This is a genomic window from Massilia putida (assembly GCF_001941825.1).
Classification (GTDB): Bacteria; Pseudomonadota; Gammaproteobacteria; order Burkholderiales; family Burkholderiaceae_D; genus Telluria; species Telluria putida.
Window position 1 is genome coordinate 4,915,898 of sequence record NZ_CP019038.1, and the last position, 56,822, is coordinate 4,972,719.

The following is a 56,822-nucleotide window of genomic DNA, read 5'->3' on the forward strand; positions in this document are numbered from 1 at the left end:
CGACGTGGCCGGGACCCGTCGTCTACATGCCGTCGCCGCCGCTCGCTGCGCTGAAGGCCGAACTGCCGAAGGCCAACGTCGCGTATGCGAGCGGCACGGACATCAGCGCTGCTGTCGCGCTGGCGAAGCAGTCCGAGGTCGCCGTCGTGTTCGTGACGCAGTGGATGGGCGAGGGCTTCGACGGCAAGCTGGAACTGGACGGCAACCAGGATGCCCTGGTGGCCGCCGTCGCGCGCGCGAACCCGAAGACCGTCGTCGTCGTGGAGTCGGGCGGCGCGATCCTGATGCCGTGGCTGAACCAGGTGCCGGCCGTGCTGGAAGCGTTCTATCCCGGCATCCGCGGGGCGCAAGCCATCGCGCGCATCCTGACCGGCAAGGTGAATCCCTCCGGCCACCTGCCGATCAGCTTCCCCGCGTCGAACGCGCAGCTGGCGCATGCGGAGATTCCTGGCTTCGGCAAGCCGGACGGCATCCCAGTCCACATCACGTATGACGAAGGCGCGGCGATCGGCTACAAGTGGTACGACGCGAAAGGGTATAAACCGTTATTCGCGTTCGGCCATGGCCTGAGCTACACGAACTTTACGGTCGCCGAACCGAAGGCGAACGTGGCGAACGGCGCGCTGACGGTGGGCGCCGCGCTGCGCAACACGGGCAAGCTGGCCGGCAAGGGCGTCGTGCAGGTGTATGTCGCGCCGGCGGACGTGAAGGCGTCGGGCTGGGAAGCGCCGAAGCGCCTCGTCGCGTTCCAGAAGCTCGACCTGCAGGCGGGCGCCGCGAACGCGTTCACGCAGGCCGTCGATCCGCGCCTGCTGGCCACGTACGAAGTCGCGGACAACAGCTGGCGCATCCGCGCGGGCACCTACCGCGTGCTGTTCGGGCAGGCGGCGGACGATCTGCCGGTGTCGGTGGACGTGACGCTGCCGGATATGGTCTGGAGCGCCGTCCACAAGGAATGACGGCGCCGGCCGTCGACGGCGGGTGTCAGGGCGCGAGGGCGATCACGTCGTCGCCCGGCAGCGGATCGCAGCCTGCACCCAGCGGCTCCCAGCCGCGGTGCACGACGATGTGGCGCTCGTCGTGGCACAGCTCCACGCGGCGCGTCTGCGGCGCTTCCTGGTGTACGAATTCCTCGATCGTCGTCGGCACGCTGATGTGCAGCGCGAGCGCGTGGATGTCGTCGAGCGGGTGGTCGCCCACGTGCACGAGGGGCACGAACTGGCCGGCGAACATCAGCCAGTGCGACGGGATGTTGACGGGGGTGGCCGCATAGCCTTGCGCGCGCAGCCACGCCTGCGCGCGGGCGCGTGCGGGATCGTGCGGGTCGAGGCGGCCCCACGCGAACGCGATCAGCTCCGCCACCCACTGGTTGCAGTTCTGGTAGCGTGTGCCGAAGGCATAGGCGTTCGCGCTGTACCGGTCGCCCAGCAGGGCGAGGGCCAGTGGCTTGTCCAGCGCGGCCCGTTCGAGCAGGGCGCTGTCCTCGGCGGGCGGGAACAGCAGCGCGACGTGGCCGTGCGTCGGGGCGTCGGCGCCCAGCACGAAGCCGGACATGCCCTGGTCGAACAGGCGCGGACGCGATTCGTCGCAGGCGTAGTACAGCTGGCGCACGGCCCACGGGCCGCCGGGATTGTGTTTCAGCGCGATGCCCGCGTGCGAATACAAGAGGCCGAAACGGCTCAGGTCCAGGCCCGCGCGCGCCACGAGGGCGAGGCTGCTGCCGGAGCGCGCCAGTTCGTCCTTGACGGCGGCGGCGAAGCGCAGCACGCGGTCCTGGTCGGCGGCCGTGACCTTGTCGGCGCGGTCGCAGAACGTCGGGATGCCGGCCCATGCGCCCGCGCTCGCGAACGACAGGAGCGCGGCCGCGACGAGCCGTCGGCACATCATCAGATGGTGACTTTGCGCGAGGCGAGGTCGCGATACCAGTCGTCCTGCAGCGCGAGGAAGAACGGCTGCTTCGTGTCGCCGTACGCGAATTCATAGCCGTACACGCGCTCGTTCACCTGCACGACTTCACCCTTGCCGACGCGGCGCTCGGCCAGCTCGCGGTCAGGGACGTCGACCCAGAACTCGGTGGTGGCATCGCCGGCGAAGGCGCGCAGGGTGACGCGCGTGATGCCGGCCTTGGCCGGCGCCTGGGCGACGTCGATCACGCGGTACGGGCCCGTCGCCACGCGGTTGCGGTCGCCGCTCGAGCTGTTGCTGGAGCCGCCGATCGAATCGGAGATGCTGCCCGACGAGGCCGAGCCCGCGCTGGAGGCCGAGGAGGTGAAGCTGTCGGCGTGGGCGGGGACGTACATGGCGGCGGCGGCCAGCGCCAGTGCGAGCGCGCGGGTGAAATTCGTGAAGGTCATGAGGGTCTTTCTTAAGCGTATTGGGTAGTCACAATGGTACAAGTACCGCGTGCCGCTGGGAAGGCGGCTGTGGTTTTGCTGAAAAGGCCCTGTGGGGCGGGCACCCTGTACCCACGCGGACGACAGCAGGACGCGAACGTCACCCGTGGGCACGGTGTGCCCACCCTACGAAGGCGGGCGTGGTTTTGTCGCAAACGGTGTCAGGCCGGATACAGGGCGCCGAGGACGCGCGGACCGGAGGCGCCCGTGACGGCCGGCAGATTGCCCGGCTGGCGGCGCAGGAAGCGGTAGCCCAGCCAGGCGAAGGCGAGGGCTTCCACACGGTTCGGGGCCACGCCCAGCGTCTCCGTCGACGTGACCGGGATGTTACCGCCGAGTGCGGCAGCGATGTCGCGCAGCAGCACGCCGTTGTACGCGCCGCCGCCGCACGCATAGACGGCCTGCGCCGGCCGGTCCGCCGTCTCGGCCCGGATGGCGCGCGCGATCGAGACGGCCGTCAGCCGGGTCAAGGTGGCCTGCACGTCGGCCGGATCGAGTCCGGGGCGCTGCGCCAGCTTCGCATCGAGCCAATGCGCGTGGAACAGGTCGCGGCCCGTGCTCTTGGGCGGCGGCTGGCGAAAGTAGGGCTCGTCGAGCAGGAGGTCGAGCAGGGGCGCGTCGACCGTGCCCGTGGTGGCCCAGGCGCCGTCCTCGTCGTAGGCCCGGCCCTGGTGGCGCGCGATCCACAAGTCCATCAACACGTTGCCGGGGCCGGTGTCGTAGCCGTGCACGCGGCCGTCGCCGTGCAGCACGCTGATGTTGCCGATGCCGCCGATGTTGACGACGACGCGCACCTGGCCGCGCTTGCCGAAGCGGGCTTCGTGGAACGCCGGCACGAGGGGCGCGCCCTGGCCGCCGGCGGCCACGTCGCGGCTGCGGAAGTCGGCGATGACGTCGATGCCGCATAGCTCGGCCAGCAGCGCGGAATTATTGGTCTGGCGCGTAAAACCCAGCTCGGGGCGGTGGCGGATGGTCTGGCCGTGCACGGCGACGGCCCGCACGGGGACCGGCGCGGCGGCGGCCAGGGTCTGCACGCACGCCGCGTAGCAGCGGGCCAGCGCATTGGCGGCCAGCGCTTCGCGTTCCAGTTCGTTGGCGCTGGCGGCCTGCAAGGCCATCAGTTCGGCGCGCAGGTCGGCCGGGAACGGCGTGAAGGCGGCGTCCAGGGTGCGGATGCCGCGTCCCGAAAAGTCGGCCAGCACGCCGTCGACGCCGTCCAGGCTCGTGCCGGACATCAGGCCGATGTAAAGAGAAGATGCCATCGTCGTGGTGGAGCCTCGAAAAACCTGCGCGTTGCCTGGGCGGCCTGCGATGCTCGCTGTACGCCTCGTACAGCTGCGCTTCCCGGCTCCCCAGGCTGCCGCCCGCTACGGTTCTTCGAGGCTCTTTGAGGTAGCGTTAAAACAAAACGCCTTGCACTGCATGGTGTCATGCGGTGCAAGGCGTTATCTTGCTTCGATTACGTCCGGGATCAGCGCGCGGCCATCGCGTTACCGGCCGGGGACAGCAGCGAGAAGCGGTGCGACATCTCGGCGGCGGCCATCTTGAAGCGGTTCATTTCGCCCGGCGTCAGCGGCTGCTGCTGCAGGTCTTTCAGCGCCATCGGGTCGGTGGCATGGCCGCCGATGCGGAATTCGTAGTGCAGGTGCGGGCCGGTCGCCCAGCCCGTGGCGCCCACGTAGCCGATCACGTCGCCCTGTGCCACTTTCTGGCCGCGGTGCAGGCCGCCGGCAAAGCGGCTCATGTGGCCGTACGCGGTGCTGTAGTTCGACCAGTGCTTGAGCACGACGACGTTGCCGTAGCCGTTCTGGGTGCCGACGAAGTCGACGACGCCGTCGCCCGACGCCTTGATCGGGGTGCCCATCGGGGCGGCGAAGTCGACGCCCTCGTGCTTCTTCCAGACGCCGAGCACCGGGTGCATGCGCATCGAAAAGCCCGACGAGATACGGTTGAACGCCACGGGCGACTTGAGGAAGGCCTTTTTCAGCGCCTTGCCGTCCAGGCTGTAGTAACCGCCCTGGTGGCTGACGGGGTCTTCGTACCAGACCGACTGGTAGGCAACGCCGCGGTTGACGAATTCGCCGGCCAGGATGCGACCCGTGCGCACCATCTCGCCATCCAGCCAGAAGGTTTCGTAGACGACATTAAAACGGTCGCCGCGCTTCAGGTCGGAGCGGAAGTCGATGCTCGTCGAGAACATCTCGATGATCTGGTTGACGACGGAATCGGGGATCTGGCTGCCGTCGCTGGTGTCGTCGGTGGCGGCGTACAGCGAGCTGGTGATGTTGCGCGAATGCATCTCGACACGGCGCTCGAGCTTGGCCGGCGCCGTGCTGGCGACGAATTTGTCGCCCTTGCGCGTCACGGTGACGGTTTTGAAATCGTCTTTGTCGGTGATCGTCGCATGCAGGCTCAGCAGCAGGCCGTTCTCGTCCGTCTCGGCCTGGATGCGCTTGCCGGTCTTGAGCGAGAGGATGGAGCGGGCGACCTTGTCGGCGCGGACGAAGGCTTGCGCTTGCTGGTCTTCGATGCCGAGGCGGTTGAACACGGCGCCCAGCGAGTCGCCGGGGCGGATACGTTCTTCGTGGATGAATTGCTGTTGGCCTTGCTGGAGGGCCGCGATCTGGTCTGCCAGGTTCGGCAGCTGCAGGTCTTGCGCGACCGATTTGACCGGCATGTCGGCGGCATCCGGTGCGATCGGCGCGACGGCGGTGGCGCCGAAGGCGCACAGTGCGAGGGCTGCGGCACCCCCGGCGACGATGCGGGTTTTGCGGCTCGTTTCAGCCAGACCAAACCAGCGCTTGCCGGTGATTTTCTGTATTGGGTTCATGCAATCAGTTAAAATTTACCGCTTGAACAGCCCAAGACCACGTGATTTTTTGTCTTTATTATTTCTTGTTGTCGTTGAAACTTTTCGTGCGGCAAGATTGACGGGATCGCGAATTATATCAAAATACCGGGTCTTACAACCGCTTTAGTCCTTTTCCTACAAATTTTTTATGACTTCTCCAGAAATTTCTGGTAATGCAAAAAATGCAACGCCAGCAGCCGGTCCGGCATCTCTGCCCCTGAGCGATGCCGTCCAGGAAGCCCTCGCCATCACGAAACGCGGCGTGGACGAACTGCTGATCGAGAGCGAATTTGCCCAGAAACTGGCACGTTCGGAACAGAGCGGCACGCCGCTGCGCATCAAGCTGGGCCTGGATCCGACCGCGCCCGACCTGCACCTCGGCCACACCGTCGTGCTGAACAAACTGCGCCAACTGCAGGACCTGGGCCACCAGGTGATTTTCCTGATCGGCGATTTCACGTCGATGATCGGCGACCCGTCGGGCCGCAACGCCACCCGTCCGCCGCTGACCCGCGAGCAGATCGAGGCCAACGCCGCCACCTACTTCAAGCAGGCGTCGCTCGTGCTCGACCCGGCGCGCACGGAAATCCGCTACAACTCCGAATGGTGCGATGCGCTGGGCGCGCGCGGCATGATTCAATTGTCCTCGCGCTACACCGTGGCCCGCATGATGGAGCGCGACGACTTCACCAAGCGCTACAAGAGTGGGACACCGATCTCGGTGCATGAGTTCCTCTATCCGTTGATGCAGGGGTACGATTCGGTCGCTTTAAAAGCAGACCTTGAGCTAGGTGGAACGGACCAGAAATTTAATCTGCTGGTAGGCCGTGAGTTGCAGAAAGATTACGGTCAGGAACCGCAGTGCATCCTGACCATGCCGCTGCTGGAAGGTCTGGACGGCGTCGAAAAGATGTCCAAGTCCAAGAACAACTACATCGGCATCACGGAACCGGCCAACACGATGTTCGGCAAGCTGATGAGCATCTCGGACGTCATGATGTGGAAGTACTACGAGCTGCTGTCGTTCCGCTCGATCCAGGACCTGGCCACTTTGAAAGCCGAGGTGGCGGGCGGCCGGAACCCGCGCGATGCGAAAGTCGCGCTGGCCCAGGAAATCGTCGCCCGCTTCCACTCGCAGCAGGCGGCCGAGGATGCGCTGGCCGATTTCGTCAACCGGTCCAAGGGCGGCATCCCGGACGACGTGCCGGAAGTGGCCGTCAGCGGCGCGCCGCTGGGCCTGCCGCAACTGCTGCGCCAAGCCGGCCTGTGCGCGTCCAGTTCGGAAGCCATGCGCATGATCGACCAGGGCGGCGTGCGCATCGACGGCACGGTCGTGGCCGACAAGGCGTTGCAGGTCCAGGCGGGCACGTTCGTGCTGCAGGTCGGCAAACGCAAGTTCGCCCGCGTGACCTTGAGCGCATGATCGGCCTGCTGCAACGGGTCAGCGAGGCCAGCGTCACGGTCGACGGCGACGTCACGGGTGCCATCGGCCGCGGGCTGATGGTGCTCGTGTGCGCGGAAAAGGGCGACACCGAACGCGAAGCCGACGCGCTGCTCGCGAAACTGCTGACCTACCGCGTGTTTTCGGACGACGCGGGCAAGATGAACCGCAGCGTGACGGACGTGGCGGGCGGCCTGCTGCTCGTGCCGCAGTTCACGCTGGCCGCCGACACCCGCTCCGGTACCCGTCCGTCGTTTTCGCCGGCCGCCGCGCCCGAAGATGGCCGCCGGCTGTTCGAGCATGTCGTGCGCCAGGCGCGCGAGCGTCACGGTATCGTCGAAACCGGCCGTTTCGGCGCCGACATGAAGGTGGCGCTGATCAACGACGGACCGGTGACGTTCTGGCTGCGAATTGATCCACCGCGTGTCGCGGCGTGAAAGAGGAAACCGCCTGCGGAGGCGGCAGTCTTACCGTGAGCGGATGGCAGGGAGATTGAACATGAAAATCTGGAGCGATTCCTTTATTGAGGGCGACATGATCCCGCCCCGGTGCGCGTTCGCCGAGATGGACCCCGGCACGCACATCAAGCTGTCGAGCAACCGCAGCCCGCACATCGCGTGGGACGACGTGCCGGCCGGCACGCAGTCGCTGGCGCTGCTCGTGCACGATCTCGACGTGCCGACCGACGGCAGCGACGTGAATCGGGAGGGCCGGACGGTCCCCGATACGCTGCCGCGTACGGATTTCTATCACTGGTCGCTCGTCGACATTCCCGTGTGCCTGAAGTCCTTCGGCGAAGGGATGTTCTCGGACATGGTCACGCCGGGCGGGAAGAGCGGGCCGCTGGTGCCGTTCACGATCAAGAACGGCACGGAGCACCAGCTGCGCCACGGCGTCAACGATTACACGGGCTGGTTCGCGAACGATCCCGACATGGCGGGCGAATACTATGGCTATGACGGCCCGTGCCCGCCGTGGAACGACGAGCGCGTCCACACCTACGTCTTTACGCTGTACGCCCTCGACATCCCGCGCCTGCCGCTGGAAGGCCGCTTCACCGGCAGGGAGGCGCGCCTGGCCATCATGGGCCACATCTTGGACGAGGCGAAGATCTTCGGCGTGTATTCGCTCAATCCCGACGTGGCGGGCAACCTGATCGGTCAGCCTTCCTGACCGGTCTTCACTATCCCTAACGGCTGCCCGGGCAACCGGGCCGCCATCAACGATCGCTCCGCGGTGCGGGGCGGCGCATCCGCATGACGACAACGAACGCACACGCAGCACCCACCGACATCCTCCTGATCCGCCACGGCGAAACGGCCTGGAACGCCGAACGCCGCCTGCAGGGCCACCTGGACATCCCGCTCAACGACGAGGGCGAGCGCCAGGCCGCGCTGCTGGCGTCCGCGCTAGCGACGGAGCCGATCGACGTCCTTGTCGCGAGCGATCTGCGGCGCGCACGCCAGACGGCCCAGGCCGTGGCCGACCTGCGCGGCCTGGCGCTGGACATCGAACCGGCACTGCGCGAGCGCGGCTACGGCGGCTTCGAAGGTTTGTTGTACAGCGAGATCGAGCAGCGCTTCCCGCGCGAATTCGCCGCCTGGCAGGCGCGCGACATCGAGGCGCAACTGCCGCCGGGCCGCAATGTGGGAGAGAGCTTCCGCACCTTCTTCGACCGCGCCACCGGCGCCATCCTGGCGCTGGCGGCGGCCAATCCGGGCAAGACCATGGCGCTCGTCGCGCATGGCGGCGTGCTGGAATGCGCGTACCGGCTGGCGCAGGGGCTGCCGCTAGAAACGCCGCGCGACTTCAAGGTCTACAACGCCAGCATCAACCGCTTCCGCTTCGATCCGGCCGGCGGTGGCCTGACATTGCACAGCTGGGGCGAGGTGGATCACCTGCGTCCGGCCGTGCTGGACGAACTGCCTTGACGGCATGCTGGTGGAATTGGCAAGTGTTTTCTGGTACGTGCGCAACAATTCAGCAAAAAAATGTGCTGATAAATTAAGCAGCACTTCAGGTAAAATAGCGAGTTCCCATCGCTTCCCATGATTTTCTGCCGTGCAAATTGGTCCATATACGCTGCGCAATAATGTCTTCGTCGCCCCGATGGCCGGGGTGACCGACCGTCCGTTCCGCCAGCTGTGCAAAAAGCTGGGCGCGGGCTACGCGGTGTCCGAGATGGCGGCGTCGAATCCCCGCCTGTGGGCCAGCGAGAAGAGCGCGCGCCGTACCGACCACGCGGGCGAGATGGAGCCGAAGGCCGTGCAGATCGCCGGCGCCGACCCGCACGACCTGGCCGAATGCGCCAAGTTCAACGTCGAGCGCGGCGCCCAGATCATCGACATCAATATGGGGTGTCCGGTCAAGAAGGTCTGCAACAACTGGTGCGGCTCGGCGCTGCTGCAGCATGAAGACCTCGTGCAGCGCATCCTGGACGCCGTCGTGAACGCCGTCGACGTGCCCGTCACCCTGAAATTCCGCACCGGCTGGGATCGCGAAAACAAGAACGCGCTGACCATCGCCCGGATGGCCGAGGAGGCCGGCATCGCCATGCTGACCCTGCACGGCCGCACCCGCGCCGACGGCTATAAAGGGGATGCCGAGTACGACACCATCGCCGCCGTCAAGGCCGCCGTCGGCATTCCGGTCGTGGCCAATGGCGACATCACGACGCCGGACAAGGCGAAATTCGTGCTCGACTACACGGGCGCCGACGCCGTCATGATCGGCCGGGCCGCCCAGGGCCGCCCGTGGATTTGTCGCGAAATCGATTACTTTCTGCGCACGGGCGCCTACCTGCCGGCGCCGCGGGTGGACGAGGTGCGCGAACTCATGAATGAACACCTGCCGGCCCACTACGCCTTCTACGGCGAATACCTGGGCGTACGTACGGCACGCAAGCACATCGGCTGGTATGTCGAAGATTTGCCCGGTGGCGAAGAATTCCGCCAGCGTATGAACCGTCTGGAATCGACGGCCGAACAGCTGGCCGCCGTCGATGAATTTTTTAAATCGCAACACCGGTATGGCGAGCGGTTACAATACCGGCCCGCGCATCCTGCCGATAATGCGATCGCGGCATAACCGATTAGCAGTAGAAACAAGAAAAACAACGAGGATTCGGAGACGAAGCTGTCACAAGCAGCGTAACGGTGGCCTCGGGAACCGTAGCGAGCGGGAGGAGTTTCGTCCGAGAAGCGCAGCCGTACTCACGGTACGGCCGGTCCGCCGTAGCGGCGCATCGCAGGACGAAAATTCGACGCGCAGTCGGTTCATGAGGACCACCCCTAACAGGATGAAGCAGCAACATGAGTAAAGAAAGTATCCAGGAAGTCGTTCAGAAAAGCCTCGAAGACTATTTCAACGACCTGGGCGAGCAAAAACCGACGAACATCTACGACATGATGCTCCTGACCGTCGAAAAACCGATCTTGCAGGTGGTGATGACGCGGGCGGAAGGCAATCAGTCGCATGCGGCCCAGATGCTGGGCATTAATCGCAATACCTTGCGCAAGAAGTTGCAGGAGCACGGGCTGCTGTAAGCCGCCGGCGGAGGGGCCGGGGCGTGCAGGCGTGCGTCGGCCCTTTGTCCGGCGTGCGCGACCCCGTCCAGATTTTTTTTCAACAGGCCACTCCCATGATCAAACAAGCACTCATCTCCGTTTCCGACAAGACCGGCGTCCTCGATTTCGCGCGCGCGCTGTCCGCCCTCGGCGTGAACATCCTGTCCACCGGCGGCACCGCCAAACTGCTGCAGGACAATGGTGTGCCGGTGACCGAAGTCGCCGACTACACCGGCTTCCCGGAAATGCTCGATGGCCGCGTGAAGACGCTGCATCCCAAGGTCCACGGCGGCATCCTGGCCCGCCGCGACTTCCCGGAGCACGTTGCCAAGCTGGAAGAGCACGGCATTCCGGAGATCGACATGGTGGTGGTCAACCTGTATCCGTTCCAGGCGACTGTCGCCAAAGAGCAATGCTCGCTGGAAGACGCGATCGAGAACATCGACATCGGCGGCCCGACCATGCTGCGCTCGGCCGCGAAGAACCACCGCGACGTCGTCGTGATCGTCGACCCGGCCGACTACGGCCCGGTGCTGGCGGAAATGAAGGGCACCGGTGAAACGGCCGGCAGCGTGGGCTATGAAACGAAATTCCGCCTGGCCAAGAAAGTGTTCGCGCACACGGCGCAATACGACGCCGCCATCACGAACTACCTGACGAGCCTCGGCCCGGACAAGAACCACACGAACCGGGCCGCCTACCCGCAGACGCTGAACCTGCACTTCGAAAAAGTCCAGGACATGCGCTACGGCGAAAACCCGCACCAGACGGCCGCGTTCTACCGCGACCTCGTGCCGGCCGCCGGCAGCCTGGCCAACTACCGCCAGCTACAGGGCAAGGAACTGTCGTACAACAATATCGCCGACGCGGACGCGGCCTGGGAATGCGTCAAGTCGCTGGGCGGATTCAACCTGCCGGCCGGCTGCGTGATCATCAAGCATGCGAACCCGTGCGGCGTGGCCATCGGCGCCGACGCCCTGGACGCGTACCAGCGCGCCCTCAAGACGGACCCGACCTCGGCCTTCGGCGGCATCATCGCCTTCAACGTGCCGGTCGACGGCCCGGCGGCGGAAGCGATCGCCAAGCTGTTCGTGGAAGTCGTGATCGCCCCGGCCTTCACGGCCGAAGCGCTCGCCATCATGGCCACCAAGCAGAACGTGCGCCTGCTGGAAATCGCCCTCGGCGACGGTATGAACGTCTACGACGTCAAGCGTGTGGGCGGCGGCCTGCTCGTGCAGTCGCCGGATGCGAAGGACGTCCTGCCGGGCGACCTGCGCGTCGTGACGAAGAAACAGCCGACCCAGCAGCAGCTGCAAGACCTGATGTTCGCGTGGCGCGTGGCCAAGTACGTGAAATCGAACGCGATCGTGTTCTGCGCCGACGGCATGACGCTCGGCGTCGGCGCCGGCCAGATGAGCCGCATCGATTCCGCGCGCATCGCCTCGATCAAGGCGCAGAACGCCGGCCTGTCGCTGGTGGGCTCGGCCGTGGCGTCGGACGCGTTCTTCCCGTTCCGCGACGGTCTCGACGTCGTCGTCGATGCGGGCGCGACCTGCGTCATCCACCCGGGCGGCTCGATGCGCGACCAGGAAGTGATCGACGCGGCGGATGAACGCGGTGTGGTCATGCTCTATACTGGGACGCGTCACTTCCGCCATTAATTTGGGAAATGGTCGTGGTGACAAAGTCACCACGACCTGTGTTTTTGCACAGTATTTTTCCCACGAAACACCCTCGCCGGTATAACATTCGATAATGATTATTCTCGGCATCGACCCGGGCCTGCGTACGACAGGGTTCGGCGTCATTGAAAAGCAAGGCAACCGGTTGCGCTACATCGCGTCCGGCACCATCAAGACCGGCAGCGAAGGCGCGTTGCCGCCGCGTCTGAAAGTCATCCTGACCGGCGTCAGCGAAATCGTCGCCACCTACCAGCCGGCCTGCGCGGCCATCGAAAAAGTCTTCGTCAACGTCAATCCCCAGTCGACCCTGCTGCTCGGCCAGGCGCGCGGCGCCGCGATCACGGCCCTCGTCGGTGCCGACCTCGAGGTGGCGGAGTACACGCCCACGCAAGTGAAACAGGCCGTCGTCGGCACGGGCAAGGCCGTCAAGGCGCAGGTGCAGGACATGGTGGCGCGCCTGCTCAAGCTGCCGGGCCTGCCGGGCTCGGATGCGGCCGATGCGCTCGGCATTGCGATCTGCCATGCCAACAGCCATGATGCGCTGGCGCTGGTGGGGGCGCTCGCGCCGGCCAATCCGAAAAAGCCGGCGCTGCACATGAAGCGCGGCCGCCTCGTCTAATTATTGAAAGGTCACCATGATCGGTCGTCTCTCCGGAGTCCTGCTGGAAAAGAATCCGCCGCAAGTGCTCGTCGATTGCCAGGGTGTCGGCTATGAAGTCGACGTGCCGATGAGCACGTTCTACAACCTGCCGCACACGGGCGAGAAGGTCACGCTGTTCACGCACTACGTCGTGCGCGAGGATGCGCACCTGCTGTTCGGCTTCGGCTCGTCGAACGAGCGCGCCGTGTTCCGCCAGCTGATCAAGATCACCGGCGTCGGCGCGCGCACGGCGCTGTCCATCCTGTCCGGCATGACTGTGAACGACCTCGCCCAGGCCGTGACGTTGCAGGAAGCGGGACGCCTGATCAAGGTGCCGGGCATCGGCAAGAAGACGGCCGAGCGCCTGCTGCTGGAACTGAAGGGCAAGCTGGGGGCCGATATCGGCGTCGCGGCCGGCACGCCGCACGACGACGCGCAGGCAGACGTGCTCAATGCGCTGCTGGCTTTGGGGTATTCTGACAAGGAAGCCCTGATCGCGATCAAGAACATGCCGGCCGGGACCAGTGTGTCCGACGGTATCAAGCTGGCGTTGAAGGCGCTGTCCAAAGCGTAATTTAAGTGTAATTTGGTAGGGCGGGCATTTGAGGCCGGGGCCTCAACTGAAACGCGCCCACGCGTTCAACGTCCGCCGGCACGCAGGCGGCATATTCAACGTCGCGTATCACCGCGTGGGCACGGCGTGCCCACCCTACACGAACCCAGGTATCCGAACAAAGAGTCATGAGCATCCAGACCGACAATTTCACCGAGCAGCGCATCATCGACGCCGCGCCGGCCTCGCCCAACGAGGAGGCGATCGAGCGCGCGCTGCGTCCCAAGCATCTGGACGAATACGTCGGCCAGGAAAAGATCCGCGACCAGCTGGAGATCTTCATTCACGCGGCGAGAAAACGCCGGGAAGCGCTCGATCACACGCTGTTGTTCGGCCCGCCGGGCCTGGGCAAGACGACGCTCGCCCACATCATTGCGCGCGAGATGGGGGTGAACCTGCGCCAGACGTCCGGCCCCGTGCTGGAGCGCCCCGGCGACCTGGCCGCGCTGCTGACCAACCTGGAAGCGAACGACGTGCTGTTCATCGACGAGATCCACCGCCTGTCGCCCGTGGTCGAGGAGATCCTGTACCCGGCGCTGGAAGACTATCAGATCGACATCATGATCGGCGAAGGCCCGGCCGCGCGGTCCGTGAAGCTCGACCTGCAGCCGTTCACGCTCGTCGGCGCCACCACGCGCGCCGGCATGTTGACGAATCCGCTGCGCGACCGCTTCGGCATCGTCGCCCGGCTGGAGTTCTACAACGTCGACGAGCTGACCAAGATCGTCGCGCGCAGCGCCGCGCTGCTGGAAGCGCCGATCAAGGAAGAGGGCGCGCGCGAAGTCGCCCAGCGCGCGCGGGGCACCCCGCGTATCGCCAACCGCCTGCTGCGGCGCGTGCGCGATTATGCGGAAGTGAAGGGCAACGGCGAGATCACCAAGGACATGGCCGACCGCGCGCTGCGCATGCTGGACGTGGACACGGTCGGGTTCGACGTGATGGACAGGAAGCTGCTGGAGGCGGTGCTGTTCAAGTTCGCCGGCGGTCCTGTCGGCATCGGCAACCTGGCCGCCGCCATCGGCGAAGCGGCGGACACCATCGAGGATGTGCTGGAACCGTTCCTGATCCAGCAGGGCTATCTGCAGCGCACGCCGCGCGGCCGCATCGCCACGCCGCTCGCCTACCGGCATTTCGGCATCGCCGCGCCGCGCATCAGCCCGACCGGCGACCTGTGGGACAACCTGTCCCCGGTTTGATTTTTATCTGTAGCGAAAAATACGACGGCGCGAGTCAGGACAGCGCCGGCTCCTGACGGTCGGGCTTGCGCATGGGGCGCTGGCGGCGGTCGGGGATGCCGGGGAAGACGAAGCTGATGAACATCAGCACGGAGGCCGCGAGCAGCAGGCCGCCGCACCACAGCATGTCTTCCTCTTGGCGCGTCCACAGCAGGGCGAGGCTGGCCGTCGCCGGCAGCATCAGCAGCATGGCGCCCAGCGCGCGCAGTGCGATCGACCTGCGCATGCGGGATGCCAGCAGGGCGATGTACAGAAAGCTTCCCGAGATCAGGCTCACGCCGAACAATCCGCCGAGTACGGACCAGCCGGGCATGCCGCGGGTGCTGACGTCGGACAGCACCAGCGGCGGTACCATCGGGATGGTCATGCCGATTAGAAAAGACAGTAATCGCAGGAAAATCATGCGACTGTCTCCATGCGGTTCCGGATTGCGAATCGATGCGTCATGCGGCGCGCCATGTAGAGTGAACTATCCGCCAGATTAGCATAGCGTCACCGGACGTGGCGCGCGCGCACGCAAACGTTGTATTTACGACCGTCCCTATTCTTGACGCAGCCACACCTGCGAGCGTCCGAACATCGGCACGCCGACATACCCCCGCACTTCTACCTTCTTGCCGCCTTCATGAACGCTCAGTTTGCTCTTGTAGACCTTGCCGTTCTTGGGGTCGAGGATCTCGCCGCCGGCGTACTCGTCGCCATCCTTTTTAGGCCGGAAAGGATCGTCATGCCGATGATCGGCTGGTCCTTGCGCGCGCCCTGGCACAGCGAGCACTTGGGATTCTGGTCTTCGTCCGGCGTGCGGAACAGTTTTTCGATCCTGCCCTGCAGTTCGCCCTGGTTCTCCGTGATGCGGATGAGGGCGGTCGGCTTGCCGGAAGTGTCGTCGATGGTCTTCCACAGTCCGACCGGCGAAGGGTCCTGGGCCCAGGCCAGTGGCGCGGCGAGGACGGTGGCGAAGGCCGCGAGGGCGGCGGCATGGATCAGGGGGCGCATGGTGTCTCCTTATTGGTTTGTCGGTTTCGTGCTCTGTCAGTGTAGCAAACTGCACGGTCGTTCGGTAAACGACGGCGCCCCCTCACCGCATCAATCCACCTCCGGCAGCAACAGCAGCAAGTCCGTCGGGCCGACGTCGACGCCCAGTTGCGAGAACAGCGTCGTCGCCTGGCCCCGGTGGTGCGTCTGGTGGTTGAACACATGCAGCAGGACGTCGCCAAGACGCTTGGTGCTGGCGATGCCCTTCATGGACGTCCAGCTGAACGCCCCGTCCAGCTGGGCCGGCTGGATCTCGTCGCAGAACGCGCCGATGGCCGCGTCCAGTGTCATGCGCAGCGCGTCCAGCTCGGGCAGCGTGGTGCACAGGCGCTGGTCCAGCGACGTCGGCCTCGGCAAATCGTCCAGGCATTGCAGCGACGCGAGGCCGGGCAGGGCGTCCGCGATGCGCTTGAACCAGATGAGATCCGCGATCACGAGGTGACCCAGCGTCCCGAACAAGGAACCGAAGAACGCGCCGCGGTCTTCGTGCAGCCGGTCCGCCGGCAGCGTGGCGGCCGCGTCGTACAGCTTCCGGTTCATCCATTGGTTGTAGGCGGCCAGCTGGGGAAAGTGCGAAGTATTGGTCATGGTCGAAGGAGGGCGCAGGTGAAAAAAAACGCGCCGGGGTGAACCGGCGCGTCGTTCAGCAGAGAGCGTGCCGCATCAGGCCGACGGCAGCTTGGCGAACTGCTCGTTCAGCTTGGACAGCGTCGCGCTGAAGTTGTCCAGGCGGTCGCGTTCCTGGGCGACGACGGCCGCCGGTGCGCGGGCGACGAAGCTTTCGCTGGACAGCTTGGCCGTAGCCTTGGCGATCTCGCCTTCGATGCGCGCGATTTCCTTTTTCAGGCGCTCGCGTTCCGCAGCGACGTCGATCTCGACCTTCAGCATCAGCTTCGTCGTGCCGACGATGGCGACGGCGGCCGGCGAATCCGGCAGCGCGTCGACGATCTGCACTTCGGACAGCTTGGCCAGCAGCGCGACGTACGGCGCGAAGCCCTGGGCAGCCGCGCGGTCGGCGTCGTTCGCCGGCTCGACGATCAGCGGCACGCGCACGGACGGCGACAGCTTCATTTCGCCACGCAGGTTGCGGGTGGCGTCCGTGACCTTCTTGAACTGCTCCATCCAGGCTTCCGCGTCCGCATCGATCAGCGACTCGTCGGCGATCGGGTACGGTTGCAGCATGATCGTGTCGCCGGTTTTGCCGGCGAGCGGCGCGACGGCCTGCCACAGCGCTTCGGTGACGAACGGGATGATCGGGTGGGCGAGGCGCAGCACGACTTCCAGCACGCGCAGCAAGGTGTGGCGGGTGGCGCGCTGCTGGGCTTCCGTGCCTTGCTGGACCTGCACCTTGGCCAGTTCCAGGTACCAGTCGCAGTACTCGTCCCAGACGAAGCTGTAGATGCTGTTCGCGATGTTGTCGAAGCGGTAGTCTTCGAAGCCTTTCGCCACGTCCAGCTCGACGCGGTTCAGGCGCGAGATGATCCAGCGGTCGGCCTGGGAATAGTCGGCGGCGTCCGGCTTGCCGCAGTCTTTGCCCTCCGTGTTCATCAGCACGAAGCGGGTCGCGTTCCACAGCTTGTTGCAGAAGTTGCGGTAGCCTTCGCAGCGGCCCAGGTCGAAGTTGATGTTGCGGCCCAGCGAGGCGTAGCTGGCCATCGTGAAGCGCACGGCGTCCGTGCCGAAGGCCGGGATCCCTTCCGGGAATTCCTTGCGCGTCGCTTTTTCGATTTTCGGCGCGCTCCTCGGGTCCATCAGGCCCGTGGTGCGCTTGGCGACGAGCGCGTCGATGCTGATGCCGTCGATCAGGTCGATCGGGTCGAGCGTGTTGCCCTTCGATTTCGACATCTTCTGGCCCGACGAATCGCGCACGAGGCCGTGCACGTACACGGTCTTGAACGGGACCTTGCCGGTGAAGTGCGCCGTCATCATGACCATGCGCGCGACCCAGAAGAAGATGATGTCGAAGCCGGTGACCAGCACGGAGGAAGGCAGGAACAGATCCATGTCCTTGGTCTGTTCCGGCCAGCCGACCGTCGAGAACGGGACGAGCGCGGACGAGAACCACGTGTCCAGCACGTCGTCGTCGCGTTTGAGTTCACCCTGGACGCCGGCGGCGGCCGCCTTCTGCCGCGCTTCTTCCTCGCTGCGGGCGACGATGACTTCGCCGTTCGAACCGTACCAGGCCGGGATGCGGTGGCCCCACCACAGCTGGCGCGAGATGCACCAGTCCTGGATGTTGTTCAGCCACTGGTTGTACGTGGTCGTCCAGTTCTCCGGCACGAACTTGATCTCGCCGCTCGCGACCTTCTCCAGCGCCACGTCGGTGATCGACTTGCCCGGGTTGTGCGTGCCTTCCGGCGCCGGCTTGCTCATCGCGACGAACCACTGGTCGGTCAGCATCGGCTCGATGATGACGCCGGTGCGGTCGCCACGCGGCACCATCAGCTTGTGCGGTTTCACCTGTTCCAGCAGGCCCTGCGCTTCGAGGTCGGCGACGATCTTCTTGCGCGCGACGAAGCGGTCCAGGCCGCGGTAGGCTTCCGGCGCGTCGTCGGTGATTTTCGCGTCGAGCGTCATGATCGACAGCAGCGGCAGGTTGTGGCGCTGGCCGACGGCATAGTCGTTGAAATCATGCGCCGGCGTGATCTTCACGCAGCCGGTGCCGAACGCTTTGTCGACGTAGGTATCGGCGATGACGGGGATCTCGCGGCCGACGAGCGGCAGCTTGAGCATCTTGCCGTGCAGGTGCAGGTAGCGCTCGTCGGTCGGGTCGACGGCGACGGCGACGTCGCCCAGCATCGTTTCCGGACGCGTCGTCGCGACCGTCAGGTGGCCGCTGCCGTCCGCCAGCGGATACTGGATGTACCACATCGAGCCGTCTTCTTCCTGTGAATCGACTTCCAGGTCGGAGACGGCGGTACCCAGCACCGGGTCCCAGTTGACGAGGCGCTTGCCGCGGTAGATCAGGCCCTGCTCGAACAGGCGCACGAAGACTTCGGTGACGGTCTTGCTGCGCGGCTCGTCCATCGTGAAGTATTCGCGGGCCCAGTCGGCGGACGCGCCCAGGCGGCGCATCTGGCCCGTGATCGTGCTGCCCGATTTTTCCTTCCACTCCCACACCTTTTCGACGAACGCTTCGCGGCCGAGGTCATGGCGCGAGACCTTCTGCGCGTCGAGCTGGCGCTCCACGACGATCTGGGTGGCGATGCCGGCGTGGTCGGTGCCCGGGATCCAGGCCGTGTTGAAGCCACGCATGCGGTAGTAGCGGGTCAGGCCATCCATGACCGTCTGGTTGAAGGCGTGCCCCATGTGCAGGGTGCCCGTCACGTTCGGCGGCGGCAGCTGGATGCTGAAGGACGGCTTGGCGTCGTCCATGGAGGCGGCGAAATAACCGCGCTGTTCCCATTCCGTGCGCCAGAATTGTTCGATGTCGGCTGGCTCGAAAGACTTGGCTAATTCCATGATGTGGCTTTGGTGGCGTTATTGGCTGATAGGCGAAAACGACCATTATAGATGACGGCGTAAAGCCTGCGCCGACAAGGGGGGAATTTTGGATAGAGGGAGCGTAGGGTGGGCATTTGAGGCCGGGGGCCTCAAATGAAACGTGCCCACCAAATGTTGGCGATACGCGGACGTCGATGGTGGGCACGGGGTGCCCACCCTACGTAAAAAATGGCGCCGAGGCGCCATTTTTTACTTGCCGCAACCCAGCGACTTGATGCGATCGTATGCCGCCTTGGCCTGCACCAGACCGTAGCCGTACTTGGTGTCGCGGCCGGCCGTGCCCAGGTCGAGCGCGCTGTTGTCCAGCGACGTGCGGATCTGGGAACCCGTGCAGGTCGGGAAGTAGCTCCACACCAGCGCGGCGACGGCCGACACGTGCGGCGTGGCCATCGACGTGCCGTCGAAGTAGGCGTAGTTCGATGCCGTCACGGCCACCGTCGCGGTCTGGCCCAGCTGGCCCTTCATCGCGGCGCCGTCCGTGTCCGACGCCGTCACCGACGGGATCGTCGTCACGGTCGTGCCCAGCGTGCCGCCGAAGCTGCCGGCCACGTTGTTGTACACGACGGCGCCGACGCCGCCGCTGTTCTGGCAGTTGGTGACCTTGGTCGCGAAGTCCACGGTGCCGCGCTGGATCAGGCAGACCTTGCCCGAAACGGCCGTGTTCACGGTGTCGCCAATGCCGAAGTCGGCCAGCGGCGCGGTGGCGGTCTTGACGGGCGAGCCTTCCATCGCCGACGACGCGTAGTTGGTCGAGCCGACCGTCAGCGCCGTGTCGGTGCCCGTGCCCATCGGGACGGTCGACAGCACGGACACGCCCGGACCGGCGATCTCGACGTCGCTGTTGTATTGCGAGAACGAGGCGACGACCTTGTTTTCGTCCACGGCCGCCACCGACATCACGCTGCCGTAGCCGGCCGGGTAAGAGGTGGTGGAATTGCCGTCGTTACCGGCCGCCGCGATGGAGAGCACGCCCTTGGTCTGCAGGCTGTCGAACGCGCGCTGCTCGGTGAGGCTCTTGGCGCCCCCGCCCAGCGACATCGTGATGATGTTGGCGCCCGCGGCGCCGCACTTGTTGGCGGCGTTGGCCAGCGTGGACGAGTAGGTCCACGCGCCGTTCGCGCCGAACACCTTCACGATGTGCAGCTTGAGCTGCTTGTTCGGATTCACGCCGACGACGCCCAGGCCGTTGTTGACGCCCGCGATGGTGCCGAACACGTGGGTGCCGTGGTGGGTCTCGTCCGTGTACCACCAGCCGGTGCCGGAATCGTATTCGCCGGTGACGTTGGCGCCGTTGTCCTTCAGGTCTTCATGGGTGAAGTCGACGCCGGAGTCGATGATGCAGATCTTGCGGTTGCTCGTGTTCGCGTCCGACAGCTGGTCGGCCTGCACGAGCTTGATCCCGTACGGGACCAGCTGGCCGCTCGTGTAAGGCACGCCGGTGGAGGGCGTGGTCAGCGAGAACGGCTTGCGGATGACGTCTTCCTCGACGTACTCGACGTTCGGATTGCGCTGCAAGCCCTGCAGCGCGACCGTCGGTACTTCGATGGCCATCGCGTTCATGTTGAAGATTTCCTGCTTGACCGTCCCCCTGACGGCCGCGACAGCGGATTTGATATTGCCAGCCGTTCCCGGCTTGAACGCGACGATGACGCGAGTGGTGTCGGGCGCGGCCGACGCGCTGCCTGCGAACGCGACGGCAAGAGCCGCCACGCACAGCCCGAGGGCCGGGACCATCATCGTTGCGCGAGTGTGTTTCTGATTCATCGGTGCTTTCTCCGTTTATTGGGTATCGTTATCGCAGCTGGCCTTGTGAGCCGCATGCTTGTGGTAGTACTCCTCTAACAACCGATACATCTCGCTACCCGTATCGGGCAGCGCGGATCAGTTTATTTTGAGAACTTATACGTATGCAATTGCTTTTCAATCGTGCGCGCCCCCTGTTGCGCCCGGGTCGCACTGATGTTGCGCCAGCGCAGAACGGTTGAATTTGTTTGACTTGGCCGCTTGTCAACGTGACATATTTTTGGCGCGCCACAGCGCCATGCGGTCTTTTGCGCCGCAGCAGGCGCATTTATCTTCATCGCAGCGAGAACCACAACAATGAGCGCGCCTGTTCCTGCCCGACGCCTGATCCTGCTCGTCGACGACGATTCCCTCCTGCTCGACTACCTGGTGGCCGTGCTGGGCCATGCCGGCTACGACACGCTGACGGCGAGCTCGGCTGCCGAGGCGCTGCAGCACGTGGCCGAACGCGAAGCCGACATCGCGCTGGCGCTGCTGGACGTCAGCATGCCCGGCATGTCCGGCCTCGACCTGGCGCGCCGTCTCAAGGACCACACGTCGGTCGCCTTCATGTTCCTGTCGTCGGTCGACGATGCCGAGACGGCCCGCCAAGCCGCCAGCCATGGCGCCGTCGGCTTCGTCGTCAAGCCGGTCGATGCCGCGCGGCTGCTGCCGGCCTTCGAATCCGCGCTCGCGCGCGCCGACGAGATCCGCCAGCTGCGCCGCACCGAAGCGAACCTGAACGCGGCACTCACGGCCGGCCGCGAGACGAGCCTCGCCGTGGGCCTGTTGATGACGCGCTTCCAGACCGACCGCAACACCGCGTTCGAGGTGCTGCGCGACCATGCCCGGTCGAGCCGGCGCAAGGTCAACGAAGTCGCCGAACAGCTCGTCGCTGCCGAGGAATTGCTCAACGGCCTGCATGGGGCGTTCGCGGCACGATTGAAGGTGAAATAGCGTTCCGCACCTGCCTTGGTATCATGGCAAACTTTCGTTCATCATTTTCCAGGGACAGAAACCATGAAAACCAAGGCAGCGATTGCATGGCAGGCGGGGAAGCCGCTGACGATCGAGGACGTCGAGCTCGAGGGTCCCAAGGCCGGCGAGGTGCTGGTCGAAGTCAAGGCGACGGGCATCTGCCATACCGATTACTACACGCTGTCCGGTGCCGACCCGGAAGGCATCTTCCCGGCCATCCTGGGCCATGAGGGCGCGGGCGTCGTCGTCGACGTCGGCCCGGGCGTGACGAGCCTGCGCAAGGACGACCACGTCATCCCGCTGTACACGCCGGAATGCCGCCAGTGCAAGTTCTGCCTGTCGCAGAAGACCAATCTGTGCCAGGCCATCCGTTCCACGCAGGGCCGCGGCCTGATGCCGGATGCGACGAGCCGCTTCTCGCTGGACGGCAAGCCGATCTACCACTACATGGGCACCTCGACCTTCTCGAACTACATCGTCGTGCCGGAGATCGCGCTGGCTAAGGTCCGGTCCGATGCGCCGTTCGACAAGATCTGCTACATCGGCTGCGGCGTGACGACGGGCATCGGCGCCGTGATTTTTACCGCGAAGGTCGAGGCGGGCGCCAACGTCGTCGTGTTCGGCCTGGGCGGCATCGGCCTGAACGTGATCCAGGCGGCGAAGATGGTCGGCGCCGACAAGATCATCGGCGTGGACATCAACCCGGGCCGCGAAGCCATGGCGCGCAAGTTCGGCATGACCCATTTCGTCAATCCGAAAGAGGTCGACAACGTCGTCGACACCATCGTCCAGCTGACGGACGGCGGCGCCGACTATTCGTTCGAGTGCATCGGCAACGTGACGACCATGCGCCAGGCGCTGGAATGCTGCCACAAGGGCTGGGGCCAATCGATCATCATCGGCGTGGCGGAAGCGGGCAAGGAGATCGCGACGCGTCCGTTCCAGCTGGTCACGGGCCGCGTGTGGAAGGGGTCCGCGTTCGGCGGCGCGCGCGGGCGCACGGACGTGCCGAAGATCGTCGACTGGTACATGGAAAACAAGATCAACATCGACGATCTGATCACCCACCACCTGCCGCTCGACCGGATCAACGACGGCTTCGACCTGATGAAGAAGGGCGAATCGATCCGCTCCGTCGTCGTGTACTGATCCTCCGTTTTTGCGCGGCGCCGCCGGGCGCCACATCCTCGCATTTTCCCCGCTTTTTTCCCGCCTGTTCCGCACTTCGTGCAGTCTGTCGCACGCGCGTCGCCGCGTGCCGTCCATCCCGCTATCGTGGCCTGCATCGCATCGCGCGAACTTCTAGAACAAAATTTCTAGACAAAATTTTCTAGTACGTTCATACTGCGTCACGAAAGGAGATCCCGATGGCACGCGCACTCACTTCCAGCCTGGCCTGGGCGCTGCTGGACTTCGTCTGGCAGGGCGCGCTCGTCGGCTGCGCGGTCGCCGTCGTGCTGGGCCTCATGGGCCGGGCGCGGCCGCAGTGGCGCTACGGCGTCGCCTGCGCGGCGCTGCTGCTGTGCGCGGCGTTGCCGGTGGCGGGGACGATCACGCGGATGCAGGCCGGTGGGGCTGCCGCGGACGTCGCCACGCAGGTCGCGCCGGGACACACCGGGCCGCGTCGGGCCACGTCCGCGACGCTCGTCCGCCTGCTGCCGGACCGCCTGGCACCGACAGCCTGGCGCGCGCGCTGGCACGACAGCTTGCAGCCGCGCCTGCCGCTCGTGATGTCGTGCTGGGCCTGCGGCGCGGCGGTGCTGGCGTTGCGTCTGTTGCTGGGCCTGGCCTGGGTGCGGCGGCGCAGCCGGCCCGGCGCCTACCGGATCGATGCGGCCTGGCAAGCCACGCTCGCGCGCATGGCGAGCGAATTCGGCATCGCGCGCGGCATCGTGCTGGGCGTCGTCGACGATCTGTCCGGCCCCGTGACGGCCGGCTGGTGGCGGCCCGTCGTGCTGGTGCCGGCCGCGCTGCTGACGGGCATGCCGGCCCCGCTGCTGGAAGCGCTGCTGGCGCACGAGCTGGCCCACGTGCGGCGTCACGATTACCTGGTGAATCTGTTGCAAAGCGCGATCGAGATCCTGCTGTTCTATCACCCGGCCGTGTGGTGGCTGTCGCACCGCATCCGGGTGGAGCGCGAACTCGTCGCCGACGATCTGGCCGCGAACCAGCTGGGCGAACCGCGGCGCCTGGCACTCGCGCTGTCCGAGCTGGACCTCGTCCGGCGCTCCACTGTAAACCTTGCCCCTGCGGCACACGGAGGAAATCTCATGTCCCGAATCAAACGCCTCGTTCGTCCCGAAGCCGAACCGTTCCAGTGGAAACTGGCGCTGCCCATCCTGGCGCTGGCCCTGTCGGCCGGCGCCTATGCCCAGGCCGGCCCCGCGGCGGATGGGCCCGCCGCGCATCCGCGCACCGTCAGCCACCCGGCCGTACCCACCGAGCGGGGCGAGCCGTATGCCATCGTACGCGAAGGCGACCACGGCACGAGCATGACGGGCGACAGCGCCGACTGGTCCGCCGTCAAGCGGCTGCGCAAGCAGATCGATGGCGACTTCCTGTGGTTCCGCGATGGCGGCAAGACGTATATCGTGCAGGACGCCGGCGTGCTGGCGCGGGCGCGCGCGGCCTGGGAGCCTGTCGAGCGGCTCGGCAAGGAGATGGAGGGCTATGGCCGCGAGATGGACAAGCACGGCAAGGCGATGGATGCGCTCGGCAAGGAGATGACGCGCGCCGCCGCCGGCATGAAGCCGGACGAGACGAAGATCCATGCGATCGAGCGGCGCATGAATGAGGTGGGCAGCCGGATGGGCGACGTCGGCAGCCGCATGGCGTCGGCCGACGATGCCGGCCGGGCGCGCCTCGACCGCGAGATGGCCGACCTGAACCGGCAGATGGCCGAGCTGAACCGGCAAATGGCCGCGGCGACGCAGTCCGACGGTCAGCGCGCGGCACAGCGTTCGATGGACGAGATCGGCCATCGCATGAACGACGCGGGCAAGCCGATGGATGCGCTGGGCAAGCAGATGGATGCCCTCGGCAAACGGATGGACGCCGAAAGCCGTACGGCCGACAAGACCGTCCGTGCGCTGATCCGCGAAGCGCTGGAGAAGGGGCTGGCGCAGCCCGCGCCGCAGGCGTAAGCGTGTCGATTGCATGCGGTGAACGCATGCCGTCCCGGTTCCGGTCGTGACATGCATATATTGCTGTGCCGATTCGTGTGTGGCACGATGCCGTTTCGACCTTTAACGTTTTATCAATCCGGATATCGCATGCGCCCAGTCCGCCTCGCACTTCTTCTGGCTTTTGCCGGCACCTTGACTCTCGCCAACGCCCAGGAGCGTCCGGCCACGTCTTTCCCGTACACGCCGGGCCTGGACGTGAACTCGATGGACCGCAACGCCGACCCCTGCGTCGACTTTTACCAGTACGCCTGCGGCGGCTGGATCAAGAACAATCCGATCCCGGCCGACCAGGCGCGCTGGTCGGTGTACGGCAAGCTGGCGCTGGACAACCGCCGTTACCTGTGGGGCATCCTCGAGGACTTGTCCAAGCGCCCGGACGGCCGCAACGCGAACCAGCAAAAAATCGGCGACTACTTCGGCGCCTGCATGGACGAGAAGGCCATCGAGGCGCGCGGCGCCGCGCCGCTGACGCCCTATTTCGACGAGATCGCGAAGCTGCACTCGAACCGCGACCTGCCGCGTGTGCTGGCGCGCCTGCATCTGGCGCTGGCCGATCCGGGCCTGTTCTTCGGCTTTTCGTCGAGCCAGGATTTTGCGGACTCGTCGCGCGTGATCGCGTTCGCCTCCGCCGGCGGCCTCGGCTTGCCGGACCGCGATTCGTACCTGAAGACGGATGCCAAGTCGAAAGAGATCCGCGCCAAGTACGTCACCCACATCGCGAACACGTTCAAGCTGCTGGGCGATGCGCCCGCTGATGCGCAGCGCAACGCCGCGCGCGTGATGCGCATGGAGACGACGCTGGCAAAAGCGTCGCTGCCCGCCGTCGACAAGCGCGATCCGTATAAATTGTTCCACAAGGTCGACGCGAAAGGCTTGCAGGCCTTGAGCCCGGGCTTCGACTGGCACGCCTACCTGGACGAGCTGGGCGAGGGGAACCTGACGACGTTCAACGTCACGGAACCCGCGTTCTTCAAGGCGCTCGGCAAGATGTGGAAGGCGGAAGGCGCGGACGCGACGCGCACCTATCTGCGCTGGCACGTGGCGCGCAATATGTCGCCGGTGCTGGCGTCGAACTTCGACAACGAACACTTCGATTTCTTCAGCAAGACGCTGCGCGGCGTGCAGCAGCAGCAACCGCGCTGGAAGCGTTGCGTCGCGCTCGTCGACCACCAGCTGGGCGAGGCGCTGGGCCAGGAATTCGTCAGCCGCGCGTTCTCGCCCGAGCTGAAAGAGAAGGCGCTGCACATGACGCGCCAGATCGAGGACGCGATGAAGCAGGACATCGATGAACTCGACTGGATGAGCGCAGAGACCAAGCAGCAGGCGCAAAAGAAACTGGCCGCCATCGTCAACAAGATCGGCTATCCGGACAAATGGCGCGACTACGGCGCCTACATGGTCAAGCCGGGCGATTTCGCCGGCAACGTCGAGCGGGGCAACCGGTTCGAGGCGCGCCGCCAGCTGGCCAAGATCGGCAAGCCGCTCGACCGCACGGAATGGGGCATGACGCCGCCGACGGTGAACGCGTACTTCGATCCGCAGATGAACGACATCAATTTCCCGGCCGGCGTGCTGCAGCCGCCGCTGTTCGATCCGAAGATGGATGATGCGCCCAACTACGGCAACACGGGCGGCACCATCGGCCACGAGCTGACCCACGCCTTCGACGACGAGGGCCGCCAGTTCGACGCCAACGGCAATCTGAAGGACTGGTGGACGAAGAAGGATGCCAAGGCGTTCGAGGAGCGGGCCCAGTGCATCGTCGACCAGTACGCGCAGTACACGGTCGTGGACGACATCAAGATCAACAGCAAGCTGACCTTGGGCGAGGACGTCGCCGATCTCGGCGGCCTGATCCTTGGCTGGATGGCCTGGCAGGCGGAGATGGCTTCGATGCCGCAGAAAGCCCAGCCGCAGCCGCTGCGCGACGGCTTGACGCCGGAACAGCGCTTCTTTGTCGGCTACGCGCAATGGGCCTGCGAAAACGATCGTCCGGAAAACCTGCGCGTGAGCGCGATGACGGACCCGCACTCGCCGGGGCGCTACCGCGTCAACGGGTTGGTGGTGAACATGCCGCAGTTCCAGCAGGCGTTCCAGTGCAAGGCGGGGCAGCCGATGGTGAAGGAAAAACGGTGCAGGGTGTGGTAAGAACCCGTCAGTCCCGGCACTGCCGGCAATGACTGCCTCGGAAGCGGGAATAGTGCCTCCGGCACTATTCCCGCCATACTGAGCAACAAAATTTGGTATGTTGGGAGCACTACAGTGTGCTTGGTCGACCGACTTCGAAAGTTCAGTATGGGTTCCCGCCTACGCGGGAACGACGGTAGGTGGCGTCACACTCAGCGTCGCACACCCCGGTCGCTGAGCTGCGCCTGCATGTGCACCAGGTTCGCTTCGAAAGCCTGCATCTCCAGCCCGATCGACGTCAGGTCGAGGGCCGCCTGCCTGAGTTCCGGGAACAGCTGCGTTTCTTCCTGGCGGATGTGGCTCAGGACAACATCGATCAGTTCGCGCACCAACGGCTCCGCGCGCGCTTCGTCCATCGACATGCCTTGCAGCGTGGCCAGCAGGTCGTCGACGGCGAGGTGGTCTTCCTCGTAGCGGGCGACCAGGTTCGGGTCGACGCGGCGCACGCCCGGATAAAACACGCCTTCCTCGAGGCGCGAGTGCATGTGGATGGCCTGGATCAGCTGGGTCGCCGCCTGTTTCTTGACGTCGGCGCTTTCGGTGTTCTGGTATTTCTCGGCGAGCTTGCGCACCAGATCGTGGTCGCGCAGCAGGGCCTTGACCGGATTGTCGACCGGGAACGCGTCATGCGATCTCGGTCTTCCGGAGTCATCTGTCGTTGCCATGGGAACTCTCCTCAACGTATGCCCGGCATATTCCGATATGCCGTCAGGGTTTCATCCTACTCCCCGTCACCCACGCGGCATGTTCGGCAACGCACCCAAGGACACTGTGGCAACGCCCGCTTCAAAAAAACGCCGCCTCGCGGGCGGCGCTGTCATGCGGGACGACGGTCAGTGCTGCGAGATGCTGCCGCGCCAGGCACCGGTTTCCTTGCCGCGTTTCTCGAGCATGTCCTTGAACTTCTGCAGATTGCCGCGGGCTTCCAGGCGCACGGCGCCGAGCGCGTCGCCGATTTTCTCGGCCGCGCCCTCGGGCTGGTAATCCATCTGCAGCGTGATGCGGGTGACGTCGTCGGACAGTTTGTGGAAGGTCACCACGCCGCCGTTCGGCACGCCGCTCGTGCTGCGCCAGGCGATGCGCTTGTCCGGGATCTGTTCCGTGATCTCGGCATCCCACTCTTTTTCCTCGCCGGCCACATTGGCCTTCCAGTGCAGGTGCTTGTCGTCCAGCTGGCGGACTTCATGGACGCTGCCCATGAACTGCGGAAAATCCTCGAACTGGGTCCACTGGTTGTAGGCGGTACGCACGGGGACGTTGACCTCGATGGTTTCGACGATCGACGAGCCCATGCCCGATTTGTTTCCTTTGAGTTTTTTAGACAGCATCATGCCGCCGACGGCCAGCGCGGCGACCGTCACTACACGGTTCAGCATTTTTACCTCCTTATGCCAATAGCGTTCACTTGCGATACACAAAAGTGGCCCACGCCTGTCAAAGGCTGGACCGATGAAAAACCCCATCTGTCGTCAAACTACGTGAAAAGAGAGCATCATGGCGCCCGCGAGCCTTGCGGAAACATTCAGAGTTCGATGACCCGCCTGGCGCGGACCCGTCCCGCAGCTGTTGTGATACTGTATATATATTCAGTAAAAATGCCGCCGCGGCGATGCCGAGGGCGGGTCACGACGTTATAATGCCCGCATGAATCTCCTCGACAATCTGAACCCCGAACAACTGGCGGCCGTCACGCTGCCGTCCCAGAGCGCCCTCATTCTTGCCGGCGCCGGGTCGGGCAAGACGCGGGTGCTGACCACCCGCATCGCCTGGCTGATCCAGACCGGGCAGGTGTCCCCGGCCGGCATCATGGCCGTGACCTTCACCAACAAGGCCGCCAAGGAGATGCTGACCCGCCTCTCGGCGATGTTGCCGGTGAACACGCGCGGCATGTGGATCGGCACGTTCCACGGCCTGTGCAACCGCCTGCTGCGCACGCACCACCGCGACGCGGCGCTGCCGCAGACGTTCCAGATTCTCGATTCGCAGGACCAGCTGTCGATGATCAAGCGCATGCTCAAGGCGCTGAACGTGGACGACGAGAAATACCCGGCGAAGGACCTGATGTACTTCATCAACAACGCCAAGGACCGGGGCCAGCGCGCGCACGAAGTCGAAGCGTACGACCACGTGCAGAAACGCATGGCCGAGCTGTACGACCTGTACGACCAGCAATGCCAGCGCGAAGGCGTTGTCGACTTCGCCGAGCTGCTGCTGCGCGCCTACGAGCTGCTGCAGCGCAACCACCCGCTGCGCCAGCATTACCAGATGCGCTTCCGCCACATCCTCGTCGACGAGTTCCAGGACACCAACGACCTGCAATACAACCTGCTGAAACTGCTGGCGGGCCACGGCGAGCAGCGTGGCGGCGCCCTGTTCGCCGTCGGCGACGACGACCAGAGCATCTATGCGTTCCGCGGCGCCAATGTCGGCAACATGCAGGCGTTCGAGCGCGACTTCGAAGTCAAGAACCTGATCAAGCTGGAGCAGAACTACCGCTCGCACGGCAACATCCTCGACAGCGCCAACCACCTCATCTCGAACAATGCGAAACGCCTCGGCAAGAACCTGCGCACGGACGCGGGACTGGGCGAGCCGGTGCGCATCTACGAAGCGTCGTCCGACCTGGAAGAGGCGCAGTGGATCATCGACGAGGCCAAGAGCCTGATGGCGGAGGGCGTGTCCAAAAGCGAGATCGCCGTGCTGTACCGCTCCAACGCGCAGAGCCGCGTGATCGAGCACGCGCTGTTCGCGGCCGGCCTGCCGTACACCGTGTACGGCGGCCTGCGCTACTTCCAGCGCGCCGAGGTCAAGCACGCCATCGCCTATCTGCAACTGATGGATAACCCGCACAACGATTCCGCCTTCTTGCGCGTCGTGAACTTCCCCACGCGCGGCATCGGCGCCCGCTCGATCGAGCAGCTGCAAATGGCGGCGGAGACCTATCGCGTGTCGCTGTACGCGGCCGTGCCCTACATGACGGGCAAGGCCGGCACGGCGCTCGGCAATTTCGTCAAGCTGATCGAAAGCGCGCGCTTCGAGACCCAGCAGCTGCCGCTGCCGGAGATGGTGCGCGTCGTGCTCGAACGCAGCACTTTGCTGGCGCATTACGCCAACGAAAAAGAGGGCCAGGAACGCATCGAGAACTTGCAGCAGATGGTCGGCGCCGCCACGCAGTTCGTGCAGGAAGAGGGCTTCGGCACGCAGACGCCGGCGCACCTCGGCCCGCAGGCGCTGGCCGCGAGCGGCACGGCGATCGTCGACGGCGACGGCGTCGAAGTGCTCGACGCGGACGCGCCGCTGTCGACCGTGATGTCGCCGCTGTCCGCCTTCCTCGCGCACGCGTCGCTGGAGGCGGGCGACGCCCAGGCGCAGGCCGGCCAGGAAGCGATCCAGCTCATGACCGTGCACTCCGCGAAGGGGCTGGAGTTCGACGCCGTGTTCATCACGGGCCTGGAAGAGGGGCTGTTCCCTCACGAGAGCAGCGCGCGCGAGATGGACGGCGTCGACGAGGAACGCCGCCTGATGTACGTGGCGATCACGCGCGCGCGCCGCCGTCTGTACATGAGTTTTACGCAGCAGCGCATGCTGCATGGCCAGACGCGTTTCAACATGAAGTCGCGCTTCTTCGACGAGCTGCCGGAACACGCGCTGAAATGGCTGACGCCGCGCGTGCAGACGAACTGGTTCGCCGGCCGCAAGTCGACGACGGCGTGGGACGACGCGGATTTCCGTGAAGGCGGCAGCGACAACCAGATCGCCAAGCAGATCGCGCAGAAGTCGGCCAACGGCAACGGCACCGGCTGGCGCATCGGCGAATCGGTGAGTCACGCGCGCTTCGGCGAGGGCGTGATCGTCAACATCGAGGGCGGCGCCGGCAGTGCCCGCGCACAGATCAATTTTGGCGCGGCGGGGATGAAAGTGCTCGACCTGTCGGTGGCCAAGCTCGAACGGGTCGGACGGTAGTTCAAACGACGGTTGAACGCGTGGACGGCAAGCGGTCCACGCTACGGTAGCGTGGACGGGGCTCCCGTCCACGCGTCCATGCGGCGTATGCCGGCCACGAACGAATCACGCCGGCTGCGGTGCCTTGTCGTAGGGCTTGCCGAAAATGGTGCGGTACCCCGCGTACATCGCGCATTGCAGCAGCAGCACGAACAGGAAGATCAGCCACATGAGCACGACGCGTCCCAGCGCGGCGTCGCCGAACAGCAGCGCGGCGATGATGCACACGCCGAAGAAGATGGCGAACCAGGCCGCCAGCAGCACGAGGAACGGGCGCGCCGTGCGGATGACGGCGAAGAAGCTGTAGAACGTGGCCTTGCCCGGCCCCATGTGCTTCCAGTAGGTGAGCGGGGCGGCGAAGCACAGCGTCACCAGCACGGCCACGTCCAGCAGGAACACGCCGAACAGCGCCAGCATGTGCGACGTCTGGATGTCGGGCGGGGTCTTGGCGTCGGGGCGGGGCATCATCTGCATGAGCACCTCGGGCGGGATCGCCAGGCGCGTGACCACCATCATCAAGAGCGACACGCCCAGGTAGACGAGGCCCAGCTTGCACAGCGCGGCCAGCGCCGGCTGGCGGAAGCCCGTCAGCAGGACGGACGGGGTGACCCGGTCGCCGTTCTCGATCATCAGGCAAGCCTGCATGAAGGCCATCGAGAACGACGGAATCAGCACGACCGCAAGTACCGAACCCAGGAACGGCACGGCCGACAGGGCGATGCTGAACAGGATATTGGCGAAGAGGAGCGTCGTCAGGGCTGCGGGCTGTTTGCGGAACAGGCCGATGCCTTGTTTCAGCCACTCCCATCCGGTACGTGCGGGCAAATCGTTCATGCTGTGAGGTCGGGGGCGCCGGTGGCGATGCGTTCGCGTAGAACGCGTTCGAAGTGGGTCGGATCGTGCGGGGTCAGCATCTCGGCCTCGCGCGGACGGTGGAAATCATACAGGCGCGACAGCCAGAAGCGCAGCGCGGCCGCGCGCAACATCGTCTGCCATGCGGCCCGGTCGGCGGCCGTGAACGGACGGACCGCGTGGTAGGCGCGCGTCAGGGCCAGCACGCGGGCGTCATCGAGGCGGCCGGTGTCCAGGTCGATGCACCAGTCGTTGACGGTGACGGCCAGGTCGAACATCCAGGCATCCCAGCCGGCGAAATAAAAGTCGAAGCAGCCGGACAGGCGTTCGCCGACGAACATCACGTTGTTGCGGAACAGGTCGGCGTGGACCGGGCCGCGCTCCAGTTGCGCATACGTCGTGCCGGCCGCAAAGTCGCGCTGGAATGCCAGCTCCGACTGCAGCAGCGCGGCCGTGTCCGCGTCGAGATACGCCAGCACCTTGGGCACCGTCTCGATCCACCAGTCCAGGCCGCGCAGGTTCGGCTGGTGCAGCGGGAAGTCGCGGCCGGCCAGGTGCATCTTCGCCAGCATCGTGCCCACTTCGGCGCAATGGACCGGCTGCGGGTCCATTTGCGAGCTGCCGTCGAGCTTGCTGACGATGGCGGCCGGCTTGCCGTGCAACGCCACCACCAGTTCGCCCGCGTCGTTCGGCACGGGCGCGGGCACGGGGATGCCGCGCTCGGCCAGGTGGCGCATCAGCTGCACGTAGAAGGGCAATTGCTCGAAGTCGAGGTTTTCGAAGATGGTGAGGACGTACTCGCCGCGTTCCGTCGTCAGGAAGAAATTGCTGTTTTCGATACCGCTCGCGATACCCTTGAGCGTGAGGGCTTTACCAAGAGGAAATTGCTTGATCCACTGCGAGAGGTCATCCAGCGTGACCGGGGTGAAGACTGCCATTGTGTAAGAAAGAAAAGTCGCGGTAGCGGCCACGCTCGGTGGCCGGTCTTGTTGACGGCTTGTTACTTCTTCTCGGGCTCGGCGGTAGCCGGCATGGGAGGAGGAGGCGGCGCCTCGGCCGTCGTCGGGGCATTCGTGCCGGATTCGCTCGTGGCTTTCCGCTTGCCCGACAGGTCGAACTCACCCACCTTCCACTGCGGCGCGCGGATCGAATTCGTCTGCGCGTTGCCGGGCTGGGCGTTCGGTTTCATGTAGTAATGGCTGCCACCGGGTGTGGTGACTTCGACTTCGGTGACCTGGCCGCCGTCGCGCGTTTCCTTGATCTGGGTGCCGCGTTTCGGCGGGATGTTGGTCGCCGGAACGTCGCTACCCGGTTCGATGCGATCGAGCCTGGGCGGTGCCGGGCTGGGCGTCGGTTGCGCGGTCGACTGTTGAGCCGCGGCCAGTCCTGCCTGGCAAGCCAGGAACAGCGCAAGAATGGCGAGGCGGGAGGAGGTACGCGGCATGATGATCACCTTTGTCGTTTAGTCCATTGTAACAAACAGCGCCAGTTCTCTGTGAAAAGTGTGGCTTCGTCCCCATATGGATGACACGCCGCCAGCCCGGCTAATTCCGGTCGGTCAGCGTGTGTTCCGTCGTTTCCGGCATTGCCGGAAACGGCTTCCCGCCATGCTGAGCGTCTTGATCCGCTCAATATGGGGCCCCGCTTCCGCGGGGACGACGGGGTCACGTGACCGGCATTAGCCAACCCGGCCGGCTTGCGTTTTCTCCACCCCCGATTCTGCGATAATGGCGCACGTTTCGCCGTGCCGCCGCGGCCCACTCTTTATTCTGCCTTATGGACAACACCCTGCTTCTCGTCGACGGTTCCAGCTATCTCTATCGCGCATTCCACGCGCTGCCCGACCTGCGCAGCCCGGACGGCTACCCGACCGGCGCGATGCACGGCATGGTCAACATGCTGCGCCGCCTGCGCGCGGATTTCCCGGCCGCGTACATCGCCTGCGTGTTCGATGCCAAAGGCAAGACGTTCCGCGACGACCTGTACCCGGAATACAAGGCGACGCGCGCGTCGATGCCGGAAGACCTGGCCAAGCAGATCGAGCCGATCCACGAAGTCGTGCGCCACATGGGCTGGCCGATCCTGATGGTGGAAGGCGTCGAAGCGGACGACGTCATCGGCACGCTCGCGGCGCAGGCGACGGCGCGTGGACTGAAGACCGTCGTCTCGACGGGCGACAAGGACCTCGCCCAGCTCGTCAACGACAAGGTCATGCTGATCAACACGATGAGCAACGAGAGGCTCGACGAAGCCGGCGTGCTGGCGAAATTCGGCGTGCCGCCGAACCGCATCATCGACTACCTGACCCTGATCGGCGACACCGTCGACAACGTCCCCGGCGTCACCAAGTGCGGTCCCAAGACGGCCGTCAAATGGCTGGCGTTGCACGGTTCGCTGGACGGCGTCATCGAAAACGCCCACACCATCACGGGCGCCGTCGGCGAGAACCTGCGCGCCGCGCTGGAATGGCTGCCGAAAGGCCGCGAACTGATCACCGTGAAGACGGACTGCGACCTCGTCGGCCACGTCGTGTCGATCGAAGAGACCCTCATCGGCCGTCCGGAAGACAAGGACGCGCTGCGCGACTTTTTCCAGCGCTACGGCTTCAAGACCATGCTGCGCGAGATCGGCGCCGGCAACGCGGCCAAGTACGGCACGCCGGGCGCGCCGGCACCTGCGCTCAATTCGCCGGAAGGCGCCGCGGACACGCAGCCCGGCATGCCGATCATCAAGGGCGAGTACGAGACCGTCACGACGATGGAGGCGTTCGAGCGCTGGCTGGACCTGATCGACAAGGCGGCGCTGACGTCGGTCGACACGGAGACGACGTCGCTCGACCCGATGACGGCCGAGATGGTCGGCATCTCGCTGTCCGTCGAAGCGGGCAAGGGCGCGTACATCCCGCTCGCGCACCGCTACGCCGGCGTGCCGGAACAACTGAACCGCGAAGAAGTCCTGGAACGCATGAAGCCGTGGCTGGAAAACCCGGACAAGCCGAAAGTGGGCCAGAACCTCAAGTACGACAGCCACATCTTCGAGAACCACGGCGTGAAACTGCGCGGCATCGTGCACGACACCCTGCTGCAATCGTACGTGTTCGAATCGCACAAGCCGCACGACATGGACACGATGGCGCTGCGCCACCTGGGCTATACGACCATTCCCTTCGTCGACGTGTGCGGCAAGGGCGCGAGCCAGATCTGCTTCGACCAGGTGGAACTGCAGCGCGCGACCGAGTACGCGGCCGAGGATTCGGACATCACCCTGCGCCTGCACCAGGCGATGATCGGCCACGTGGAAAGCGACAAAGGGCTCGACTTCATCTACCGCAAGATCGAGCTGCCCACGTCCGTCGTGCTGCAGAAGATCGAGCGCAACGGCGTGCTGATCGACGCGGATAAGCTGGCGGCGCAGTCGAACGAACTGGCGGCGCGCATCATGGAACTGGAGCAGCAGGCCTATGAATTGGCCGGCGGTCCGTTCAACCTCGGATCGCCCAAGCAGATCGGCGAGATCTTCTTCGGCAAGCTGCAGCTGCCGGTGATCAAAAAGACCGCGACCGGCGCGCCGTCCACCGACGAAGAGGTGCTGCAAAAACTGGCCGAGGATTACCCGCTGCCGAAGATCCTGCTGGAGCACCGCGGACTGTCGAAGCTGAAATCGACGTACACCGACAAGCTGCCGAAGATGGTCAACCCGAACACGGGCCGCGTGCACACGAACTACGCACAGGCCGTCGCCATCACGGGCCGCCTGGCGTCGAACGATCCGAACCTGCAGAACATCCCGGTACGCACGGCCGAGGGCCGGCGCATCCGCGAAGCGTTCGTGGCGCCGCCGGGAAGCGTGATCGTGTCGGCCGACTATTCGCAGATCGAGCTGCGCATCATGGCCCACATCTCGGAAGACGAGGCGATGCTGCGCGCGTTCGCGGCCGGCGAGGACATCCACCGCGCCACCGCCGCCGAGATCTTCGGCGTGGCTCCCAGCGAGGTGCAGAGCGAGCAGCGGCGCTACGCGAAGGTCATCAACTTCGGCCTGATCTACGGGATGAGCGCGTTCGGCCTCGCGCAGAACCTCGGCATCGAGCGGGGCGCGGCCAGCAACTACATCGAGCGCTACTTCCAGCGCTTCGCGGGCGTCAAGCGCTACATGGACGAGACCCGACTGCTCGCGAAGGAGCGCGGCTATGTCGAGACGGTGTTCGGCCGCCGCCTGTGGCTCCCCGAGATCAATTCGCCGAACGGCCCGCGCCGCGCCGGCGCCGAACGCGCCGCGATCAATGCGCCGATGCAGGGCACGGCCGCGGACCTGATCAAGCTGGCGATGATCGCCGTGCAGGACTGGATCGAACAGGACGCCCTGCGCACCCGCATGGTGATGCAGGTGCACGACGAACTGGTGCTGGAAGTGCCGCAGGACGAACTCGATCTCGTCAAGCGGAAGCTGCCGGAACTGATGGGCGGCGTGGCCACGCTCAAGGTGCCGCTGGTGGCCGAAACCGGTGTCGGGAGCAACTGGGAAGAAGCGCATTAATCGTAGGGTGGGCACCCGTGCCCACCAAATGCATGCGTCGCGGTAACTCATGGCGGGCACGTGATTGATGCCCCCGGCTCAATCACCCCGCCCTACGCCTTCAGGAATTCCTCCACCAGCCGCGCGACGGCCGTCGTCCCCAGGATGTCGTAATGCGTCGTCCCGGGCACGACGGCCAGGCATGCCGCGGCGCGCAGCGAGCCGTCCATCCCCGCGTCGCGCTGGCCGCCGCCGAGGGCGCGATAACACTCGGCGATGTGGTCCGGCGTGATCGCATCCGCATCCGCGAACACCAGCATCGTCCGCGCCCGGATGGCGCCGGCCTGCGTTCGCCGGCAGCGCGGCGATGTTCGGCCGAATGCCTCGGTGGCCATGATCCCGCCGTGCAGCAGCACGAGCGGCTTGCCGGCGCCTTGTTCTTCCACGTGGATCTGCATGCCCTTGACGGTAACGCGGTTCGGGGTGGCGGTATTCATGACGGATCCTTGCATGGTCGGAGGGCTGCCATGGAGGATACGCAGGCATATTATGTTGTGAAACATATCTCGTTCATGATTTATGCTTATCGAACGGTCGTATTTACGCGACAACAAAATGCTACATCTGTAAGCAGACGTTTCAATGTGCGTTGCTTAACATAAAAATTTCCATTGGGCATGTAAATTGGGCTGACCGTCCGTGATGAGACGGGCATCCATAAAGGCAACCACATGAACAACACATTCCACCAAGCTGGGCTGCTCGCAGGCAGCGTTCTGATCGCAACGTCCCTCGTCGCATGCGGCGGCGGCGGCGGATCGGGCACGCCGGCGCCGACGACGACGGCGTCCACCGGCACCTTGAGCGTCGCGCTGACCGATGCGCCGGCCTGCGGCTTCGATGCCGTCAACGTCACCGTCAACAAGATCCGCGTCAACGCCAGCGCCAGCGCGAGCGACACGGACGGGGGCTGGACCGACATCACCCTGAATCCGGCCCGCAAGATCAACCTGCTGAACCTGACCAACGGCGTGCTCGACACCCTGGGCCAGACGCCGCTGGCGGCCGGCCACTACTCGCAGCTGCGCCTGGTGCTGGATGCGAACGCCAACACCGTCGTGCCGACGGGCGGCACCGAACAGGCCCTGACGACGCCGAGCGCCACCCAGAGCGGCATCAAGCTGGCCAACGAATTCGACGTCGCGGCCGGCCAGCAGGTCGACCTGGTGCTCGACTTCGACGCGTGCAAGTCCGTGGTCACGCAAGGGAAGGGGCGTTACCTGTTGAAACCCGTCGTGAAAGTGGTGCCGACGGCGGCCGTCGGCATTTCCGGCGTCGTCGCGACGTCGCTGCTGGGCAGCCACGTGACCGTGTCCGCGCAGCAGAACGGCGTCGTGATCGCATCCACGGTGCCGAATGCGACGACCGGCGAGTTCTTCCTGTCGCACCTGGCGGTCGGCAATTACGACGTCGTGATCACCGCCGACGGCCATGCGGCCGGCGTGGTCGGCGCGGTGCCGGTGGCGGCCAGCGGCAGCACGGTCGTGAGCGCCGCGGCGGCGCCGCTCGACTTGCCCGCCAGCACGATGGGTTCGATCGCGGGCACCGTGACCCTGCCGGCGAACGCCACCGAGGCCGCGTACGTGTCGGCCAAACAGACGTTCGCGGCCGGACCGACCGTGACCGTCAAGTACGCCGGCGCCGACCTCTCGACCGGTGCCTACACGATCGCGAACCTGCCGGTCGCGGCGCCCCGTTACGCGGCCTACAGCGCGACCCTGCCCCTGACGTTCGCGACCGCGACGACGGTGCTGCCGGGCGCCGGCAAGTACCGCGTCGAGGCAAGCGGCACGGGTTACACGACCAAGGCGATCGACGCCGTCGACATCTCGACGGCCAATGCGGCCAAGGTCGACTTCACGCTGACGCCGTAAGCATCGGCTGCCGTACGGCGTGCCGGCGCCGTACGGCTTGGCAAGCGTGTCGCGGATGGCGCTGCTAAGATAGCAAGCCTGTCATCAGCGAACGAAAGATGCAAATGAACGACAACGCAAGCGGCTTTGCGGCGGCCGCGCAGCCCATCGCGGCCCAATCCGTGATCCGCACCGACACCGAAGGCCTGGCCACGGGCACGATCAAGCTGACGGTCGGCGGCCAGGAAGTCCCCGTCTACCATGCCCGCCCGGCCGGGCAGGACAAGCTGCCCGTGATGATCGTCGTGTCCGAGATCTTCGGCCTGCACGAGCACATCGCCGACGTGGCGCGCCGCTTCGCGAAACAGGGCTACCTGGCGCTGGCGCCCGATCTGTTCGTGCGGCAGGGCGATCCGTCCACCATCCCCGACATACCGACGCTGATGGCGCACATCGTCCGCAAGGTCCCGGACGCCCAGGTGATGGGCGACATCGACGCCTGCGTGGCCTGGGCCGAAAAAAACGGCGGCGACGCCGGGCGTCTCGGCATCAACGGTTTTTGCTGGGGCGGGCGCATGACATGGCTGTACGCGGCGCACAATCCGCGCGTGAAGGCGGCCGTGGCGTGGTACGGCAAGCTGGTGGCCGACCCGAATCCTCCGGGCCAGCCGTTCCACCCCATCGACATCGCGCCGACGCTCACCGTGCCCGTGCTCGGCCTGTACGGCGCCAGGGACACCGGTATTCCAGTCGACACGGTCGAACGAATGACGGCCGCCCTGGGCACGGGAACGAGCGATTCCGCGATCGTCGTCTATCCCGACGCCGGCCACGCCTTTTACGCCGACTACCGCCCGACCTACAACGCGAAGGATGCCCGCGACGGCTTCGCCCGCGCGCTCGCCTGGTTCCGCGAACACGGCGTCGGCTGACGGCATCACGCCAGGGAGGTACAATCAGCGGTTTGCGTCCGCAGGGGATATGCGCGCGCGTCAAGAACAACAAGAGGCTTCACCATCGATCCGATTCTCATCTCCATCCTGCTGGCCACCGGCCTGGCGGGCGTGGTCAGCATCACGGCCGCCGCGGTGTTTTCCTTTACCTTGCTGGCGAAAGTCGTCGAACGCATGGTCAGCCTGTCGGTCGGCATCATGCTCTCGACCTCGCTGCTGCACGCGCTGCCGGAAGCGTTCGAATCGAAGGCCGATACGCATGCGCTGTTCGCCACCCTGCTCGGCGGCCTGCTCGCGTTCTTCCTGCTCGAGAAGGTGGCGCTGCTGCGCCATTCGCATCACCACGAGGGCGACGGGCACCATCACGCGCACGGCCACGACGCCATGCAGGCGGGACGCGCGGGCTGGATGATCCTGATCGGCGACGGCATGCACAACTTCACGGACGGCATCCTGATCGCGGCGGCCTTCCTGGCCAATCCGCAGCTGGGCATCGTCACGGGCGTGGCCATCATCGCCCACGAGATCCCGCAGGAGATCGGCGATTTCATCGTGCTGCTGAACGCCGGCTTCTCGCGCGTGCGGGCCTATATCTTCAATCTGCTGTGCAGCCTCTTGGCCGTGCTGGGCGGCATACTCGGTTATGCGACCTTGGACCGCGCCAGCAACCTGATCCCCTACGTGCTGGTGTTCGCGTCGTCGGGCTTCATCTACATCGCCGTCAGCGACCTGATGCCGCAGATGCAACGCCGGGCCACCGTGCGCGACTCCATTCCACAGGTGCTGTTGATCGGACTCGGTGTCGTGATCGTGCTTTTCCTGACGCAGGGCCATTAAGATACGGATCGCCGCGCCTGCCAGTTGACAGGGCGATTCCATGCGTCCTATGCTGAGCCGTAACCTGAACGGAGGGGAGCATGGCAAGGCTGCTGAATCAACTGGTCGTGGTACTGCGCGACAAGCCGGCGCGCTTCGGCTACGTGCTCATGGCGCTGGTCTTGACCGTCGTGTTGTTCACGCTGGCGGACGTGTTGCCCGCCCCGTACGACTTCAGTCATTGACATGAAAACGGCGCCGTCCGGCGCCGTCGTGCCCAGACTTACGCGGCGCCCGTCGCCACCGCGCGCTTCGGATCCGCCGTCCACTCGCTCCACGATCCCGGGTACAGCGCCGCACCCGTCATCCCGGCCACTTCCAGCGCGAGCAGGTTGTGGCAGGCCGTCACGCCGGAGCCGCATTGCATGATGGCGTTCTTCGGATCGCCCACCGCCACCCCCAGCTCCGCCTTCAGCTGATCCGGCGTCTTGAAGCGGCCGTCGGCCTGCAGATTGTCCTTGAAAAAGCGGTTCTTCGCGCCCGGGATATGGCCGCCGACCGGGTCGATGGTCTCGTTCTCGCCGCGGAAGCGGTCCGGGGCGCGCGCGTCGACGATGGTCTTGCCGCCGTGTTCCACGTTGTGCAGGATCGCGTCCACGTCGACCGTGGTCACGAGGGCCGGGCGGGCAGAGACGCCACCGCGCGCGCGCGGGGCCGGGGCATCGGTGACGACGGGCTGCCCCGCAGCCTGCCACGCGGGCAAGCCGCCATCCAGCACGGCGACGGCCTCAATGCCGACCCAGCGCAGCATCCACCACAGGCGCGCGGCGTACATGCCGCCGTGCGCGTCGTACGCGACGACCTGGGAATCGTCGTTCACACCCCAGCCACGCAGCAGTTCGATGAACGCGTCCTTCTCCGGCAGCGGATGGCGGCCGCGGAAGTTCCCGGCCGCGTCGCGCTTGGCGCCCGACAGTTCCGTCTCCATGTCGGCGAAGACGGCGCCCGGGATGTGGCCGGCCGCATAGGCTGCGCGGCCGGCGGCGAGGTTCATGAGGTCGTGGCGGCAGTCGACGACGACCCACTTGGGGTCATTCACGTGCGCTGCCAGTGCGGCGGGTTCGATCAGGGTCGTGTAGCTGGACATGGCACTCCTTTATTCGCTGGCGATGGGGTCGGTTTCCTTGACGACGGCGCCGCGCGCCGTGCGCGTCGTATTGTAGAACGTCGCGGCGATCCCCGAGGCGAGGATCACCCCCATGCCCAGCCAGACGTGCCAGTCGAAGACGTCGCCCCACAGCACCATGCCCCACAGGCTGGAAAAGACGATGCCCGTGTACTGCAGGTTGGCGACGACGAGCACCTTGCCGATGCGGTAGGCGCGCGTCATCGCGATCTGCGCGAACAGGCCGCTGGCGGCGATGCCCAGCAGCAGGCCCATGCCGTGCCAGGATTGCGGGCGGAACGTGCTCATGCCGTTGCCGAGCAGCGAGCCGACGAGCCCGGCGAGGCCCATCGTGACGGAAAAATAGAACACGACGCGGTATTCCGGTTCGCCCATCTGGCCCAGGCGGCGCACCTGCATATACGCCATCGCGGCGATCACGGACGAGGCGATGGCGACCAGGCCGCCGATCCATTCGTGGGTCGCGACGGCCGGCCGCAGCACGAGCGTGACGCCGACGAAACTCATCGTGATCGCGAGGGCCAGCGGCCACTCGGGCAAGCCCTTGCCGCGCCACCAGCCGATGAAGAACATATACGTGGCGAGCCAGATCGGCGCCATGTAGTTGAGGGTGACGGCGGTGGCCAGCGGCAGTTTCGCGATCGCGTAGAACCACAGCCACAGCGAGAGGACGCCGACGACGCTGCGCCACAGGTGTTCTTTGGGGAAGGGTGTCTTGAACGAACCGCCCTGCAGGCGGATCATCGGGAACAGCAGAAGGCCGCCGATGAAACCCCGGTACATCACGATTTCCGAGGTCGAGTAGAGTGAGGAAGCCAGCTTCACGCACGCGCCCATGGCGGCGAACAAGAAGCTGGCGAACAACATCCAGAGTGGCGCCATCAGTGATTAACCATCACATCCCCGGAGGAATATTGTCGAGCTTGCTGCGATACCACTCGTGGAAATGCTGCATGCCGTCTTCCATCGGCGACTGGTACGGACCCGCCTCGGTGACGCCGCGCTCCATCAGCGCCTTGCGGCCGGCGTCCATGCGCAGGGCGATCTCGTCGTCCTCGACGCATGTTTCCATGTAGGCGGCACGCTCCGCGTCGACGAATTCGCGCTCGAAGAGGACGAATTCCTCCGGATAGTAGAACTCGACCACGTTGCGCGTCTTTTGCGGACCCAGCGGCCACAAGGTCGACACGACGAGCACGTTCGGATACCACTCGACCATGATGTTCGGATACAGGGTCAGCCAGATCGCGCCATACTTCGGTGCCTGGCCGTTGTGGAACTTGAGGACCTGTTCCTGCCATTTTTTATACGCCGGCGAGCCGGACTTCTGCAGGCCGCGATGCACGCCGACGGTCTGGACGCTGTAGCCCGGCCCGAATTCCCAGCGCAGGTCGTCGCAGCTGACGAAGTTGCCCAGGCCCGGGTGGAACGGCTCGACGTGGTAATCCTCCAGGTAGACCTCGATGAAGGTCTTCCAGTTGTAGTCGCAGTCGTGCACCTCGACGTGGTCGAACATATAGCCCGAGAAATCCAGGTCCTTCGTCACCGACAGCTTGCCCAGCTTGTCCATCACGTCGTAGCCGTTCTGTTCGAACAGCAGGCCGTTCCAGTTCTGCAACGGCGTTTTGGACAGGTTCAGGCAGGGCGTGTCCGCGAAATGCGGCGCGCCGATCAGTTCGCCCTTGAGGTCGTAGGTCCAGCGGTGCAGGGGGCAGACGATGTTCTTGGCGTTGCCGCGGCCATTGAACATCAGCGCCTGGCGGTGGCGACACACGTTCGACAGCAATTCGATGCCGTGCGCGTTGCGCACCAGCATGCGACCCTCGTTCTCCGATTTCAGGGTCGCGAAATCGCCCGCCTCGGGCACCATCAACTCGTGCCCGACGTAGCGGGGCCCCTTGAGAAACAATTGCTGCAATTCGCGCTGCAACAGCGCTTCGTCGAAATAAACATTTACCGGAAGCTGGGCGAGCGAACGCGCCAGCTTGGCGTGGGTAGCCAGATCGGACATCCCAACCCCCCTTTACACAGATTTCAGCCAAAGAAGAGAAAGAATCCGAGAACCAGTATTTTCAGGGGAGCATCGAGACATCCAGCGCGCGCTGCAACGTGGTCGAGCGGCCGCGCTTGAGGCGTCGCATCCCGACCAACAGTGCTGCCGCTTATTTGGAGTTCTCGCTCCTTTAAAGAGCAGAATACGGTATTTCGGAGACAGAACCGGAGATTATAGCCTGTAAAGGGCCCTCCAGTCCCGGACCTGCGCGGGATTGTGGTACGTGGGTGTTCAAAAATTGCCTAAACGGCATCGTTTTCATGAATCCCGAGGCGCTTTGCGATAAAATGTATCCTTGCTTGCAAGTTGGCGGCGACAGGCGCACCGTTCGTGTCGAAACAGGATTGTTTAAAATAAGCGATTAGACTGGCGCGCCGCGCACAGGTTGCGCGTGGCGCGGCCCGGCCCCGAATCGATCAAACTCATTATGCCAAATAAAACAAACGCGGAGAGCGCCGCTGCGCCGGCCGCCGCGAACCCGCCCGAATCCTTCGAGCAGGCGATGGCCGAACTGGCCCAACTCGTGACGCAAATGGAAAGTGGGCAATTGCCCTTGGAAGCCTCGGTCGCGGCGTATGCACGCGGTTCCGAGCTCGTGCGCTATTGCGCGGTCCAGCTGGAAAAGGTCGAATCCCAGGTCAAAGTGCTGGAAGGCGAGATGCTGAAACCGTTCAGCACCGACGGCGAGGACGACGTATGAGCGCGCCCCAGGAGTTCCAGGCCTGGATGAAGGCCGTGCAGGCGGATGCCGAATCCGCCCTCGACCGCTTCCTGCCTCCAGCCACTCAGGTGCCGGCCAAGCTGCACGAAGCGATGCGCTACACGGTGCTGGGCGGCGGCAAGCGCGTGCGTCCGCTGCTCGTGCACGCGAGCGGCGCCCTGTTCGGTGCCGATGCCGACGCGCTGGCGCGCAGCGCCTGTGCCGTCGAAATGATCCATGCGTATTCGCTCGTGCACGACGACATGCCGTGCATGGACGACGACGCCCTGCGCCGCGGCAAACCGACCGTGCACGTCGCCTACGACGAAGCGACGGCGCTGCTCGTCGGCGACGCGCTGCAGGCCCAGGCCTTCGACGTGCTGGCCGGAACCACCACCGTCCCGCCCGCGCGCCTCGTGACGATGGTGCGCCTGCTGGCCGAGGCGGCCGGATCCGCCGGCATGTGCGGCGGCCAGGCGATCGACCTGGACAGCGTCGGCCTCAGCCTCACGCTCGAACAGCTGGAGCGCATGCACCAACTGAAAACGGGCGCGATGCTGCGCGTGTCCGTGCTGCTGGGCGCCCTGGCCGGCCGCGACCTCGCGCCGCACGAGCTGGAAGCCTTGGGCGCGTACTCGCGCGCGATCGGCCTCGCGTTCCAGGTCGTGGACGACGTCCTCGATGCGACCGAGGACTCGGCCACGCTGGGCAAGACGGCCGGCAAGGACGCGGCGGACAACAAGCCGACCTATGTGTCGATTCTGGGGCTGGAGCCGTCGAAGGCGCTGGCCGGACAATTGCGGCAGCAGGCGCACGACGCGCTGGCGCCGTTCGGAGAACAAGCACTGCGGCTGCGCGAGATCGCGGACCTGATCGTGCAGCGGAAGGCATAAATGAAACTGCTAGATACCATCAACTACCCGGCCGACCTGCGCAAGCTGCCGCGGACCCAGCTCACGCCGCTGGCCAATGAACTGCGCCAGTTCCTGCTGGATTCCGTGTCCAAGACGGGCGGCCACCTGTCGTCCAACCTCGGCACCGTCGAGCTGACGATCGCGCTGCACTACGTGTTCAACACGCCGGAAGACCGCATCGTGTGGGACGTCGGCCACCAGACTTATTCGCACAAGATCCTCACGGGCCGGCGCGACCGCATGCCCACGCTGCGCCAGCTGAACGGCCTGTCCGGCTTCCCCAAGCGCGACGAAAGCGAGTACGACACGTTCGGCACGGCGCACTCGTCGACGTCGATCTCGGCGGCCCTCGGCATGGCGCAGGCGGCCAAGATCAAGGGTGAAAAGCGCAAGGCCATCGCCGTCATCGGCGACGGCTCCATGACCGCCGGCATGGCGTTCGAGGCCTTGAACAACGCGGGCGTCGAGGACGACGTCGACCTGCTCGTCGTCCTGAACGACAACGACATGTCGATCTCGCCGCCGGTCGGCGCGCTGAACCGCTACCTGGCGCGCCTGATGTCGGGCCAGTTCTACGCGGCCGCCAAGAACGTCGGCAAGACGATGCTGCCCGCGCCCATGCTGGAACTGGCGAAGAAGCTGGAAGAGCACGCGAAAGGCATGGTCGTCCCGGCCACGATGTTCGAGGAATTCGGCTTCAACTACATCGGCCCCATCGACGGCCACGACCTCGATTCGCTGATCCCGACGCTGGAAAACATCAAGCGCCTGAAGGGCCCGCAATTCCTGCACGTCGTGACGAAGAAGGGCCAGGGCTACAAGCTGGCCGAGGCCGAACCGATCCTGTACCACGGCACCGGCAAGTTCAATCCGAGCGAAGGCATCAAGCCGGCCAAGGCATCGAAGATCACGTACACCGAGGTATTCGGCAACTGGCTGTGCGACATGGCGTCCGTCGATAAACGCCTGGTCGGCATCACGCCGGCGATGCGCGAAGGCTCGGGCATGGTGCGCTTCAACGCCGAGTACCCGGACCGCTACTTCGACGTCGGCATCGCCGAGCAGCACTCGGTGACGTTCGGCGCCGGCCTGGCGACGGAGGGCATGAAGCCGGTCGTCGCGATCTACTCGACCTTCCTGCAGCGCGGCTACGACCAGCTGATCCACGACGTGGCGCTGCAGAACCTGGACGTGACGTTCGCGCTGGACCGCGCGGGCCTCGTCGGCGCCGACGGCGCCACGCACGCCGGCAACTACGACATCGCCTACCTGCGCTGCATCCCGAACATGGTCGTGATGGCGCCGTCGGACGAGAACGAGTGCCGCAAGATGCTGACCACGGCCTACCGCCACGAAGGCCCGGCCGCCGTGCGCTATCCGCGCGGCGCGGGCGTCGGCGCGGCCATCGATCCGGCGCTCGACGTCCTCGACATCGGCAAGGGCGTCGTCCGCCGTGAAGGCAAGGGCGTCGCGATCCTCGCCTTCGGCTCGATGGTGGCGCCGAGCCTAGGCGCCGCCGAAGGCTTGAACGCGACCGTCGCCGACATGCGCTTCGTGAAGCCGCTGGACGTCGACCTGGTGAAACAGCTGGCGTGCGACCACGACTACCTGGTGACGGTGGAAGAGGGGTGCACGATGGGCGGCGCCGGTTCGGCCGTGGCCGAGGCCCTCGCCGCCGAAGGCCTCGTCAAGCCCTTGCTGATCCTGGGCCTGCCCGACCGCTTCATCGACCATGGCGACCCGGCGCTGCTGCTGGCGTCCGTCGGCCTGGATGCGCACGGCATCGGCGCATCGATCCGTGAACGCTTCGGCATCGGCGAGCCGCGCCTGGTGGTCAACAATATCTGAATCGCGTAGGGTGGGCATCCGTGCCCACGCGGGCGCGGGCGGTCCGCATACGTCGCGCGTGGGCTCAGGGAGCCCACCCTACGGCTGGCGCGTCGCGAGATGCCTACGAAAACAGCTCCTCGGCGCGGCGGTACAGGATCCACGACGTGGCCACGTATTTGTCGCCGCTCGCCGCCACATGGCCTCTATGGGTATGCGTAAAACCGGCAGGCGCGATGATCAGCCGGCCCTGGCGCGCCTCGACCTTGCGGCCCTGGTACAGGAATTCCGTCTCGCCGCCGTCCGCCACGTCGTTCAGGTAGAACTGGAACAGCAGCACGCGGTGCAGCGTGTCGCAGCTGGCGTTCTGCGGATAGATCTCGGAATGCCAGTGGTGGTAGCCGCCGCTGCCGCGCAGGTATTTCTGCAGATTGATCGCGCCGCAGCGGTACATCGCCTGGATCAGCGCGTCCAGGTGCGGGCGGCCGCATTCGTCGAAGTTGTCCAGCGCGAGCGCCACCGGCTGGCCCGTGGCGGGATGCGCCACCGTCGGCGCGAGGGCGCCCAGCAGCAGGGCGCGGTAGCGGTCCATGTACTGCGCCAGATGGCGCCGCACGGCCGTCGCCATGACGTTGCAGACGTCGTGCCATTCCTTGTGCTGGCTGATGGTGATGTCCCAGCTGTCCTTTTTAGACACGTCGACACCCGTGCCCGTGCGGCCCCGCGCGAGCTTGTCGCTGGCTTCGAAGCGCTGCAGAATGTGCGCGCATTCCTCGGGCGTGAGCGCGCCGTCGTAGATGCCGATGAAGTCGTCGTTCATGTCGTTCTTCCTTGCTGCGGCACGTGCAGCGAGCGCGCCAGCAGGTGCCCGGCCAGCCAGCCGCCGATGAGACCCCCGATATGCGCCGCGTTGTCCGTGTGGGGATACAAGAAGCCCGCCGCCAGGTTGAACACCAAAAACGGCAACAGCGAGCCGCGCAAGTCCTGCACGACGGTGGGCGGCACGCCGCTGTTCTCGCGCTGCATGAAGGCGAACAGGCCGCCCACGATGCCGAAGATCGCACCGGACGCGCCCACGCTGTTCACGTGCGGATTCCACATCACGCTGGCGACGCTGCCGCACACGCCCGCGATCATGTACAGCGCGATGAAGCGCATGCTGCCGAACAGGCGCTCGACGAGCTGCCCGACCTGCCATAGCGCGAGCATGTTGAACGCCAGGTGCAGGATGCTCCCGTGCAGGAACAGCGACGTGACGAGGCGCCACCACTCCCCGTTCAGTGTTCTGGGACCGACGTTCGAGCCCCAGTCGACCAGCTGCACCGAGCGCAGCAGCGCATCGTAATTCGAATTCCAGCCCCAGCCCAGCATCGATCCCATCGCGCCGCCGGGCAGGCTGCGGCGCACGAGCCACATGAGGAAGTAGATGCCGATGTTCAGGACCAGCAAGGTCCACAGCACGGGCGTGGACGGGCTCCAGTAATCGATGCGGTCGTGGAAGTCGTTGCGCTCCGCGTGGGCGATGGCGAAGGCCTCGGTGCGGCGCGCGGGCAGCAGCGCGGCGATCCGTTGCGCCGTCGCGGCGTCCGGCGCGGAAAAGCCGACGGCCTGGTTCTCGCGCACGCCGAGCACGTGGAAGTGCACGTCCTCGCCGTCCGTGTGGACGTTGACGATGTCGACCATGCGCAGCCGGTGTTCGGCGCGCACGGGGAAGCGGAACGAGCGGTGGCTGATGCCGCGCACGAGCACGAAGTCCGGCTCGATGGCGACCTGGCCCTTGCCCTGGAAGTGGAACGGATTTGCCGGCCAGTTGGCGCGGCCGGCGTGGAAGCGGACGTCGAAGGTTGCCGTCATCCGCGCTCCGTCAGGTGCGCTTGCGTTCGTGCTGCCACAGCACGTCGCTGCCGCCCGCATGGCGGTTCAGCACGCGCGCCAGCACGAACATCAGGTCCGACAGGCGATTCACGTACTGGCGCGGCTGCGCATTGATGGTCTCGAGCTTGGACAAGGTGACGATGGCGCGCTCGGCGCGGCGGCACACGGTGCGGCACACGTGCGCGAGCGACGCCGCGCGCGAGCCGGCCGGCAGGATGAATTCCTTCAGCATCGGCAGGTCGGCATTGTATTTGTCGAGCAGGGCGTCGAGGCGCGCCACTTGCTCGTCCTTGATCAACTGGTAGCCGGGGATGCACAGCTCGCCGCCCAGGTCGAACAGGTCGTGCTGGACCGTGACGAGTTCCTCGCGCAGGTCGCCCGGCATGTCTTCGCACAGCAGCAGGCCGACGAAGGAATTCAGCTCGTCGACGTCGCCCAGCGCCGCGATGCGCGCGCTGTCTTTACCGGTGCGGCTGCCGTCGCCGAGGCCGGTGCTGCCGTCGTCGCCCGTGCGGGTCGCGATCTTCGAAAGTCGATTGCCCATGCTTATATCCTGCCCACGAAAAAAGATAGGCGGAGCATACGCCAAATCCCGAAGATTGTGCTTACAATCGTTCCATGATTCCCTCGATTCCAGTCGATCCCGAGCGCAGGCAGCAGGTCGCCGCCGTCCTGCGCGCCGTGCTCCCGGCACGCGCCGTCCTCGCCGATCCCGAAGACACCCGTCCTTACGAATGCGATGGCCTGGCTGCCTATCGCCAGCTGCCGATGGTCGTGACCCTGCCCGACGACGAGGCGCAGGTGCTCGCCATCCTGAAGGTCTGCCGCGACCTGAACGTGCCCATCGTGCCGCGCGGCGCGGGCACGGGCCTGTCGGGCGGGGCGCAGCCGCTGGCGGACGGCGTCGTGATCTCGACCGCGCGCCTGAACCGCATCCTGCGCGTGGAACCGTATGCGCGCACGGCCGTCGCGCAGCCGGGCGTGCGCAATCTCGCGATCTCGGAAGCGGCGGCGCCGTTCAACCTGTACTACGCACCCGACCCGTCGTCGCAGATCGCCTGCACGATTGGCGGCAACGTGGCCGAGAACTCGGGCGGCGTGCACTGCCTGAAGTACGGCCTCACCGTGCACAACGTGCTGCGCGTGCGCGTCTGCACGATCGAAGGCGACGTCATCGAACTCGGCGGCGACGCCCTCGACGCGCCCGGCCTCGACCTGCTGGCCGTGTTCATCGGCTCGGAAGGCATGCTGGGCATCGTCACCGAAGTGACCGTCAAACTGGTACCGAAACCGGCGCAGGCGCAGGTGATCATGGCCTCGTTCGACGACGTGGCGACGGGCGGCAATGCCGTCGCCAGCGTGATCGCGGCCGGCATCATCCCGGCCGGCCTGGAGATGATGGACCGCACGTCGTCGCGCATGGTCGAACCGTTCGTGAAGGCGGGCTACGACCTCGACGCGGCCGCCATCCTGCTGTGCGAGGCGGACGGCACCGCGCTCGAAGTGGCGGAAGAAATCGCGCGCATGACGGAGGTGCTGCGCGAGGCCGGCGCCAGCGCGATCACGGTGTCGCAGAGCGAGGCCGAGCGCCTGCGCTTCTGGTCCGGCCGCAAGAACGCGTTCCCGGCCGCGGGCCGCATCTCGCCCGACTATTACTGCATGGACGGGACCATCCCGCGCAAGCAGCTCGCGCACGTGCTGGCGCGCATCGAAGAGATGGAGACGACGTTCGGCCTGCGCTGCGCGAACGTCTTTCACGCGGGCGACGGCAATATGCATCCGCTGATCCTGTTCGACGCCAACCAGCCGGGAGAACTCGATCGCGCCGAAGCCTTCGGCGCCGCCATCCTCGCGCTGTGCGTGGAAGTGGGCGGCACCATCACCGGCGAACACGGCGTGGGCGTGGAGAAGATCGATTCGATGTGCGTGCAGTTCGGCGCGAAAGAGCTCGACGCGTTCTTCACGGTGAAACGCGCCTTCGATCCGGGCCTGCTCCTCAATCCGAACAAGGCCATCCCGACCTTGAACCGCTGCGCGGAACTGGGCCGCATGCGCGTGACCGGCGGCGTGCTGCCGTTTGCCAACCTGCCGCGCTTTTGATCATGCAGAACATCGTCGAACTTTTTCAGGAACGCGTCCGCGAGGGTGTCCACAACAAGCGCCCCTTGCGCATCCGCGGCGGCGGCACCAAGGACTGGTACGGGCAGCGCCTCGACGGCGACGTCCTCGACACGCGCGAGTATGCGGGCATCGTCGACTACGAGCCGACGGAACTCGTGATCACGGCGCGTTGCGGCACGCCGCTGGCGGACATCGAAGCGGCGCTGGCCGAGCGGGGGCAGATGCTCGCGTTCGAGCCGCCGCATTTCGGTTCTCGAGCGACGTTGGGCGGCGCCATCGCGGCGGGCCTGTCCGGACCGCGCCGCGCGAACAGCGGCGCCGTGCGCGACTTCGTCCTCGGCTGCACGCTCCTGGACGGCAAGGGCGATGTGCTGCGCTTCGGCGGCCAGGTGATGAAGAACGTGGCGGGCTACGACGTCTCGCGCCTGCTGGCCGGCTCGCTCGGCACGCTGGGTCTGTTGCTGGACGTGTCGGTGAAAGTGCTGCCGCGCGCGCCGCGCGAAGCGACGCTCGTGTTCGACGGCGTGGCGGAAGTCGAGGCGCTCCGCAACCTGAACGAATGGGCCGGCCAGCCGCTGCCCGTCTCCGCCAGCTGCTGGCACGACGGCGTGCTGGCGCTGCGGCTGTCCGGCGCCAATGCTGCGGTCGATGCGGCCATCCGCTCGCTCGGCGGCGATGTGATGCCCGACTGTTCCCGCTTCTGGGCCGACCTGCGCGAACAGCGCCACGGGTTTTTTGAAGGCGACATGCCGCTATTGCGGTTGTCCGTGCCGTCGACCGTCGGCGCCATCGTGCTGGGCAGAGCGCAGCTGATCGAGTGGGGCGGGGCGCAGCGCTGGCTGCGCGCGCCGGGCGATGCGGCCACGGCCGAACGCATCCGCGCCACGGTGCGCGCGGCGGGCGGCCACGCGACGTTGTTCCGCGGCGGCGACAAAAGCGTCGGCGTGTTCCAGCCGCTGGCGCCCGCCGTCGCGCGTATCCACGAACGCCTGAAGACCGGGTTCGATCCCGCGGGCATCTTCAACCCCGGCCGGATGTATTGAGAGACCATGCAAACGAACCTCGCCGATTTCATCAAGGGCACGCCCGAGGGCATCGAGGCCGACGCGATCCTGCGCGCCTGCGTGCACTGCGGTTTCTGCACCGCCACGTGCCCGACCTATCAGCTGCTGGGCGATGAGCTGGATGGCCCGCGCGGCCGCATCTACCTGATCAAGCAGGTGCTGGAAGGCGAGACGCCCACGCGCAAGACCCAGCTGCACCTGGACCGCTGCCTCACCTGCCGCAACTGCGAAACGACGTGTCCGTCCGGCGTGAAGTACGGCCGTCTCGTCGACATCGGCCGCAAGGTGGTCGAAGCGCGCGTGCCGCGTCCGTTCGCGGACCGGATGAAACGCACGACGTTGAAGGAATTCCTGCCGCGATCGAACCTGTTCAAGCCCGCGTTCAAGGCGGGGCAGATGGTGCGGCCGCTGCTGTCGACCGCGTTGCAGGACAAGCTGCAGCCCGCGCGCGCGCCCGGCCGCTGGCCCGCGCGCGAGCACGCGCGCAAGATGCTCGTGCTGGGCGGATGCGTGCAGAGCGCCATGGCGCCGAACATCAACGCGGCGACGGCGCGCGTGCTCGATGCGCTGGGCATCCAGCTGATCGAAGCGCCGCGCGCCGGCTGCTGCGGCGCCGTGCGCTTCCACATGAACGACCAGGACGGCGGGCTCGACGACATGCGCCGCAACGTCGACGCGTGGTGGCCGTATGTCGAGAGCGGCCAGGTCGAGGCCATCGTGATGACGGCGTCCGGCTGCGGCGTGACCGTGAAGGATTACGGCCACCTGCTCGCGCACGACGACGCGTACGCTTTGAGGGCGGCGCGCATCGCGGCGCTGACGAAGGATTTGTCGGAAGTGATGTGCGATTTCGAAGGGGAGATCGCCGGTCTGCTGTCGGGCCGCATCCGCGAGCACGTCGCGTTCCACCCGCCTTGCACCTTGCAGCACGGCCAGCAGATCCGCGGCAAGGTCGAGGGCGTGCTGCGCGCGGCCGGCGTCGACGTCGTGCTGTGCGCGGAAAGCCATCTGTGCTGCGGTTCGGCCGGCACCTATTCCGTGCTGCATCCCGAGATCGCGCACCAGCTGCGCGACCGCAAGCTGGCCAATCTGGAAGCGACGGGCGCGCAAGAATACGTGTCCGCCAACATCGGCTGCATCTCGCATCTGCAGTCGGGGACGACCGTGCCCGTGACGCACTGGATCGAGCTCGTCGACCGCGCGCTGGCGGGCGTGCCTGCATGAGGCGCCGCATCGCCGCCGCCGTCATCGCGCTGGCGAGCGTTCCGGCCCATGCCGCCGGCCCGGATGACGACGGCGTCGGCTTCATGGGCATGTATGTCAGCCTGTGCATGAAGCATTTCGCTGACCTCGGTGCGTTCCACGCGAAGCTCCTGCACGACCAGGTGCCGAAACTGGCGCCGGACGGCGCCAAGCTCTTCACGGGCAAGGTCGACGGCGATGCGTGGCCCGTGCCGTACAAGGGGCAGATGGGGAATTTCGTGCTGGCGATCGGCGCGAACAACAATGCGTGCATGGTGCACGCGCGGCGCACGAACGCGGCCGAGGCGGAGCGGCGTTTCATCGCGATGGTGAAGGATGCGCCGAAAGGGCTCGTCGCGCGACGCGGCAAGCCGGCCGTCGACGGCAAGACGCGTACCGTCGTCTACACGTGGGCCAAGCCCGGCGCGCGCCGCAAGATCCAGTTCACGCTGAGCACGACGGCGTCGCCCAAGGCCCCGCTGCAGGCCGTCGGCACGGTTGCCACGGTGGCCGACTGAAAAAGCCGGCGTGCCGTGGTAGCATCGGCGCCCTGTTTCAAAGATCGATGGAGTGGATCGTGAGTTTCGTGTTTCGGCTGATATCCAAGGACGAGGATGCGGCGCCGTCCGTCGCCTTCCAGGACAGCATCAGTCCCGGCTATGTGCCGCTGTGGGAAGAGGTCGGCGTGTACGACGCCCTGTACAACAGCGACGGCCGCGAGGCGCGCGACATCTCGCGCGCGATCGCGTATGGCATCGATCGCATCGCCGACGACGAATCGCTGGGCCGCCTGCTGCCGCCGGCCTGCCGGCTGGACGAAGCGCTGCGCTTCCTGGAGAACGTGCACCGCGGCTGCACGATCCACGCGTCGGCGCGCGTCGAGACGCGCTGACCGGTGCCCGATATCGCGACATCGCGATATCGAATCGAGTATTGGGCGCGACATAAATACGATTGGTGCGCTCCGTTGCCGATGAGTAGACTGCATTCGCAGTACACCTCAGCGGAGCCTCCATGAAACGTCTACTTTCCTGTCTCGCCATGCTGGCCGGCCTGGCCTGTATGGCTTTTTCGGCGCACGCGGCCATCACCATCAACACGAGCGTCCAGTACAAGATCAAGAACGTCAACAGCGGTCTGGTGCTGGGCATCGATGGCGCCAGCCAGGCCGCGGGTTCGAAAGTGGTCCAGTGGACCGACAACGGCACGACCGATCACCTGTGGCACTTCATGCCGATGGGGAACGGACAGTACAACATCGAGAACATGCTGACGCACCAGGTGCTGGGCGTGAGCAATGCCTCCACCGCCGACGGCGCGCAAATCGTGCAATGGTCCGATAACGGCACGTCCGATCACCTGTGGACCGTCACCCAGGCGGCGGACGGCAACTTCCTGATCCAGAACGTCAACAGCGGCAAGTACCTGGAAGTGTACATGGCGAGTACGTCGACCATGGCCACCATCGACCAGTGGGGGCTGACCAACTGTACCTGCCAGGAGTGGCAGCTGGTGAATACGCAGGTGAGTCCTTATCCCGCACCGCGCGCCGTCGCCGGCAACGGCATCTATGTGCATGACCCGTTCATGCTGCGCGACGCCAGCGGCAAATACTGGTTGTACGGTTCGCACCAGACGGTCGCCACGTCGCCCGACGGTACCAACTTCACGATGTACACGAGCTGCACCAGCGCGCAAATGGGCGGCTATGCGCCGAACTGCCCGTCGATCGGCCCGGACTTCAGTTCCTGGGACGGCCTGCAGACGCCGAAGGGCTGGAACAATGGCGCCAACACCGACGTCTGGGCGCCCAGCCTGCTGGTCTCGAACGGCACCTACTACCAGTACTATTCGATTCCCTATCTGCCCAGCACCGGGGCGGAGGCCGTCATCGGCGTGGCCACCAGTTCGTCGCCGGCGGGTCCGTGGACCGACAAGGGCTTCGTCACCAGGTCGTGGACGAGCACGACCACCCAGCCGGCGTCCGGCTTCTGGGCAACCAGCGACAACGCCATCGACCCCGCGCCGTTCAAGGACGCCAGCGGCAACTGGTGGATGGCCTGGGGCTCGTGGAGCGACGGCACCCATCTGATGCAACTGGACCCTGCCACCGGCCTGCAATCGAAGACGAATACCACCGTGACCACGCTGGCGCAACGCGGCAATCCGTCGGCGGGCGAGGAGGGGCCGTTCATCTACTACTACAACGGCTACTACTATTACTTCGCGCCGATCAATGCCTGCTGCAACGGCACCAGCAGCACCTACCGCACCATCGTGGGCCGTTCGGCCAGCGTGACCGGGCCCTACGTGGACCGTGGCGGCGTCGCGCTCACGGCCGGCGGCGGCACCATCCTGCTCAGCACCCACGGCAACATCATCGGCCCGGGCGGCGGCAGCGTGTTCACCGATGCCGGCAACAACAACGCGCCGACCTATGTGTACCACTACTACGACGGCAACAACGGCGGCCGCGCCACGCTGGGCATCAATACGCTCGGCTTCACGTCGGACGGCTGGCCTTACGTCAAGTAAGGCGATGCGGCGGGCGTAGACAACCCCTTCAAACGGGGCTGCGCCCGGCCGCGCGGGCGTGTATGCTGCGCTCTTCCGATCTCATTGCCGTATCATGTCCCGAGCCACCATCACCTTGCGCGGCGAATCCGCCGACCGCGCACGCATCGAAGCACTGCTGACGGACGACACGCTGCTGGTCCTCGAAGATTGCGACCTGACCGGCGCCGATCTGTCGCGCCTGAACCTGCAGGATTGCGTGTTGACCCGCTGCGCGCTGGCCGACGTGTCGTTCTATGCCGCCAACCTGGCGCGCACGCGCTGGCAGCGCTGCCGCGGCGGCCATGCCGATTTCGAATCGGCCGACCTGGTCGACGCGCGCTTCGAGGCCTGTGACCTGAACAACGCGGGCTGGCGCCGCGCCAAGCTGGCGTCCGTCGCGTTCCGCAGCTGCAAGCTGACGGGCGCGCGCTTCGAGGACGTGAGCCAGCTGGGGCTGTCGTTCGAAGATTGTCTGCTCGTCGGCGCCGACCTGCGCCGCATGTCGTTCCGCAAGGCGGCGTTGCGCGGTCTGGATTTCGCGGATGCCGACCTGTCCGGCTGCGACTTCCGCGACGCCGTGTTCGAAGAAGGCTGCAGCCTGCGCGATGCGCACATCAAGGACACCCGCTTCGATGCGGCCGACTTGCGCGAGGCCGATCTGGGCGGATTGAAGCTCTCGAATGCGAAGCAGTTCGCCGGCGCCACCATCTCCACGCGCCAGGCGGCGGAACTGGTGCGGGCGCTGGGGTTGAATGTGGCCTAGCAGCGCCGGCGCCGCGCCAGTGCGCCGATGACGCGTTCCAGCGGCGTCGTTCCCGTCCATGCGGCTGCGCAGGGATCGCTCTTAATGTCGATATGCGAGCCATTGAGACCGCGGGTCATGTCGGTGAAACCGGCCAGCGCGGCCTTCGAGAACCGGGCATCGGCCAGCGCGGCGGGCCACGTTGCTTCCGGCAGCACCGCCACGTCGACCACCTTCCCGAGCGTGGCCGCGACGATGGCGGCGACATCGTCCGGGGCGTAGTCCTCGGGTCCCGCGAGCGTGACGATGCGGCTCTCCGTCGTATCTTCCTGCAGCAATGCGGCCGCGGCGCTGCCGACATCCTGCATGGCCACCATCGGGATACGACGCGCCGACGGC

General features: G+C 65.7%; 52 protein-coding genes and 1 pseudogene (2 of these 53 running past the window's edge). 31 read left to right on the top strand and 22 right to left on the bottom strand.

Translation table 11 applies throughout. The annotated features are described in order from the left end of the window. A protein-coding gene (locus BVG12_RS24070) for a beta-glucosidase (protein WP_075794593.1) crosses the window boundary here: on the top strand, positions 1-959 show its 3' end. Its footprint begins 1,273 nt before the window's first position; only the last 959 of its 2,232 coding nucleotides appear in the window; the start codon falls outside the window, past its left edge; it ends in the stop codon at positions 957-959. Between the two features lie 25 nt (positions 960-984). On the opposite strand, the gene BVG12_RS24075 is transcribed toward BVG12_RS24070, so the two are convergent. From BVG12_RS24075 to BVG12_RS24090, 4 genes are all read right to left on the bottom strand, one after another. Further along, positions 985-1,887: a DUF2145 domain-containing protein gene (locus BVG12_RS24075; protein WP_075794594.1), complete on the bottom strand. Its 903-nt coding sequence runs from the start codon at positions 1,885-1,887 to the stop codon at positions 985-987. Next, positions 1,887-2,354, bottom strand: a complete 468-nt coding sequence (locus tag BVG12_RS24080; protein ID WP_075794595.1) for a hypothetical protein — start codon at positions 2,352-2,354, stop codon at positions 1,887-1,889. The genes BVG12_RS24075 and BVG12_RS24080 overlap by 1 nt, the downstream gene beginning before the upstream one ends. Positions 2,355-2,554: 200 nt before the next feature. Beyond that, positions 2,555-3,655: an anhydro-N-acetylmuramic acid kinase gene (locus BVG12_RS24085; RefSeq protein ID WP_075794596.1), complete on the bottom strand. Its 1,101-nt coding sequence runs from the start codon at positions 3,653-3,655 to the stop codon at positions 2,555-2,557. Between the two features lie 209 nt (positions 3,656-3,864). Then, positions 3,865-5,223, bottom strand: a complete 1,359-nt coding sequence (locus BVG12_RS24090; RefSeq protein ID WP_075794597.1) for a M23 family metallopeptidase — start codon at positions 5,221-5,223, stop codon at positions 3,865-3,867. A 169-nt stretch (positions 5,224-5,392) separates the two neighbouring features. On the opposite strand from BVG12_RS24090, the gene tyrS reads away from it, so the two are divergent. From tyrS to ruvB, 10 genes are all read left to right on the top strand, one after another. Further along, the gene (tyrS, locus tag BVG12_RS24095; protein ID WP_075794598.1) at positions 5,393-6,667 is read left to right on the top strand and encodes a tyrosine--tRNA ligase; all 1,275 of its coding nucleotides are present in this window, start codon (positions 5,393-5,395) and stop codon (positions 6,665-6,667) included. After that, positions 6,664-7,122, top strand: coding sequence for a D-aminoacyl-tRNA deacylase (gene dtd, locus BVG12_RS24100; protein WP_075794599.1), 459 nt, complete (start codon positions 6,664-6,666; stop codon positions 7,120-7,122). Before tyrS ends, dtd begins: the two co-directional genes overlap by 4 nt. A 61-nt stretch (positions 7,123-7,183) precedes the next feature. Next, positions 7,184-7,858: a YbhB/YbcL family Raf kinase inhibitor-like protein gene (locus tag BVG12_RS24105; RefSeq protein ID WP_075796530.1), complete on the top strand. Its 675-nt coding sequence runs from the start codon at positions 7,184-7,186 to the stop codon at positions 7,856-7,858. An 83-nt stretch (positions 7,859-7,941) separates the two neighbouring features. After that, positions 7,942-8,616 (top strand): histidine phosphatase family protein, encoded by a 675-nt coding sequence (locus tag BVG12_RS24110; RefSeq protein WP_075794600.1) that lies wholly within the window; start codon positions 7,942-7,944, stop codon positions 8,614-8,616. Positions 8,617-8,746: 130 nt separating this feature from the next. Further along, positions 8,747-9,772, top strand: a complete 1,026-nt coding sequence (gene dusB, locus BVG12_RS24115; RefSeq protein WP_075794601.1) for a tRNA dihydrouridine synthase DusB — start codon at positions 8,747-8,749, stop codon at positions 9,770-9,772. Positions 9,773-9,996: 224 nt separating this feature from the next. Beyond that, positions 9,997-10,230: a helix-turn-helix domain-containing protein gene (locus BVG12_RS24120; RefSeq protein WP_036235444.1), complete on the top strand. Its 234-nt coding sequence runs from the start codon at positions 9,997-9,999 to the stop codon at positions 10,228-10,230. Positions 10,231-10,325: 95 nt separating this feature from the next. Continuing rightward, positions 10,326-11,912, top strand: a complete 1,587-nt coding sequence (gene purH, locus BVG12_RS24125; RefSeq protein ID WP_075794602.1) for a bifunctional phosphoribosylaminoimidazolecarboxamide formyltransferase/IMP cyclohydrolase — start codon at positions 10,326-10,328, stop codon at positions 11,910-11,912. Between the two features lie 94 nt (positions 11,913-12,006). Then, positions 12,007-12,552, top strand: coding sequence for a crossover junction endodeoxyribonuclease RuvC (gene ruvC / locus BVG12_RS24130; RefSeq protein ID WP_075794603.1), 546 nt, complete (start codon positions 12,007-12,009; stop codon positions 12,550-12,552). A 16-nt stretch (positions 12,553-12,568) separates the two neighbouring features. After that, complete coding sequence (gene ruvA / locus BVG12_RS24135) at positions 12,569-13,147, top strand: Holliday junction branch migration protein RuvA (protein WP_075794604.1); 579 nt, start codon at positions 12,569-12,571, stop codon at positions 13,145-13,147. Positions 13,148-13,314: 167 nt separating this feature from the next. Continuing rightward, positions 13,315-14,382 (top strand): Holliday junction branch migration DNA helicase RuvB, encoded by a 1,068-nt coding sequence (gene ruvB, locus BVG12_RS24140; protein ID WP_075794605.1) that lies wholly within the window; start codon positions 13,315-13,317, stop codon positions 14,380-14,382. Positions 14,383-14,416: 34 nt separating this feature from the next. Here the strand turns inward: ruvB and BVG12_RS24145 are convergent, their stop codons facing one another. The 5 genes and pseudogenes from BVG12_RS24145 to BVG12_RS24165 form a co-directional block, all read right to left on the bottom strand. After that, positions 14,417-14,788, bottom strand: coding sequence for a hypothetical protein (locus BVG12_RS24145; protein ID WP_075794606.1), 372 nt, complete (start codon positions 14,786-14,788; stop codon positions 14,417-14,419). Between the two features lie 174 nt (positions 14,789-14,962). Further along, positions 14,963-15,417: pseudogene (locus BVG12_RS24150) on the bottom strand (DUF2147 domain-containing protein). A 90-nt stretch (positions 15,418-15,507) separates the two neighbouring features. After that, positions 15,508-16,044: a DinB family protein gene (locus tag BVG12_RS24155; protein WP_075794607.1), complete on the bottom strand. Its 537-nt coding sequence runs from the start codon at positions 16,042-16,044 to the stop codon at positions 15,508-15,510. 75 nt (positions 16,045-16,119) lie between these two features. Next, positions 16,120-18,918, bottom strand: a complete 2,799-nt coding sequence (locus tag BVG12_RS24160) for a valine--tRNA ligase (RefSeq protein ID WP_075794608.1) — start codon at positions 18,916-18,918, stop codon at positions 16,120-16,122. Positions 18,919-19,149: 231 nt separating this feature from the next. Continuing rightward, complete coding sequence (locus tag BVG12_RS24165; RefSeq protein WP_075794609.1) at positions 19,150-20,724, bottom strand: S8 family serine peptidase; 1,575 nt, start codon at positions 20,722-20,724, stop codon at positions 19,150-19,152. A 336-nt stretch (positions 20,725-21,060) separates the two neighbouring features. Between BVG12_RS24165 and BVG12_RS24170 the strand changes: the two genes are divergently transcribed. The 4 genes from BVG12_RS24170 to BVG12_RS24185 all read left to right on the top strand — a co-directional run bounded on the left by BVG12_RS24170 (position 21,061) and on the right by BVG12_RS24185 (position 27,053). Then, entirely contained in the window at positions 21,061-21,699 is a 639-nt protein-coding gene (locus tag BVG12_RS24170; RefSeq protein ID WP_075794610.1) for an ANTAR domain-containing response regulator, read from the top strand. Positions 21,700-21,762: 63 nt separating this feature from the next. Next, a complete protein-coding gene (locus BVG12_RS24175; protein ID WP_075794611.1) occupies positions 21,763-22,869 on the top strand; it encodes an S-(hydroxymethyl)glutathione dehydrogenase/class III alcohol dehydrogenase in 1,107 nt (368 codons plus the stop codon). A gap of 218 nt (positions 22,870-23,087) precedes the next feature. Further along, positions 23,088-24,863, top strand: a complete 1,776-nt coding sequence (locus BVG12_RS24180) for a M56 family metallopeptidase (RefSeq protein WP_075794612.1) — start codon at positions 23,088-23,090, stop codon at positions 24,861-24,863. A 129-nt stretch (positions 24,864-24,992) separates the two neighbouring features. After that, positions 24,993-27,053, top strand: coding sequence for a M13 family metallopeptidase (locus BVG12_RS24185; RefSeq protein ID WP_075794613.1), 2,061 nt, complete (start codon positions 24,993-24,995; stop codon positions 27,051-27,053). 191 nt (positions 27,054-27,244) lie between these two features. Here BVG12_RS24185 and BVG12_RS24190 read toward each other — a convergent pair whose 3' ends face one another. Next, the gene (locus BVG12_RS24190; protein ID WP_075794614.1) at positions 27,245-27,757 is read right to left on the bottom strand and encodes a hemerythrin domain-containing protein; all 513 of its coding nucleotides are present in this window, start codon (positions 27,755-27,757) and stop codon (positions 27,245-27,247) included. Positions 27,758-27,925: 168 nt separating this feature from the next. After that, positions 27,926-28,468, bottom strand: coding sequence for an SRPBCC family protein (locus BVG12_RS24195; RefSeq protein WP_083685355.1), 543 nt, complete (start codon positions 28,466-28,468; stop codon positions 27,926-27,928). 268 nt (positions 28,469-28,736) lie between these two features. On the opposite strand from BVG12_RS24195, the gene BVG12_RS24200 reads away from it, so the two are divergent. Next, complete coding sequence (locus BVG12_RS24200; protein ID WP_075794615.1) at positions 28,737-31,055, top strand: UvrD-helicase domain-containing protein; 2,319 nt, start codon at positions 28,737-28,739, stop codon at positions 31,053-31,055. A gap of 105 nt (positions 31,056-31,160) precedes the next feature. Here the strand turns inward: BVG12_RS24200 and BVG12_RS24205 are convergent, their stop codons facing one another. The 3 genes from BVG12_RS24205 to BVG12_RS24215 form a co-directional block, all read right to left on the bottom strand. Further along, the gene (locus BVG12_RS24205; RefSeq protein WP_075794616.1) at positions 31,161-31,928 is read right to left on the bottom strand and encodes a BPSS1780 family membrane protein; all 768 of its coding nucleotides are present in this window, start codon (positions 31,926-31,928) and stop codon (positions 31,161-31,163) included. Next, positions 31,925-32,884 (bottom strand): homoserine kinase, encoded by a 960-nt coding sequence (locus BVG12_RS24210; protein WP_075794617.1) that lies wholly within the window; start codon positions 32,882-32,884, stop codon positions 31,925-31,927. Before BVG12_RS24210 ends, BVG12_RS24205 begins: the two co-directional genes overlap by 4 nt. Before the next feature lie 62 nt (positions 32,885-32,946). After that, positions 32,947-33,390 carry a DUF2782 domain-containing protein gene (locus BVG12_RS24215; protein WP_075796532.1) on the bottom strand — a complete coding sequence of 148 codons (444 nt, stop codon included), beginning with the start codon at positions 33,388-33,390 and terminating at the stop codon, positions 32,947-32,949. A 332-nt stretch (positions 33,391-33,722) separates the two neighbouring features. Between BVG12_RS24215 and polA the strand changes: the two genes are divergently transcribed. Beyond that, positions 33,723-36,482, top strand: a complete 2,760-nt coding sequence (gene polA / locus BVG12_RS24220) for a DNA polymerase I (RefSeq protein WP_075794618.1) — start codon at positions 33,723-33,725, stop codon at positions 36,480-36,482. 92 nt (positions 36,483-36,574) lie between these two features. Here polA and BVG12_RS24225 read toward each other — a convergent pair whose 3' ends face one another. Beyond that, the gene (locus BVG12_RS24225; protein ID WP_075794619.1) at positions 36,575-36,958 is read right to left on the bottom strand and encodes an alpha/beta fold hydrolase; all 384 of its coding nucleotides are present in this window, start codon (positions 36,956-36,958) and stop codon (positions 36,575-36,577) included. 234 nt (positions 36,959-37,192) lie between these two features. Here BVG12_RS24225 and BVG12_RS24230 point away from each other — a divergent pair, with 234 nt between their 5' ends. From BVG12_RS24230 to BVG12_RS34230, 4 genes are all read left to right on the top strand, one after another. Next, a complete protein-coding gene (locus BVG12_RS24230) occupies positions 37,193-38,395 on the top strand; it encodes a DUF4382 domain-containing protein (RefSeq protein WP_075794620.1) in 1,203 nt (400 codons plus the stop codon). Positions 38,396-38,499: 104 nt separating this feature from the next. Continuing rightward, on the top strand, positions 38,500-39,306 hold the full coding sequence (locus BVG12_RS24235) for a dienelactone hydrolase family protein (RefSeq protein WP_075794621.1): 807 nt from the start codon (positions 38,500-38,502) through the stop codon (positions 39,304-39,306). A gap of 156 nt (positions 39,307-39,462) precedes the next feature. Continuing rightward, on the top strand, positions 39,463-40,164 hold the full coding sequence (locus BVG12_RS24240) for a ZIP family metal transporter (RefSeq protein WP_156895879.1): 702 nt from the start codon (positions 39,463-39,465) through the stop codon (positions 40,162-40,164). A gap of 80 nt (positions 40,165-40,244) precedes the next feature. Continuing rightward, complete coding sequence (locus tag BVG12_RS34230) at positions 40,245-40,388, top strand: hypothetical protein (RefSeq protein ID WP_156895721.1); 144 nt, start codon at positions 40,245-40,247, stop codon at positions 40,386-40,388. A gap of 38 nt (positions 40,389-40,426) precedes the next feature. On the opposite strand, the gene BVG12_RS24245 is transcribed toward BVG12_RS34230, so the two are convergent. From BVG12_RS24245 to BVG12_RS24255, 3 genes are read right to left on the bottom strand one after another with little or no spacing between them, the layout of a single operon-like run. Further along, positions 40,427-41,290, bottom strand: a complete 864-nt coding sequence (locus BVG12_RS24245; protein ID WP_075794623.1) for a sulfurtransferase — start codon at positions 41,288-41,290, stop codon at positions 40,427-40,429. A gap of 9 nt (positions 41,291-41,299) precedes the next feature. Further along, positions 41,300-42,211 (bottom strand): DMT family transporter, encoded by a 912-nt coding sequence (locus tag BVG12_RS24250; RefSeq protein ID WP_075794624.1) that lies wholly within the window; start codon positions 42,209-42,211, stop codon positions 41,300-41,302. A gap of 13 nt (positions 42,212-42,224) precedes the next feature. Further along, positions 42,225-43,340: an aromatic ring-hydroxylating oxygenase subunit alpha gene (locus BVG12_RS24255; protein ID WP_075794625.1), complete on the bottom strand. Its 1,116-nt coding sequence runs from the start codon at positions 43,338-43,340 to the stop codon at positions 42,225-42,227. A gap of 469 nt (positions 43,341-43,809) precedes the next feature. Here BVG12_RS24255 and BVG12_RS24260 point away from each other — a divergent pair, with 469 nt between their 5' ends. The 3 genes from BVG12_RS24260 to dxs are packed head-to-tail and all read left to right on the top strand — an operon-like array spanning position 43,810 to position 46,844. Next, complete coding sequence (locus tag BVG12_RS24260) at positions 43,810-44,082, top strand: exodeoxyribonuclease VII small subunit (protein WP_075796533.1); 273 nt, start codon at positions 43,810-43,812, stop codon at positions 44,080-44,082. Then, positions 44,079-44,975, top strand: a complete 897-nt coding sequence (locus BVG12_RS24265; RefSeq protein ID WP_075794626.1) for a polyprenyl synthetase family protein — start codon at positions 44,079-44,081, stop codon at positions 44,973-44,975. The genes BVG12_RS24260 and BVG12_RS24265 overlap by 4 nt, the downstream gene beginning before the upstream one ends. Further along, a complete protein-coding gene (gene dxs, locus BVG12_RS24270; RefSeq protein ID WP_075794627.1) occupies positions 44,976-46,844 on the top strand; it encodes a 1-deoxy-D-xylulose-5-phosphate synthase in 1,869 nt (622 codons plus the stop codon). 103 nt (positions 46,845-46,947) lie between these two features. Here dxs and BVG12_RS24275 read toward each other — a convergent pair whose 3' ends face one another. Genes BVG12_RS24275 through BVG12_RS24285 form a run of 3 tightly spaced genes read right to left on the bottom strand, consistent with a single transcriptional unit; the run spans position 46,948 to position 49,242 of the window. Further along, positions 46,948-47,643: a 2OG-Fe(II) oxygenase gene (locus BVG12_RS24275; RefSeq protein WP_075794628.1), complete on the bottom strand. Its 696-nt coding sequence runs from the start codon at positions 47,641-47,643 to the stop codon at positions 46,948-46,950. Continuing rightward, complete coding sequence (locus BVG12_RS24280; protein ID WP_075794629.1) at positions 47,640-48,677, bottom strand: rhomboid family intramembrane serine protease; 1,038 nt, start codon at positions 48,675-48,677, stop codon at positions 47,640-47,642. The genes BVG12_RS24275 and BVG12_RS24280 overlap by 4 nt, the downstream gene beginning before the upstream one ends. A gap of 10 nt (positions 48,678-48,687) precedes the next feature. Then, entirely contained in the window at positions 48,688-49,242 is a 555-nt protein-coding gene (locus BVG12_RS24285; RefSeq protein WP_075794630.1) for a cob(I)yrinic acid a,c-diamide adenosyltransferase, read from the bottom strand. A 74-nt stretch (positions 49,243-49,316) separates the two neighbouring features. Here BVG12_RS24285 and BVG12_RS24290 point away from each other — a divergent pair, with 74 nt between their 5' ends. The 7 genes from BVG12_RS24290 to BVG12_RS24320 all read left to right on the top strand — a co-directional run bounded on the left by BVG12_RS24290 (position 49,317) and on the right by BVG12_RS24320 (position 56,444). Continuing rightward, a complete protein-coding gene (locus tag BVG12_RS24290) occupies positions 49,317-50,798 on the top strand; it encodes an FAD-linked oxidase C-terminal domain-containing protein (protein WP_075794631.1) in 1,482 nt (493 codons plus the stop codon). A gap of 2 nt (positions 50,799-50,800) precedes the next feature. Continuing rightward, the gene (glcE, locus tag BVG12_RS24295; RefSeq protein WP_075794632.1) at positions 50,801-51,862 is read left to right on the top strand and encodes a glycolate oxidase subunit GlcE; all 1,062 of its coding nucleotides are present in this window, start codon (positions 50,801-50,803) and stop codon (positions 51,860-51,862) included. Between the two features lie 6 nt (positions 51,863-51,868). Further along, on the top strand, positions 51,869-53,107 hold the full coding sequence (glcF, locus tag BVG12_RS24300) for a glycolate oxidase subunit GlcF (RefSeq protein WP_075794633.1): 1,239 nt from the start codon (positions 51,869-51,871) through the stop codon (positions 53,105-53,107). Beyond that, the gene (locus BVG12_RS24305) at positions 53,104-53,643 is read left to right on the top strand and encodes an NMCC_0638 family (lipo)protein (protein ID WP_075794634.1); all 540 of its coding nucleotides are present in this window, start codon (positions 53,104-53,106) and stop codon (positions 53,641-53,643) included. The genes glcF and BVG12_RS24305 overlap by 4 nt, the downstream gene beginning before the upstream one ends. Before the next feature lie 59 nt (positions 53,644-53,702). Beyond that, positions 53,703-54,017, top strand: a complete 315-nt coding sequence (locus tag BVG12_RS24310; protein WP_229503701.1) for a hypothetical protein — start codon at positions 53,703-53,705, stop codon at positions 54,015-54,017. Positions 54,018-54,139: 122 nt separating this feature from the next. Beyond that, positions 54,140-55,660 carry a family 43 glycosylhydrolase gene (locus BVG12_RS24315; protein ID WP_083685363.1) on the top strand — a complete coding sequence of 507 codons (1,521 nt, stop codon included), beginning with the start codon at positions 54,140-54,142 and terminating at the stop codon, positions 55,658-55,660. A 94-nt stretch (positions 55,661-55,754) separates the two neighbouring features. After that, positions 55,755-56,444, top strand: a complete 690-nt coding sequence (locus BVG12_RS24320) for a pentapeptide repeat-containing protein (RefSeq protein ID WP_075794636.1) — start codon at positions 55,755-55,757, stop codon at positions 56,442-56,444. Here BVG12_RS24320 and BVG12_RS24325 read toward each other — a convergent pair. After that, positions 56,441-56,822: the 3' portion of an NmrA family NAD(P)-binding protein gene (locus BVG12_RS24325; RefSeq protein WP_075794637.1), read on the bottom strand. Its footprint extends 521 nt past the window's final position; 382 of the gene's 903 nt are visible here — the last part of the coding sequence; the start codon falls outside the window, past its right edge; its stop codon occupies positions 56,441-56,443. The two genes, BVG12_RS24320 and BVG12_RS24325, sit on opposite strands and share 4 nt — an antisense overlap.

Bases quoted from the DNA above. Each gene is read 5' to 3' on its own strand.
- BVG12_RS24205 (WP_075794616.1), bottom strand. From the start codon at position 31,928: ATGAACGATTTGCCCGCACGTACCGGATGGGAGTGGCTGAAACAAGGC.
- BVG12_RS24090 (WP_075794597.1), bottom strand. From the start codon at position 5,223: ATGAACCCAATACAGAAAATCACCGGCAAGCGCTGGTTTGGTCTGGCT.
- BVG12_RS24075 (WP_075794594.1), bottom strand. From the start codon at position 1,887: ATGATGTGCCGACGGCTCGTCGCGGCCGCGCTCCTGTCGTTCGCGAGC.
- BVG12_RS24085 (WP_075794596.1), bottom strand. From the start codon at position 3,655: ATGGCATCTTCTCTTTACATCGGCCTGATGTCCGGCACGAGCCTGGAC.
- polA (WP_075794618.1), top strand. From the start codon at position 33,723: ATGGACAACACCCTGCTTCTCGTCGACGGTTCCAGCTATCTCTATCGC.
- BVG12_RS34230 (WP_156895721.1), top strand. From the start codon at position 40,245: ATGGCAAGGCTGCTGAATCAACTGGTCGTGGTACTGCGCGACAAGCCG.
- BVG12_RS24275 (WP_075794628.1), bottom strand. From the start codon at position 47,643: ATGAACGACGACTTCATCGGCATCTACGACGGCGCGCTCACGCCCGAG.
- BVG12_RS24260 (WP_075796533.1), top strand. From the start codon at position 43,810: ATGCCAAATAAAACAAACGCGGAGAGCGCCGCTGCGCCGGCCGCCGCG.
- BVG12_RS24250 (WP_075794624.1), bottom strand. From the start codon at position 42,211: ATGGCGCCACTCTGGATGTTGTTCGCCAGCTTCTTGTTCGCCGCCATG.
- BVG12_RS24230 (WP_075794620.1), top strand. From the start codon at position 37,193: ATGAACAACACATTCCACCAAGCTGGGCTGCTCGCAGGCAGCGTTCTG.
- BVG12_RS24170 (WP_075794610.1), top strand. From the start codon at position 21,061: ATGAGCGCGCCTGTTCCTGCCCGACGCCTGATCCTGCTCGTCGACGAC.
- ruvB (WP_075794605.1), top strand. From the start codon at position 13,315: ATGAGCATCCAGACCGACAATTTCACCGAGCAGCGCATCATCGACGCC.
- BVG12_RS24255 (WP_075794625.1), bottom strand. From the start codon at position 43,340: ATGTCCGATCTGGCTACCCACGCCAAGCTGGCGCGTTCGCTCGCCCAG.
- BVG12_RS24120 (WP_036235444.1), top strand. From the start codon at position 9,997: ATGAGTAAAGAAAGTATCCAGGAAGTCGTTCAGAAAAGCCTCGAAGAC.
- ruvA (WP_075794604.1), top strand. From the start codon at position 12,569: ATGATCGGTCGTCTCTCCGGAGTCCTGCTGGAAAAGAATCCGCCGCAA.
- BVG12_RS24180 (WP_075794612.1), top strand. From the start codon at position 23,088: ATGGCACGCGCACTCACTTCCAGCCTGGCCTGGGCGCTGCTGGACTTC.
- dxs (WP_075794627.1), top strand. From the start codon at position 44,976: ATGAAACTGCTAGATACCATCAACTACCCGGCCGACCTGCGCAAGCTG.
- BVG12_RS24105 (WP_075796530.1), top strand. From the start codon at position 7,184: ATGAAAATCTGGAGCGATTCCTTTATTGAGGGCGACATGATCCCGCCC.
- BVG12_RS24110 (WP_075794600.1), top strand. From the start codon at position 7,942: ATGACGACAACGAACGCACACGCAGCACCCACCGACATCCTCCTGATC.
- BVG12_RS24215 (WP_075796532.1), bottom strand. From the start codon at position 33,390: ATGCCGCGTACCTCCTCCCGCCTCGCCATTCTTGCGCTGTTCCTGGCT.
- BVG12_RS24315 (WP_083685363.1), top strand. From the start codon at position 54,140: ATGAAACGTCTACTTTCCTGTCTCGCCATGCTGGCCGGCCTGGCCTGT.
- purH (WP_075794602.1), top strand. From the start codon at position 10,326: ATGATCAAACAAGCACTCATCTCCGTTTCCGACAAGACCGGCGTCCTC.
- BVG12_RS24160 (WP_075794608.1), bottom strand. From the start codon at position 18,918: ATGGAATTAGCCAAGTCTTTCGAGCCAGCCGACATCGAACAATTCTGG.
- BVG12_RS24145 (WP_075794606.1), bottom strand. From the start codon at position 14,788: ATGACCATCCCGATGGTACCGCCGCTGGTGCTGTCCGACGTCAGCACC.
- BVG12_RS24155 (WP_075794607.1), bottom strand. From the start codon at position 16,044: ATGACCAATACTTCGCACTTTCCCCAGCTGGCCGCCTACAACCAATGG.
- BVG12_RS24290 (WP_075794631.1), top strand. From the start codon at position 49,317: ATGATTCCCTCGATTCCAGTCGATCCCGAGCGCAGGCAGCAGGTCGCC.
- BVG12_RS24225 (WP_075794619.1), bottom strand. From the start codon at position 36,958: ATGAATACCGCCACCCCGAACCGCGTTACCGTCAAGGGCATGCAGATC.
- glcF (WP_075794633.1), top strand. From the start codon at position 51,869: ATGCAAACGAACCTCGCCGATTTCATCAAGGGCACGCCCGAGGGCATC.
- BVG12_RS24305 (WP_075794634.1), top strand. From the start codon at position 53,104: ATGAGGCGCCGCATCGCCGCCGCCGTCATCGCGCTGGCGAGCGTTCCG.
- dtd (WP_075794599.1), top strand. From the start codon at position 6,664: ATGATCGGCCTGCTGCAACGGGTCAGCGAGGCCAGCGTCACGGTCGAC.
- BVG12_RS24235 (WP_075794621.1), top strand. From the start codon at position 38,500: ATGAACGACAACGCAAGCGGCTTTGCGGCGGCCGCGCAGCCCATCGCG.
- BVG12_RS24285 (WP_075794630.1), bottom strand. From the start codon at position 49,242: ATGGGCAATCGACTTTCGAAGATCGCGACCCGCACGGGCGACGACGGC.
- BVG12_RS24185 (WP_075794613.1), top strand. From the start codon at position 24,993: ATGCGCCCAGTCCGCCTCGCACTTCTTCTGGCTTTTGCCGGCACCTTG.
- BVG12_RS24210 (WP_075794617.1), bottom strand. From the start codon at position 32,884: ATGGCAGTCTTCACCCCGGTCACGCTGGATGACCTCTCGCAGTGGATC.
- BVG12_RS24245 (WP_075794623.1), bottom strand. From the start codon at position 41,290: ATGTCCAGCTACACGACCCTGATCGAACCCGCCGCACTGGCAGCGCAC.
- BVG12_RS24200 (WP_075794615.1), top strand. From the start codon at position 28,737: ATGAATCTCCTCGACAATCTGAACCCCGAACAACTGGCGGCCGTCACG.
- ruvC (WP_075794603.1), top strand. From the start codon at position 12,007: ATGATTATTCTCGGCATCGACCCGGGCCTGCGTACGACAGGGTTCGGC.
- BVG12_RS24175 (WP_075794611.1), top strand. From the start codon at position 21,763: ATGAAAACCAAGGCAGCGATTGCATGGCAGGCGGGGAAGCCGCTGACG.
- BVG12_RS24190 (WP_075794614.1), bottom strand. From the start codon at position 27,757: ATGGCAACGACAGATGACTCCGGAAGACCGAGATCGCATGACGCGTTC.
- BVG12_RS24320 (WP_075794636.1), top strand. From the start codon at position 55,755: ATGTCCCGAGCCACCATCACCTTGCGCGGCGAATCCGCCGACCGCGCA.
- BVG12_RS24080 (WP_075794595.1), bottom strand. From the start codon at position 2,354: ATGACCTTCACGAATTTCACCCGCGCGCTCGCACTGGCGCTGGCCGCC.
- tyrS (WP_075794598.1), top strand. From the start codon at position 5,393: ATGACTTCTCCAGAAATTTCTGGTAATGCAAAAAATGCAACGCCAGCA.
- BVG12_RS24280 (WP_075794629.1), bottom strand. From the start codon at position 48,677: ATGACGGCAACCTTCGACGTCCGCTTCCACGCCGGCCGCGCCAACTGG.
- BVG12_RS24195 (WP_083685355.1), bottom strand. From the start codon at position 28,468: ATGCTGAACCGTGTAGTGACGGTCGCCGCGCTGGCCGTCGGCGGCATG.
- BVG12_RS24165 (WP_075794609.1), bottom strand. From the start codon at position 20,724: ATGAATCAGAAACACACTCGCGCAACGATGATGGTCCCGGCCCTCGGG.
- BVG12_RS24265 (WP_075794626.1), top strand. From the start codon at position 44,079: ATGAGCGCGCCCCAGGAGTTCCAGGCCTGGATGAAGGCCGTGCAGGCG.
- glcE (WP_075794632.1), top strand. From the start codon at position 50,801: ATGCAGAACATCGTCGAACTTTTTCAGGAACGCGTCCGCGAGGGTGTC.